This is a genomic window from Microbulbifer guangxiensis, from assembly GCF_021729075.1.
GTDB classification, from domain to species: Bacteria; Pseudomonadota; Gammaproteobacteria; order Pseudomonadales; family Cellvibrionaceae; genus Microbulbifer; species Microbulbifer guangxiensis.
This window is the reverse complement of sequence record NZ_JAJSAQ010000001.1, coordinates 1-57,671: the sequence shown is the minus strand read 5'-3', so window position 1 is coordinate 57,671 and position 57,671 is coordinate 1. Positions and strand designations below refer to the sequence as shown.

General features: G+C 55.1%; 50 protein-coding genes and 5 tRNA genes (1 of these 55 running past the window's edge). 12 read left to right on the top strand and 43 right to left on the bottom strand.

Features of this window, described 5'->3' with window-relative positions:
* Positions 1 to 466, top strand: partial view of an acyltransferase family protein gene (locus LVD12_RS00275; protein ID WP_237065869.1) — the 3' portion only. Its footprint begins 674 nt before the window's first position; only the last 466 of its 1,140 coding nucleotides appear in the window; the start codon falls outside the window, past its left edge; it ends in the stop codon at positions 464 to 466.
* A 154-nt stretch (positions 467 to 620) separates the two neighbouring features.
* On the opposite strand, the gene LVD12_RS00270 is transcribed toward LVD12_RS00275, so the two are convergent.
* The 19 genes from LVD12_RS00270 to LVD12_RS00180 all read right to left on the bottom strand — a co-directional run bounded on the left by LVD12_RS00270 (position 621) and on the right by LVD12_RS00180 (position 22,301).
* Positions 621 to 1,541 carry a phytanoyl-CoA dioxygenase family protein gene (locus LVD12_RS00270; protein WP_237064732.1) on the bottom strand — a complete coding sequence of 307 codons (921 nt, stop codon included), beginning with the start codon at positions 1,539 to 1,541 and terminating at the stop codon, positions 621 to 623.
* A 98-nt stretch (positions 1,542 to 1,639) separates the two neighbouring features.
* Positions 1,640 to 2,575 (bottom strand): hypothetical protein, encoded by a 936-nt coding sequence (locus LVD12_RS00265; RefSeq protein WP_237064731.1) that lies wholly within the window; start codon positions 2,573 to 2,575, stop codon positions 1,640 to 1,642.
* The gene (locus LVD12_RS00260) at positions 2,575 to 6,387 is read right to left on the bottom strand and encodes a glycoside hydrolase family 99-like domain-containing protein (protein ID WP_237064730.1); all 3,813 of its coding nucleotides are present in this window, start codon (positions 6,385 to 6,387) and stop codon (positions 2,575 to 2,577) included. Before LVD12_RS00260 ends, LVD12_RS00265 begins: the two co-directional genes overlap by 1 nt.
* A gap of 23 nt (positions 6,388 to 6,410) precedes the next feature.
* Positions 6,411 to 6,806, bottom strand: a complete 396-nt coding sequence (locus LVD12_RS00255) for an FAD synthase family protein (protein ID WP_237064729.1) — start codon at positions 6,804 to 6,806, stop codon at positions 6,411 to 6,413.
* 1 nt (position 6,807) lies between these two features.
* On the bottom strand, positions 6,808 to 8,082 hold the full coding sequence (locus LVD12_RS00250) for a discoidin domain-containing protein (protein ID WP_237064728.1): 1,275 nt from the start codon (positions 8,080 to 8,082) through the stop codon (positions 6,808 to 6,810).
* Positions 8,045 to 9,322: a glycosyltransferase family 4 protein gene (locus LVD12_RS00245; protein WP_237064727.1), complete on the bottom strand. Its 1,278-nt coding sequence runs from the start codon at positions 9,320 to 9,322 to the stop codon at positions 8,045 to 8,047. The genes LVD12_RS00250 and LVD12_RS00245 overlap by 38 nt, the downstream gene beginning before the upstream one ends.
* Positions 9,319 to 10,773: a glycosyltransferase family 2 protein gene (locus LVD12_RS00240; RefSeq protein WP_237064726.1), complete on the bottom strand. Its 1,455-nt coding sequence runs from the start codon at positions 10,771 to 10,773 to the stop codon at positions 9,319 to 9,321. Before LVD12_RS00240 ends, LVD12_RS00245 begins: the two co-directional genes overlap by 4 nt.
* A complete protein-coding gene (rfbD, locus tag LVD12_RS00235) occupies positions 10,770 to 11,699 on the bottom strand; it encodes a dTDP-4-dehydrorhamnose reductase (RefSeq protein ID WP_237064725.1) in 930 nt (309 codons plus the stop codon). Before rfbD ends, LVD12_RS00240 begins: the two co-directional genes overlap by 4 nt.
* On the bottom strand, positions 11,696 to 12,238 hold the full coding sequence (gene rfbC, locus LVD12_RS00230; RefSeq protein WP_237064723.1) for a dTDP-4-dehydrorhamnose 3,5-epimerase: 543 nt from the start codon (positions 12,236 to 12,238) through the stop codon (positions 11,696 to 11,698). Before rfbC ends, rfbD begins: the two co-directional genes overlap by 4 nt.
* A 7-nt stretch (positions 12,239 to 12,245) precedes the next feature.
* Positions 12,246 to 13,886 carry a sulfotransferase family 2 domain-containing protein gene (locus tag LVD12_RS00225; protein ID WP_237064722.1) on the bottom strand — a complete coding sequence of 547 codons (1,641 nt, stop codon included), beginning with the start codon at positions 13,884 to 13,886 and terminating at the stop codon, positions 12,246 to 12,248.
* Positions 13,887 to 13,911: 25 nt separating this feature from the next.
* On the bottom strand, positions 13,912 to 15,720 hold the full coding sequence (locus tag LVD12_RS00220) for a glycosyltransferase family 2 protein (RefSeq protein WP_237064721.1): 1,809 nt from the start codon (positions 15,718 to 15,720) through the stop codon (positions 13,912 to 13,914).
* Complete coding sequence (locus LVD12_RS00215; protein ID WP_237064720.1) at positions 15,714 to 16,559, bottom strand: glycosyltransferase; 846 nt, start codon at positions 16,557 to 16,559, stop codon at positions 15,714 to 15,716. The genes LVD12_RS00220 and LVD12_RS00215 overlap by 7 nt, the downstream gene beginning before the upstream one ends.
* A gap of 2 nt (positions 16,560 to 16,561) precedes the next feature.
* On the bottom strand, positions 16,562 to 17,515 hold the full coding sequence (locus LVD12_RS00210; RefSeq protein ID WP_237064719.1) for a glycosyltransferase family 2 protein: 954 nt from the start codon (positions 17,513 to 17,515) through the stop codon (positions 16,562 to 16,564).
* Positions 17,512 to 18,252 carry an ABC transporter ATP-binding protein gene (locus LVD12_RS00205; RefSeq protein ID WP_237064718.1) on the bottom strand — a complete coding sequence of 247 codons (741 nt, stop codon included), beginning with the start codon at positions 18,250 to 18,252 and terminating at the stop codon, positions 17,512 to 17,514. Before LVD12_RS00205 ends, LVD12_RS00210 begins: the two co-directional genes overlap by 4 nt.
* A gap of 2 nt (positions 18,253 to 18,254) precedes the next feature.
* Entirely contained in the window at positions 18,255 to 19,013 is a 759-nt protein-coding gene (locus tag LVD12_RS00200) for an ABC transporter permease (RefSeq protein ID WP_237064717.1), read from the bottom strand.
* Positions 19,014 to 19,097: 84 nt separating this feature from the next.
* Positions 19,098 to 19,970: an NAD(+) kinase gene (locus tag LVD12_RS00195; RefSeq protein WP_237064716.1), complete on the bottom strand. Its 873-nt coding sequence runs from the start codon at positions 19,968 to 19,970 to the stop codon at positions 19,098 to 19,100.
* Positions 19,971 to 20,181: 211 nt separating this feature from the next.
* Positions 20,182 to 21,117 (bottom strand): 1-aminocyclopropane-1-carboxylate deaminase/D-cysteine desulfhydrase, encoded by a 936-nt coding sequence (locus LVD12_RS00190; RefSeq protein WP_237064714.1) that lies wholly within the window; start codon positions 21,115 to 21,117, stop codon positions 20,182 to 20,184.
* A 36-nt stretch (positions 21,118 to 21,153) separates the two neighbouring features.
* Positions 21,154 to 21,939 carry an RES family NAD+ phosphorylase gene (locus LVD12_RS00185; RefSeq protein WP_237064712.1) on the bottom strand — a complete coding sequence of 262 codons (786 nt, stop codon included), beginning with the start codon at positions 21,937 to 21,939 and terminating at the stop codon, positions 21,154 to 21,156.
* Positions 21,936 to 22,301, bottom strand: coding sequence for an MbcA/ParS/Xre antitoxin family protein (locus LVD12_RS00180; RefSeq protein WP_237064710.1), 366 nt, complete (start codon positions 22,299 to 22,301; stop codon positions 21,936 to 21,938). The genes LVD12_RS00185 and LVD12_RS00180 overlap by 4 nt, the downstream gene beginning before the upstream one ends.
* A 198-nt stretch (positions 22,302 to 22,499) precedes the next feature.
* Here LVD12_RS00180 and LVD12_RS00175 point away from each other — a divergent pair, with 198 nt between their 5' ends.
* A complete protein-coding gene (locus LVD12_RS00175) occupies positions 22,500 to 23,480 on the top strand; it encodes a zinc-dependent alcohol dehydrogenase family protein (protein ID WP_237064708.1) in 981 nt (326 codons plus the stop codon).
* 538 nt (positions 23,481 to 24,018) lie between these two features.
* Here LVD12_RS00175 and LVD12_RS00170 read toward each other — a convergent pair.
* The 7 genes from LVD12_RS00170 to LVD12_RS00140 form a co-directional block, all read right to left on the bottom strand.
* A tRNA-Asp gene (locus LVD12_RS00170) sits at positions 24,019 to 24,095 on the bottom strand.
* Positions 24,096 to 24,120: 25 nt separating this feature from the next.
* Positions 24,121 to 24,196: transfer RNA gene (locus LVD12_RS00165), tRNA-Val, on the bottom strand.
* 149 nt (positions 24,197 to 24,345) lie between these two features.
* On the bottom strand, positions 24,346 to 26,727 hold the full coding sequence (locus tag LVD12_RS00160; protein WP_237064706.1) for a DUF6351 family protein: 2,382 nt from the start codon (positions 26,725 to 26,727) through the stop codon (positions 24,346 to 24,348).
* 1,030 nt (positions 26,728 to 27,757) lie between these two features.
* Entirely contained in the window at positions 27,758 to 28,384 is a 627-nt protein-coding gene (cysC, locus tag LVD12_RS00155; RefSeq protein ID WP_237064704.1) for an adenylyl-sulfate kinase, read from the bottom strand.
* A 163-nt stretch (positions 28,385 to 28,547) separates the two neighbouring features.
* Positions 28,548 to 28,623: transfer RNA gene (locus tag LVD12_RS00150), tRNA-His, on the bottom strand.
* Between the two features lie 231 nt (positions 28,624 to 28,854).
* Positions 28,855 to 28,931: transfer RNA gene (locus tag LVD12_RS00145), tRNA-Arg, on the bottom strand.
* A gap of 19 nt (positions 28,932 to 28,950) precedes the next feature.
* A tRNA-Pro gene (locus LVD12_RS00140) sits at positions 28,951 to 29,027 on the bottom strand.
* 336 nt (positions 29,028 to 29,363) lie between these two features.
* Here LVD12_RS00140 and folD point away from each other — a divergent pair.
* Genes folD through LVD12_RS00125 form a run of 3 tightly spaced genes read left to right on the top strand, consistent with a single transcriptional unit; the run spans position 29,364 to position 32,001 of the window.
* A complete protein-coding gene (folD, locus tag LVD12_RS00135; RefSeq protein WP_237064701.1) occupies positions 29,364 to 30,209 on the top strand; it encodes a bifunctional methylenetetrahydrofolate dehydrogenase/methenyltetrahydrofolate cyclohydrolase FolD in 846 nt (281 codons plus the stop codon).
* A gap of 29 nt (positions 30,210 to 30,238) precedes the next feature.
* Entirely contained in the window at positions 30,239 to 30,931 is a 693-nt protein-coding gene (gene rsuA / locus LVD12_RS00130; protein ID WP_237065868.1) for a 16S rRNA pseudouridine(516) synthase RsuA, read from the top strand.
* A 44-nt stretch (positions 30,932 to 30,975) separates the two neighbouring features.
* Entirely contained in the window at positions 30,976 to 32,001 is a 1,026-nt protein-coding gene (locus LVD12_RS00125; protein ID WP_237064700.1) for a class I SAM-dependent methyltransferase, read from the top strand.
* 46 nt (positions 32,002 to 32,047) lie between these two features.
* Here the strand turns inward: LVD12_RS00125 and LVD12_RS00120 are convergent, their stop codons facing one another.
* From LVD12_RS00120 to LVD12_RS00075, 10 genes are all read right to left on the bottom strand, one after another.
* On the bottom strand, positions 32,048 to 32,503 hold the full coding sequence (locus LVD12_RS00120) for a hypothetical protein (protein ID WP_237064699.1): 456 nt from the start codon (positions 32,501 to 32,503) through the stop codon (positions 32,048 to 32,050).
* Positions 32,504 to 32,572: 69 nt separating this feature from the next.
* Positions 32,573 to 33,343, bottom strand: a complete 771-nt coding sequence (locus LVD12_RS00115) for a class I SAM-dependent methyltransferase (protein WP_237064697.1) — start codon at positions 33,341 to 33,343, stop codon at positions 32,573 to 32,575.
* The gene (locus LVD12_RS00110) at positions 33,343 to 33,813 is read right to left on the bottom strand and encodes a free L-methionine (R)-S-oxide reductase MsrC (RefSeq protein ID WP_237064695.1); all 471 of its coding nucleotides are present in this window, start codon (positions 33,811 to 33,813) and stop codon (positions 33,343 to 33,345) included. Before LVD12_RS00110 ends, LVD12_RS00115 begins: the two co-directional genes overlap by 1 nt.
* A gap of 186 nt (positions 33,814 to 33,999) precedes the next feature.
* The gene (locus LVD12_RS00105; RefSeq protein ID WP_237064694.1) at positions 34,000 to 34,458 is read right to left on the bottom strand and encodes a hypothetical protein; all 459 of its coding nucleotides are present in this window, start codon (positions 34,456 to 34,458) and stop codon (positions 34,000 to 34,002) included.
* 272 nt (positions 34,459 to 34,730) lie between these two features.
* On the bottom strand, positions 34,731 to 38,372 hold the full coding sequence (locus tag LVD12_RS00100; RefSeq protein ID WP_237064693.1) for an ATP-binding protein: 3,642 nt from the start codon (positions 38,370 to 38,372) through the stop codon (positions 34,731 to 34,733).
* A complete protein-coding gene (locus tag LVD12_RS00095; protein WP_237064692.1) occupies positions 38,362 to 39,150 on the bottom strand; it encodes a DUF4194 domain-containing protein in 789 nt (262 codons plus the stop codon). Before LVD12_RS00095 ends, LVD12_RS00100 begins: the two co-directional genes overlap by 11 nt.
* Positions 39,143 to 40,594 (bottom strand): Wadjet anti-phage system protein JetA family protein, encoded by a 1,452-nt coding sequence (locus LVD12_RS00090; protein ID WP_237064691.1) that lies wholly within the window; start codon positions 40,592 to 40,594, stop codon positions 39,143 to 39,145. The genes LVD12_RS00095 and LVD12_RS00090 overlap by 8 nt, the downstream gene beginning before the upstream one ends.
* Before the next feature lie 14 nt (positions 40,595 to 40,608).
* Entirely contained in the window at positions 40,609 to 40,797 is a 189-nt protein-coding gene (locus LVD12_RS00085) for a DUF3012 domain-containing protein (protein WP_237064690.1), read from the bottom strand.
* 76 nt (positions 40,798 to 40,873) lie between these two features.
* Positions 40,874 to 42,250, bottom strand: a complete 1,377-nt coding sequence (cysS, locus tag LVD12_RS00080; protein ID WP_237064689.1) for a cysteine--tRNA ligase — start codon at positions 42,248 to 42,250, stop codon at positions 40,874 to 40,876.
* A gap of 1,082 nt (positions 42,251 to 43,332) precedes the next feature.
* Complete coding sequence (locus tag LVD12_RS00075; protein WP_237064687.1) at positions 43,333 to 45,006, bottom strand: glutamine--tRNA ligase/YqeY domain fusion protein; 1,674 nt, start codon at positions 45,004 to 45,006, stop codon at positions 43,333 to 43,335.
* A gap of 240 nt (positions 45,007 to 45,246) precedes the next feature.
* On the opposite strand from LVD12_RS00075, the gene LVD12_RS00070 reads away from it, so the two are divergent.
* Genes LVD12_RS00070 through LVD12_RS00060 form a run of 3 tightly spaced genes read left to right on the top strand, consistent with a single transcriptional unit; the run spans position 45,247 to position 47,694 of the window.
* Positions 45,247 to 45,756, top strand: a complete 510-nt coding sequence (locus LVD12_RS00070; RefSeq protein WP_237064685.1) for a peptidylprolyl isomerase — start codon at positions 45,247 to 45,249, stop codon at positions 45,754 to 45,756.
* Between the two features lie 9 nt (positions 45,757 to 45,765).
* On the top strand, positions 45,766 to 46,494 hold the full coding sequence (locus LVD12_RS00065) for a UDP-2,3-diacylglucosamine diphosphatase (protein WP_237064683.1): 729 nt from the start codon (positions 45,766 to 45,768) through the stop codon (positions 46,492 to 46,494).
* Between the two features lie 45 nt (positions 46,495 to 46,539).
* Positions 46,540 to 47,694, top strand: coding sequence for a saccharopine dehydrogenase NADP-binding domain-containing protein (locus LVD12_RS00060; RefSeq protein ID WP_237064682.1), 1,155 nt, complete (start codon positions 46,540 to 46,542; stop codon positions 47,692 to 47,694).
* A 78-nt stretch (positions 47,695 to 47,772) separates the two neighbouring features.
* Here LVD12_RS00060 and LVD12_RS00055 read toward each other — a convergent pair whose 3' ends face one another.
* Together LVD12_RS00055 and LVD12_RS00050 are read right to left on the bottom strand one after the other, a co-directional pair.
* Entirely contained in the window at positions 47,773 to 48,405 is a 633-nt protein-coding gene (locus tag LVD12_RS00055; protein WP_237064681.1) for a malonic semialdehyde reductase, read from the bottom strand.
* 56 nt (positions 48,406 to 48,461) lie between these two features.
* Positions 48,462 to 48,947 (bottom strand): DUF3429 domain-containing protein, encoded by a 486-nt coding sequence (locus LVD12_RS00050; protein ID WP_237064680.1) that lies wholly within the window; start codon positions 48,945 to 48,947, stop codon positions 48,462 to 48,464.
* 63 nt (positions 48,948 to 49,010) lie between these two features.
* On the opposite strand from LVD12_RS00050, the gene LVD12_RS00045 reads away from it, so the two are divergent.
* Complete coding sequence (locus tag LVD12_RS00045) at positions 49,011 to 49,277, top strand: DUF3081 family protein (protein ID WP_237064679.1); 267 nt, start codon at positions 49,011 to 49,013, stop codon at positions 49,275 to 49,277.
* 36 nt (positions 49,278 to 49,313) lie between these two features.
* Here the strand turns inward: LVD12_RS00045 and LVD12_RS00040 are convergent, their stop codons facing one another.
* On the bottom strand, positions 49,314 to 49,937 hold the full coding sequence (locus LVD12_RS00040; RefSeq protein WP_237064678.1) for a MiaE family protein: 624 nt from the start codon (positions 49,935 to 49,937) through the stop codon (positions 49,314 to 49,316).
* 72 nt (positions 49,938 to 50,009) lie between these two features.
* Positions 50,010 to 50,780, bottom strand: a complete 771-nt coding sequence (locus tag LVD12_RS00035; RefSeq protein WP_237064677.1) for an iron-containing redox enzyme family protein — start codon at positions 50,778 to 50,780, stop codon at positions 50,010 to 50,012.
* A 179-nt stretch (positions 50,781 to 50,959) separates the two neighbouring features.
* On the opposite strand from LVD12_RS00035, the gene LVD12_RS00030 reads away from it, so the two are divergent.
* On the top strand, positions 50,960 to 51,904 hold the full coding sequence (locus LVD12_RS00030) for a hypothetical protein (protein ID WP_237064676.1): 945 nt from the start codon (positions 50,960 to 50,962) through the stop codon (positions 51,902 to 51,904).
* Between the two features lie 40 nt (positions 51,905 to 51,944).
* On the opposite strand, the gene LVD12_RS00025 is transcribed toward LVD12_RS00030, so the two are convergent.
* The 3 genes from LVD12_RS00025 to LVD12_RS00015 are packed head-to-tail and all read right to left on the bottom strand — an operon-like array spanning position 51,945 to position 53,832.
* Positions 51,945 to 52,385, bottom strand: coding sequence for a hypothetical protein (locus LVD12_RS00025; protein ID WP_237064674.1), 441 nt, complete (start codon positions 52,383 to 52,385; stop codon positions 51,945 to 51,947).
* Positions 52,382 to 53,320 (bottom strand): lipid kinase, encoded by a 939-nt coding sequence (locus LVD12_RS00020; protein WP_237064672.1) that lies wholly within the window; start codon positions 53,318 to 53,320, stop codon positions 52,382 to 52,384. The genes LVD12_RS00025 and LVD12_RS00020 overlap by 4 nt, the downstream gene beginning before the upstream one ends.
* 56 nt (positions 53,321 to 53,376) lie before the next feature.
* A complete protein-coding gene (locus LVD12_RS00015) occupies positions 53,377 to 53,832 on the bottom strand; it encodes a DUF1289 domain-containing protein (RefSeq protein WP_237064670.1) in 456 nt (151 codons plus the stop codon).
* Between the two features lie 305 nt (positions 53,833 to 54,137).
* Here LVD12_RS00015 and acnB point away from each other — a divergent pair, with 305 nt between their 5' ends.
* Both acnB and LVD12_RS00005 read left to right on the top strand, forming a co-directional pair.
* The gene (gene acnB, locus LVD12_RS00010; RefSeq protein ID WP_237064669.1) at positions 54,138 to 56,753 is read left to right on the top strand and encodes a bifunctional aconitate hydratase 2/2-methylisocitrate dehydratase; all 2,616 of its coding nucleotides are present in this window, start codon (positions 54,138 to 54,140) and stop codon (positions 56,751 to 56,753) included.
* A gap of 446 nt (positions 56,754 to 57,199) precedes the next feature.
* Complete coding sequence (locus LVD12_RS00005; RefSeq protein ID WP_237064668.1) at positions 57,200 to 57,610, top strand: DUF6334 family protein; 411 nt, start codon at positions 57,200 to 57,202, stop codon at positions 57,608 to 57,610.
* The last annotated feature ends 61 nt before the right edge of the window (positions 57,611 to 57,671 follow it).

Genomic DNA, 57,671 nt, shown 5'->3' with positions numbered 1-57,671 from the left:
CCTCTTAATAGTTCTGGCTTTAGCAACTGGAATTGCTCTTAAAACATGGGACCCCTTATTTTCTAGGCATCTCTCAATATATGGAGTCAGATTTTTCTGGGGGATAGTATTTGCCTGCTTTATCTTGGGCACCTGCATCACGAGGATAAAAGCACTTGAGTCAAGACCACTGTTAAACCTCGGAAAAGTCAGCTTCAGCCTCTATCTGACCCATCCGATGATAATGTTTGCACTAAAGAAAGCAGGGTTTAAAGAGGCCTTGGAATCAAGCATTTCAGACACTGGCCTCTTATTTACTACTTCAGCCGTCATTGTTATCGCCATAGTTTGGATTACAAGTAACTTCACTTATCGCTTTATCGAGAGACCTGGCATCAACTACGGCCGAAAGCTAGCCGATTCAAGAAAAACCGGAATCTTTGAACCTAATTCCAGACACCAACAAAATAGGCCACAAGTTACCTAGGGGTTACCAACATCAAAATAACTTTTGCTGACGTTAATATTTGATACAGGCATCATCATTTGCAGAAAGTTTGCGAAGAAGTAAATCGACAGGACACCTATCCCTAGAGAAACTCTCTTCGCAAAACTTTCAGTCGCGACTAAACATATTGAACTTAATTACTACCAAATCTAGGGGGTACCGTCCGCATAAACTCCCGCCCCTCGAACTCATAATAGCTCTTATCAGATTCAAGGCTGGCATTAGATTTCGAGCGGTTGAAAAAAACATCCGCCTGGTACACTGGCACGCGCTCGGGAACGACGTGATAGACTACACTCATTCTTGTTTTGGAAGCATCCCTAATGGGTGAGCCGCCATGAGGCAGTTGAGGATGCCAAATCACAACATCTCCTTTTTTCGCTTCTAAGTACTCCTCGGATACACCGCCTTCCTCCCAGCATTTTTCAACAACAGCATTTTGGTAAGGCACCCACAGCCCCTTTCCACCCGGCTGGATCTGATTGACATCAGAAACAAGTTCTTCTGCAAAACTATATTGATCGACTCTGCCACCCTTGTGTCCACCCTTCAGCACGCGTAGGCAACCATTCTCTTTATTAGCATCCTCTAAGGCGAACCAGACACCAAAGTAAAATTCCTCCGGAGCGGTTCTAAATACAGGTGTATCTCTATGAAAGGGCTGCTCTGTACCGTATTGAAAAGTAAGGCTTGTATAAACACTGGCCCTATAACCAAATAATAGATCGAGAACATTTAAGAGAAACTGACTAGACGTAAAGAGACGCTTAACTTCGTCGGAATCAGAATGAAGATTAACAACCCGAGGATTTCTAGTATCACCTCTAATTCCATACATATCCTTACGGTGACTATCGCACCAATTACGGTAGGAATTGACCGCAGCATCACAAACGCCTGAATCTAACACATCAGAGAGGTGCACAAAGCCATCCCGATAAAAGTTTTTAGCGATAGAATGTTCACGGGCATCGGAAATATTCCGCAGGCCTTCCTGCAAACTAAAAGGGTCATCACCCCAGAGTTTTTCATCTTTCTTTAAATTTTTCACCATTAACATCCCCCAAAACAATCAAAACCGCATAGACGGCCGAAAAAAATCCAAAGTGAAGACAGCGTTTATAACACTTTACTGCCCAACAGCTATTAAATTTAAAAATACTTTCCAGCGAGCAACTTTGCAGCCAGCTCACATGCCATCTGAGAAAGCTCTATCCGTTCTAATTGCCGGCCAGAAACTACTCTTGAAAGCGGATCAAAACGAACATTAAAGGCATCCAAAAGTTTTTGATTCGACTCGGAAGACTCCGCCAAGATCTTTTCCCGCTCGTTTAGGCTCAATAGGTTACCTATTATAGGCTTCGAATATTCGCCACCAATTTCATTGCAGGTGCGGACAACCTCGCGAATCATTTCTGAACGATTTTCTACCTTGTATTTATTCATAACTCTCACGAGCTCCCCTCCAACGAGTGAGAGCGACTCATTTACAACTGAGGGAAACACAAAATCATCTATATCGACTACTCCAAGTACATTAACTAAAAAGTCCTTGGCAGCATCTCCAAAAGCAAGAGCTGACCTTTCGTACTTTCGGACAATAACTTCATCTGGATGCATCACATCCGTAAACTTACGAATGTGACTATAGAAATCTGTGAAATACGGATTGCACTCAGCAATTTTTTGAGTTTCACCATTCTGTTTAACAAGCTGTCCATATGCACTTTCAAGAAGAAGATCTTGGCGCCGCACATAGAAGACTAGACATACTCTTTCAAACAAAGACCTAATCGAAGATAAAGGTACAACAGAATGACACTCAGAGAACATTTCACTGCTTACTACGACCTTAGGATAACCATTTGACCGCCAAGACAAGAATGTTCTCTGCACATCGTCCACTGCAAAAGCCTCATTTTTAGGACTCTTGACTCTTGCCGCAATAGCATGGTGCGCATCAAATTGCCCAGTAACAGGGTAGAGAAACCCTAAGTTCTTTAACGCCTCGCGATTCTCATTGAGTACCCACTGAATCGCTGAGGTGCCAGTTTTATGCAACCCGACATGTAAAATTAATTCGGACATTAAACATATTCCCCATCACAGGCTCTAATACCCAAATGCTGCTTCACCTCGACAATGTATTCATCAATAGATTTTAGTTGCTGCTGATCAAGCTCGACTTTATCTTTCACTACTCTTTGTACGCGTGAAATTTCAGCAAGGTGTTGGTCCGGATTCAATGAGTGCGTAGTACTTGCGCTATGACGTCTATGGGTATTTAGGCTCTCAGAAACATAGCAGATTCTAGCGGAATTTTTTAACAATAACTCTATGTAAATACGCCAATCCCCCGCAACAGAATAGTCGAACAACTCATCGCCAAGAGAACTAAGGGCATCTAAAAAAGCATCACGCCTGAAAACAACACCGCTTACGTTCATAATAACATTCTTAATAGAAAGATAGCGCTTGACGAATTCCTCGCCAGGGGCGTCAAAATCCTTCAAAAAAGCAGAGGCATCAATATCACTTAGATAATATTGATAGCTATCGGCAAGAAATTTATCTTTCTCATCAACCTGAATAGAGTCGCAAAAAGCTAAATCAAACTTAGAACGATTTACAAGTTTACTAATAAATTCTGAATCCGCTAGATCATCTGCCTCCGCCACCCATAGATATTCTCCTCGCGATAGCTTGGCAGCTTTCTTCCACTGTCGGAATACCGAGCCCGAATTCACATCATTAATAACTAGCTCTATGTTTCGCCGATTCAGAACCGCACACTCTTTAATGACATCTAGGCTTTGATCCGTTGAGCAGTCATCAAGCACAATGACCTCATATAATGGGTACTCTTGGTTAAATATTGAGAGTAACCGATCCGAAATATGCTCCTCATAATTAAAATTAGGAACAACTACAGAGACTCTTTTAATATCTGGAATAAGTAACTCAACTAGAGAGAAGACATAATCGCGCCAATCAAATTTCTCACTTACGTGTTTTTTCCGAAAATCGGACAAGCCACCAGAATCAATCCGAATCTGCTCCTGGATCGCGTCAGCCAGAGCTACTGGATCAGAGAAGGGGACAAGCGACCCTAATTTGCTATTCTTGAGAAGATCATTAAACCCTCCTCCCCCGTCAAACCCAACAACAGGGGTTCCTAAGGCAAGCGACTCTAGAACAACTGAGGGAAATGGATCCTCCCTCGACGTCATTGCAAAGACATCCGCACCTTGCAAAAAGGTCGAGATTTCTGTTGTAAATGGAATAACATGAAAATTAGCAGCAAGGCTTCCAAGCTGCCCGTCTGCGAGCAACCAATGATCTAACATTGGCTCGACGCTCCCCAACCATACAAAGTGGATACTCGGATCTCGCTCGACCAAAGTACGGGCACATGTAACAAACAAATCAAAGCCTTTTCGCAAATCTGCGTAGCCGGCATTAATAATAACTTTAGAATCATCACTGATACCAAGCATATCCCGCAGTACTCTAGGGTTATCCTTCGAATACTGCAGCTTCTGATAAATACCTTGAGGCTTGATGATTGCCTTATCACCTAACTGCCCCGCAATATTTTCAAAAGATGAACGCACGAATTCTGAAGCGAAGACAACTTTGTCGGAATACTCCTTTATTTTCGTTGCAGAATCTTCCAGTTTGTACTCTTTTATAAGGGATTTAAGCTCGTGCACAAGTGAAATCACACGTACACCGGCCCGGCTTAAAACTTCGACGCACCCACCTGTAACGCAGGTATTGGTTATTGCGTATTCGATCTGTCGTTCTGCTTGTAAGTGTCTAATAATATTGGAAAACTTCTCAATACATCCGTCAGCTACAAAGGTAGGACCTATCGATTTATATTGTGGAACAAGTGGCCCACCATCCAGCAGCACCAACTGGGCGTCGATACCAAAATCCTGGGCAAGCGTCTTGAAAATATTTAGGGTGAGCAGCTGAGCTCCATGCTTATAGGCATCATGTCCAACTAGAATTAGACGTGTCTTACCCTCCGGCTTCGCAATGCGATGCACCGCTCTGTACGTTGAGTTCAGGTAAGCCGAGCCCCAGTAAATGTCAGGTTCGAGATGAGCACCTTCAGCCCATTCGTTCCATGCATTAATGACGACAAAAGATTCACTCTCCAGAACAGGGTTTTCTAGAGCGTAATCGACCATCTTGCTCAGCCACCGCTCATACTTTTGCGGAGTTGAACCAATAAAGCCATATCCTTTGTTCGGCTTTCGTGCCTCATTGTCCCAACTAGGGGTTACAGCCCGAATGAGATCAAAATTTGGCCGACCCTCCCTAAGGCTGTTACTGACAAGATCATCGTATAAGGGGTAATGCCCGGAAAACTCCGGATCGATAACTCCACTTTCCTTTGCGTGAGAGTCTAGGCCTTCAGCTAACTTATGCGGAGGGAATTCGACAGCACCATCCATCCCAAAATCTCTCGGATCAAGAGACCCGAACCCTTGAGCCATAAAGAACAAAGGCGTTTCACCAAGAAGCTCTTCGCATAAGTCACGCCACTTTTGAATACGCACTTTGGCGTCAGGAATGATGCCTGGCCGATAGATAAAGAAGAGAGGTCTACCATCAATACGAATATAGCGTTCATCCTTAAAATGACGACCCAAATCCTCAATAAATGCTACATCCTGTTCTTCATGATAATCCTGCGATATTAAGATATCGTTCTCAAAACCATCCCACGTACGAGTCCAATTTTCATTTGCCCATAAAATACAAAATGGAAGAGCAATCTCGGGACTTTCCAATAAAGTATTAACCGGGCCATCCATCAATCGCTTCCCGTTAAACCAATAATGGTAGAAGCAGAAGCCATGTAGACCAGCTTTAAGGGCCATCTCGGCCTGTGCTTGTAAAGTCTCTTTTAGACGAAGGTCGTAATACCCTAGATCTCTAGGCAAATGGGGCTGGTAATGGCCATGAAAGCGTGGTATTCCTCTCGTAACGTTTGTCCACTCAGTAAAACCTTCCCCCCACCACTCACTATTTTCTTTAAATGGATGAAACTGTGGGAGGTAGTAAGCAAGGGCTTTGACCTTTGCTTTAGAGACAGGCATATCAGAGTATGCAAACTCTTCAAAACCCTCACCTGGCTTACGATACTTTTCAATTTCGCGAACAACATCTCTGGCAACTATCGATGTTTCAATTGCGCTATCACGAACTGGTGCGCCACCCTCCTTTTCTGGCATGTCCTGCACTCTCGGAGGTGCACAATCTAGGCCTTTACCCTGCCCCTCAGTAAGGAAATGCACAAAAACATTACCATCTAAAGAGTAATGTGATTTATACCAAGGTACATCAAATGAAGGCGAGGGATTCCTACCTTCGAACACTCCCGTCTGCAAAAAATGCAGGTACGGATCTACGCCAGCATCTTTTATATCAGGGTAACTTTCTAGGTAATAAGAGGTACTGAACTCTTTGACCGGATCAATCAAATCGACAGAAGAAAAATCTAAGAAGAACCTCAGGACGCTTCCATCTAAAGTGATATTGTTAGGAAGCTGCGCAGCTACAAATTTTACATCGAACAAGACTGATGGTGACCGACCCTCACTCTCCCCATGGCACAGATAATGATACAGAGGATTAATTTCAGACTCAGAAACATCAGAGTTCTGTTCCTTGTACCATTTTGTATCAAATAGATATAGAGGGTTAAGGCCTAAGTCAGCACCCTTGAAGTAATAGTGCTCTATGGGATCTTCATGATCTTCCAGAAGATTTGAATACTTATTTCTATACCATTTAACATCGAAAATCCCAGACTGACGAATAAATTCAATACAAACCTTATCAGCTTCCATTTTTTTCTTTTTATTTCTCTTTAAAACTAACAACTAAAAATCCTCCAAACTTTAAATCACACTTCAGATTTGATTATTTCAATCAGTTCTGTGGTTGAGACGCTGGGCGTCCTCGGCAAATAAACAACCTCGCACAGAGCGTTAAACTGATCAAACTTGCCTTTCCAATCATCTCCCATCACTAAGACATCGGCCCCATAGTAAGTGATGTATTCAGCTTTCTTTTCAAGAGACTCTTCAGGAAAGCAGAAGTTTACAAAACGCAAGCTATTAATTATTTGCATCCGGTCCTGCTCTGAATAAACAGGAAACCTGCCTTTCTTGCTGAAATTTAATTGATCCGTTGAAACGCCGACAATAAGGGTATCTCCAAGTGCCGCAGCCCTCTTAAGAAGTTTAACATGCCCAACATGGAACACATCAAAAGTCCCGAAAGTTATTACAGTCTTCAACCTAGACTCCAAAATATAGGAATTTATACTCTTCTTTTGCTCGAGCCCAATCAAATTTCCAGAAGGGATCTGGTTTTCTCCAATCGGGACCGTAGTTAACCTCTAATAGAGACTCTGGCTCTGCTGGCAAAGTCAGATCGTGACCATGAAATCTTTCCGTCTTAACTGGAAAAATACTGCTCTCATTAATTGCCTCCCGAGGAAGTGGGTTAATCGAACAGTGTCCACTCTCGATAAAACCGGTAAAAATATCTAATTTGACGCCGCCCGGTGATACACACCAGTAATGTGCAACATTTGATTCTTGGATACCGCAACCCTTGCCACGCAAAAATTTAGCTATGCCAGCTCTTTCTTCTAATATCTCTCTTTCACTAGAGGCATTTCCGATATAGCAGATATCCAGATCATCATCATGCGGTATGAAGTCTCCATCTCGGACCATCCCCAAAAGAGTCCCAGATGTAATGAATGCGGCCACACCATATTCATCGTTTAGCCAGCCCAAAATTCGCTCCAGTTCCGCGCATATTTTTGATTTTTCTTCCTCACCGCAAAAGGAGAAGGTTTTCAAGAATCCATGTGGCCCCATTGCAAGACCATGGCGCCGAATAACTGTATTTACTACCGCTTGAAAAGATGCTGCCTCGGTTACCCTTCCTTCTGCAACCATCCTGTTGAACAAAGAAACGGCCTTGCTGTGCTCCAGAGCAACAGCATACGCAATTGCTTTCTCGTTATCATTGAGACCCTGTGAGAGAAAAGCTCTTAATCCACTCCAGTTATCAAAGACTAGGCTCCAGGACTTCAGGTCACTCGATAGTTCAACCTTCAAACTAAGTGCACGGGTAAAGAACTCACCCTCCCTGTTAAACACTCGGATGGAGTCAATGTCTACAATTTCTTGCAGATCAATCAAAAGCCAGGGCGACTCCTCCCTCTGGGTATGAAATCCACAACCGCCATTCTTTCGACCATTAACAACACCGGATCCCTGATATTTGATTTCACCGTTGAAAAAGCTACTACATAGCACCGGCTTATTTAAGGCGATATTATTACCACACTTATCTATCACCTCTACTTCATCAAGGTGGAATGACGTGACGGTCTGCAGGCTTAGCCTTATAAATCTGGCTTTTTGTCCACGAACATCTAACTCAAGAGGCGCTCCCGACTTAATACCACGAAAGAATTGAAAACCAGAATTTTCAATAGCGTCTTTTATCTCGGATACATCAAGCGATTTCTGAGGCTTCTTGCTTTTGAACAGCATGATATTTGATCCCGTAAATTTTGATATGCTGATTCAGGCACTCCTCGATCGTTAGAGGTGGCGCAATGTTATCAACAAGTTTTCCGCGGAGAGTGGAATCCTCAATTATCCTAACGATAACCTCAGCCAAATCCTGATGCTTACCAGCCCGAAAATGCAGCCCATCCACTTCGTCTTTGATCTTTTCTGCCATTCCGCCAATATCACTCGTTATAATTGGCACTCTAGCTGTGAAGGCTTCCTGGATAACCATAGGTGAGTTTTCCCACCAAATGGAAGGAATGACCACCCAATCAGTCCCACTTAAAAGCCTAGGTAGCTCATGCGATTCGTATGAACCGCAAAAGGTGACAACATCCCTCGTTCGCCTGAGCAATCGCTTTATTTTTTCCTGATATTCACCCCGTTGGTTATTGAAATTTGCGCCATGGATTTCAACTACCAGTCTCTCTCGATATTTTTTGCCGAGAGAAGCTATCGCGCTTAACAGGACATCAATGCCCTTATAGGGATTTACTTGGCCAAAGAAAGCCAGCTTTATTTTCCCTGAGGAACTCCTTTCAACACTGTTCTCACGTGCAATGATCCCTTCAGGCTTCGGCTGGCCATTCTCAATGACGGATATGGCTTTCTCCGAGACACCCCAGTCCACGTATCTATTTTTCAGAAAGCGTGAAGGGGATACGAAGTGATCAACTCTCCTGAAGATGTTTTTAAAATACTGCTCTCTTAGAAAGAAGTCACCGGGAGATTTATCTGGGAAGCAATTATTACAGTCTCTGGGAGTGTACTGATAACAAAGCTTATCGTTGGTTTTATACATGAGGCCATTGTTGTGACAAATAGCCAAGTACTCATGTAACGTCAGAATAATTCTCGTATTGGGCAATGTTTTCCGGACGACCTCAATTGCTTCAATACCAATCTGAAAATAGTGATGGAAATGGACTACATCCGGCTTTATTTTCAGCAATAATTCCCTTAGGTCTCCCCACAAATGCTTTGTCTTCAGGCTGGAAAAAAGAAAGCCATCATCCATCTTTGTATGAAAAAGAATTTCCCGTGAATCCTTTCTCTGGGAGAATGCGGCCCCGCCATGAGGCAGCAGCTCTGTCCGAGCCAAAAAATAAGCATCATGGCAATGCCGCCTTAACTCTTTGAATAAGTTATATGCGGCGACCTCAGCCCCACCCTTGTTAAAATCAGGGTGTCCATGCGATACGACTAATATTCTATTCATTCTCCAACCACCTGCTCGATCAGAGGCTCCCACTTATTCAACTGGTGGACATTGTTAAGCATGGTTAACTTGGTCTTCCAATTATCTTCGGAAACCAAGCCCTGAGATAAGCGCTCCAGATGGTATAGAACAACATCGTTATCAATATAGATATTAAGCCCCTTTTCTATTACTTTGAGGCACAGATCTGAATCCTCAAAGTCACCGAGGACATACATAGGGTCAAAACCACCAACCTCCTCGTAAAGGGACTTCTCCAAGAGCATACATGCCCCAGTAGTCAGCTGCGCCTTAGTTACCCCTCGAGATTTCACCAAATCCCAAGGCATCCCCTTACACGGATGATGATTCATCCAAAGTCCTGGAAAACTGGAGTCTCTACGAAACTCCATAGCCATGTGCTGCACAGAGTTGTCTTCATAGAGAAGCACAGCCCCTAAAATCCCAATATTATCAAGGCTGTCGAAGGTCTTAACCAGATCCTGCGTCCAGCCTGGCTTTGAAGGCAAAATATCAGAGTTCAGCAGTAGTACTTTTTCAGCGCGAGCATGGGAAACACCAAGATTATTTGCACCCGCAAACCCAAGATTTTGTCTGGAAACAACCAACTTGAACGGGAGACCGAAAGTCTTGAAGATCCCCTCGCAGGTGACTAAAAACTCGTGTTTTAGTGAAGGATCATCCAAGACGTAGATAACTTCGACCTTGGAAAAATTCTCGTCATGAGAAAAACTTGCCACTTGATGCTGCACAAAATCGTACCGTCCATAAATAGGTACAATAATACTTAGCGCCGGGTCATTAGGAAGCACGCCATGAGTGACAACTCTTGCTGGATTTGGCTTTGAAGTCCTTTTCTTCCAGACACCGTGAACCCGCTCAAGCACACCGGCACGGGCACGCTCTACAAAGTCTTCCGAATGTAGGTTCAAGGTTGCCAGCTCAGTCTGGATCTTCATGATCTCAGGGTCCAGGGAAATCGCTGCCGTTGTTGTAGCAATCTGGCCGGAAGCAACATCATTTTGCTCTATAAACTTGAGGGCTAATGCACCCTTCTCCCCAGCTTGTCCCGCGACAATATTTGGCGACGTTACACTGTTGAATTTCTGGTTAGAAAGAGGGAAGGATTTTCCATTAACAGAAGCGACCAGATTGGCTACATCCGTCAATCCGTCAATAACAACTATAAAGCCAAAGCAATGCGTCTCACCTTGAAAACCTAACTGCCCAATTACATCAGCGCGAGTAAACTTAAAGAGTTCACTTTCTAATGTGCTCTTGGTAGAACCATCGCTCCAGCTAATTGAAGAAGTTGGATCCGTTCGGCTCCCAACCCAACCTGACAAAACCATCTTCCCAGGTGCCTGGAGCATGTAATCGATATTGAGAATAACTTTCTTCTGGAGCTTCGATCGCAGTAATTGCTTCGCCCAAAGTGCAGGCCTTCTCATACAGTAAGCCCCGCTTCACTGCGGATGTGCTGATCTTTAATCAGCTCCATAACTTTGGCTAACTCGCAAGACCAATGGGAGGCCTCCAAGGCCAATAAGGACCGTAATTTGGAGGTGTCCATCACACTATAATGTGGACGATACGCGGGCGTTGGATACGCTTCGCTCGGGATGCAATCGATTTCAATTGGTCGGGAAAGAAGTCCTCTAGCTAAAGCTAATCTTTGAATGGTGACTGCAAAATCGTACCAAGAAGCGACTCCCGAATCAGACCAATGAAAGATTCTGTCTTCCATATTTAGCCGAACAGAATTGGCGGTTTTGAATCTATCCACAAGCTGCCAAATCACTATTGCCAACCGAGCGGCACTGGTCGGGGTGCCAACCTGGTCCCCCACCACTGCCAAGCGATCCCGGTTCGCCATCAGTCTCAACATAGTTTTTACAAAATTACTACCATAGCTGGAATAAACCCATGAAGTCCGAATAATCGCGTAGTTCTCAAGCGGGGAGGCTATTATGTGATTTTCACCCAAGAGCTTACTACGTCCATATTCACTTTGGGGAGATGTCTCACTATTTACTTTATATGGTGTAGAACTGCAGCCATCAAAAACGAAATCTGTTGAAACATGAATCAGGGCTGCACCAATTTGATGACAGGCCTCGGCCAAGTACCCTGGAGCAGCCGCGTTCACTGCATTACACGTCTCGCGTTCTGTCTCAGCCAGATCGACTTTGGTATATGCTGCAGCATTTATGACTACATGCGGGCTAAACCTAGAAAGAGCGTTGGAAACAGACTCTCCATCGGTAATATCCAGATCTGACCGCGAGAGAGATATCACTTCATAATCTTGGGGTGAAGAGCTGGTTAATTCCTGGCCTAGCTGACCATTTGCTCCTGTAATCAAAACCTTGATCATGAATAAACCTCCGCAAATTCCAAGCGAGGAGCACTCTGATCCTTCTCAGATAGCTGTGGTTCGGTTGCTAGTGGCCACTCAATACCTAGCTCTGGGTCATTCCAGATCAGGTTTCGATCATATTCTGGAGCATAGAAATTTGTACATTTATAGACAAACTCGGCCTCTTCAGACAAAACATAGAAACCATGTGCAAATCCCTCCGGCACCCACAATTGCCGCTTATTGTCCGCAGAGAGTTCAACACCGACCCATTGTTTGAATGTAGGTGATGATTTTCTAAGATCCACAGCCACATCAAACACGCGGCCGCTAGTTACTCTTACTAGCTTTCCCTGAGGCTGACGTATCTGGTAGTGAAGTCCCCGCAGGATATTTTTCTTTGATAAAGATTGATTTTCCTGGACAAAATCAACTTTAGGGATTTCTTTATTAAAGATATCCTGCCGAAAGGTCTCCATAAAATACCCGCGGTCGTCCCCAAAGACCTTGGGTTCAATTATTTTAACTTCCGGTATCTTAGTTTCAATAAATTTCATACAGTTGTTATACCTCAGCCAGTTGCACTTTTGAGTAATCTGAATTCATTTCCAGAATTCTTTTCCTGAAAAGTTCTTGCGCCGCATCATAAAGAGCCAGGTCTTCTGAATTTTTTTGTCGGATTTTATTCAAAATATCCGTATCGAGCTCTACTTGTTGTTCTATAGGAGCCTCATTCCTTTTAACCTCTGAAAGATTTAGATCGAATTTCCAATTCAGATACTCAAGTGATTTGGCATACTCTTCAGTCAAGCCGACAAATGCAAACTGGTGCAGGAGATCCAAAGGCAGGTACTTAGATTGCGTATTGTGCACTGCCTCCTGATCTATGAACTCTTCAAAGGACAGCTTCAACCCCATATGCCGACACCGGTGCTTATAAAGGGAGACAAGACGATCGACAGGATGCCGAACAAAAGTAAACGTATTTTCAGGAGGTATCACTTGACAATATCGACTGTAGCGAACATGCCCTGAAACCCATGCACTCCTATATTTCGACAGATGCTGCTTTAGCGTACTGGGGTCGTCGATTTTTGTTAGAAACCTATATGGCAGACTTTTTTCATGCCCCCGCTGTTTTGGGTAGTCTTTAATTATGTTTAAATCCCCAACCGACAACCTTAGAGATTCTCGAAAACTCGTGCCAGCCGTTTTAGGAATGTGAAGAAATAGGCGGGGCTCAGCGGGCGCAACTCTCGGAAAAAGTGAATGACGGATATTGGAGTGTAAATAACGAATATTGGAATGTGCTATGCGAGCCGCTAATAAAAAAAGATTTTTTTTCATGCGGGAAGCGATAGTGATATATTTCTTACTATATTCCTGCGGCCCAGAGAACAACTTTTCTATGTAAGCTGAACCTTCCTTTTCTGGAAGACTCCTTACCGTATCGAGTTCCCAATCGTCTGCATCATAACCTGTAAACTCTAAATATTTCTGAAACGCCGGTTTCAAATAGGCAACATCATGCTCTGTGAGCCAACGTCGCCAATTACCGTATGACTTACTTCTTACCACTCTTGTGAGTGCCTTAGATACCCCCACATTGTGTCTGATAGGAAAACCTAAATAAGAGGCCAAATCATTTATCCGACCATCAACTATGTCTTCATACCGCACCACATGCCAGTCGTTTGAAAGTCCCTTTAAAAAATCAATCACTGGTTCATAACTTTCAGCCAATCCTTTCCGTAATCCTGCAAAAGCAGAGGGATTCTGATTTGCAAGGAATACGAACGGTACTGAATCCGGCCTCGACTCCTTAAGCTTGAGTAAATCGAGAGTTCTTCTAAACTTATTCTTGTCGGGATTATGACCCGCATGCCAACGATAAAAAACCTGGCTGATGTAACGGTCTCGTGGATCGCGGGTGATAAAAATTTTTTTATCAAAATGACCCTGATACTTCAATATCTCATCAGCTGGAATACCTGAATCGAATAAAGTCTTGACTACTTCATTCTCCACAGAGCGCTGCCTCTTACCTCCTTTTAAATATTCCACCTCTCCGTCAAGCCGCAATATCTCTGCCGGCTCAAATGAATTGGCAACCTTTTTACCGCAATGCTCTTCAAGTGAAGCTTGAACCCGAGCTGCTAAAATGGTGGTTCCGCTTTTCGCGAGGCCGTAGATCAAAACTCTCATAACACAGGATTCTTTCTAGACTAAATTAGTAGGTCTTAAGCGCGAAATCTTCACGACTGAGCGTCAAATTTTCGTTATATGCTGGGTCTTTAAATTCATGGGTATTCCAGCGCTTTTTCATGTATTTTATTTCATTCATAAAGCGAATGCGGGCAGCTCCTTTTCGGTCACTCCCGCGAGACACGGATTCATGGTGATACAACTCCGCATGGGGTGTCCAGATATTGCGAAGACCTAAAGTATGCACTTTCAAACAAAGATCAATATCATTGAATGCAACTGTTAAGTTCTCTTCATCCAGACCGCCCACCTTCAGAAATGTCTCCTTCCTAATCATGAGACAAGCTGCTGTAACAGCAGTAAAGTTCTGAGTGGTAATCAGGCGGCACATGTATCCTTTGCTTGACCTTTCAAAATTCTTATGAGCATGCCCCGCAACACCGCCGTAACCAATAACCACTCCACCATGTTGACAGGTGTCATCCGGATAATAGAGCTTCGCACCAACGCAGCCCACTTCAGGCCTAGCACACTGGGAAATCAGTGTTTCCAGCCAGTCAGCACTAATCACCTCTATATCGTTGTTCACCAAGGCTATAAAATCACCGGAAGCTTTGGTAACTGCAAAATTGTTAATTGCTGAGTAATTAAACTCATAAGGGTAATCGATTATTTTGATTCTGGAATCATCAGCAAGTAATGAAAAATAATCATAAGTTTCTATTTCTTCTGAATTGTTGTTAACTAACAAGATTTCGATGTTCTGGTAACTTGACTTCTCCAAGATAGATTCAATACATTGGCGAAGTAAATCCACTTGATCTCTTGTCGGAATAATAATGCTGACAAGAGGCTGAAATCCGTCCATCTCCCACTGAACACATAGAGTTTCTTTACTTACACCCTCTCGAATTTTAAACCCCCGCTCTGCACCAATGAGCTTCAAGGATTGACGCGCAAGTTGTGAAACCGGTCTTTCAGGAGTAACTCTGGTTATGTGTTCAAGAAGTGTATAAGGTATATGCTTAATATTAACGTTCGGACAGCTACTCAGAAGAATAGCTAAAGCGTGATTGATTGCCTCTACCCCTTCAGCACATTCTACATCAGGTAAAATCAGCCCCTGAACCAGATCGGATTTAAAACAAATCGATGAAGGCAGGTAGTTATATTCGTAGAGATAGTCTGGACAGAATTCTGGACGACATTCGACAACTGGTATGTCATCCACAATTGTCGTGACATCACTATAAAGAGCATCAGGATACTTACCGGACTCTATAGAGTGTTCAAATGCAGTAATCGCATAGCGATTGAGTACATCACCGGCCTTCAGAAATAGAATATATTCAGTTTTAGCCAACTGGAACCGTGTTGCTTCTCCAAGAGCTCTAGCTGCTCCAAATACTGAATGAACGATGTTGAATAGGGCACTATCCAGCTCTGGAAAAGATATAAACAACCGTTCTTTTGTGCCCGCTTCTTTGATAAACAAAGTGACCTTGGCAGCAGAAGAAAACTGATTGAGGACACTTGATACTGTCTCAGACACTTGGGAAAAATCTGCCACCGTTGCGTCAACGACTAAATGGATTCTGCTTTCCGGCACCCTCTCCCGGAAAGATGCCATTGCCTCCAGCTCCTGTGCCTGACGCGCCTTCAGCATATTAAAGGCATGTCTAACACGGTAAGCATCATCTTTCACCAAATTAAAACCATGGGAAATGGCACGCAAAGTCTTCAACCGACGACGAACAGGCTTGGGAACTCTGGTTGCCAGTCTAAATGCATACTCTGAGACTAGAATCCGCAATTTAACAACGTAGCTCAACATACTCTTTCGCCTGGCCGAATCGCTGATTTAAATCGCCCCCAGTAAAAGCGTATCGCTGAGGCCAAGAACCAAAATATATGCTTTCGTCCCTTCTTACTTGTATTGCCACCATGATGGATAACTTGAAAGTCAGGCTCGATGAGAGCTGATGTTTTCATCAACGCCCTTAATGAGAGGTCATAGTCCTCAAAATACAGGAAATACCGCTCATCAAAGCCACCTAACGCCTTTAAAATTGCGCTATCGAAAAGCATACAGCAGCCCGAAAAGACTGAACTCGATTCTACTGGGACATAAGTCCGTACATTTGGATACGTTGCAGCACGGAGGTTCTTCCGAAATAACTTTTTAATAAATCCTGGTGCTATTGAGCGAAGAAAAATATGGCCTGTCCTAAAACGCCTAAGATGAAGACGCAGGGGGAAACCCTCAGAATTTAGTATCTTTGGCACTACAATGCCCGTAATTCCAAAATCAATTCCCTTGACCGCATTTGCAATGGAATACGGGAGGAACTCAAGATCTGGATTAACTATCAGGTGAATATCTGCAGCACTCCGGCCGAGAACTTCGTTGTGCCCCGCACCAAAGCCTTTATTTGTCGACGATAAGAGAATCACCCGAATATGCTGGGGAAGAGAAAGTTTTTCAGTAAGCAAATGCAGCTCACCGCCGTACACCGCTGATTGGGAATTATCGAGCAAATAAACTTCTGCTTCTGAAACTAGGTTTTCGTTAATCGCTTCTGAAAGCTCTCGCAACAAACTACTCAGACACTTTTCGAGTATATGCAGCTTTGTATCGTGGCAGACTAAGCCAACTGACAACTTGGAGCCCATTGTTAAAGTTCCACCACCGCTTGCGAACGCACTTCGGTCAAAGTCTTCTTCAATCTCTCGTGACGAACAGCCGCGAATATAGCCTTCAAATGCGCAATTCTTGCCCTGTCGAAGAAAGCGAGAAACAGCATTTTCAAGAACGCTCTAACAGTCGCGTTTATTTTCCAGGCGGTGCTTACGTAAGCTCGCTGAGACAATATCAAGATATTTCTGTAAATATAGAATGTGCGGGCTGGAGAGTGCTGCTTCGCCAATTGAACACCAAAGAAGGTTGCCCTATTCTCGCCAACTGTATGGGTAAACTTGGCTCCCGGGACTCCAAAAATCCTATAACTCAACGCGATTGCTCTACTACACCATTCCACATCAACATTATCAATGAACAGTTGGCTGTCATATCCACCGATTTTCTTGAGCGATTGAGTAGATATCAGCGTCCCGGATGTAATCAAGAAGTCTGCAGGTATAGGGTCTCCGCATCGTTCGGGCAATATTTTTCTAGCTCTCCACTTTCCGAACTGCACAAAGGGTTGATCATAATTGGTAAAACGGCAGGTTTGAAGGCCGCCCAGTGCAGCTACGTTCACGCCCTGCCTTCTTAACTTTCGATAAGCAGCTACAAGGATCTCAGAGTACCCGACTTCGGGTATCGAGTCCTGGTCGAATAGAAGGACAAACTCTTTGCTTTCTGAAGCTGCCGTTTCAAATATGGCGTTTGCAGCTCCAGAAATTCCGATATTTTCTTCACCAGAAACAACTGAACAGCCAGGAACTCCTCCACACAATGTGACAATCGATTTCACATTTTTTGATGCATTATCGTAAACGAGCACATCAGAATTACCCCCCGAAACTCTTTCAAGAAGTAACTGCAGAACAGTCAGGTCTGGATTGTAAGTGATAATGCCGACCAGGGTTCCAGCAACAGGAGATTGCCTTTGCGCCACTTGCTTCATACCGCCACTAACGTCTGTGCCTTCTTCAAAATCCCGGGATTAGCCTCAAATGATTTAGCATAAACTTCCGCTACAGAGTCACTGTCGCCCGATTGCACGACAACCCCTCTATCCAGCCAAATTGCTTGAGTACATATGCTTTGAATTAGATGCGATTCATGCGAAACCAAGACCACGGCGGCATCACCTTTTATAAGCTCCGCAATCTTTTCCTCTGATTTTTTTCTGAAGGCTCGATCGCCCACAGACATAGCTTCATCAATTAGAAGAAGGTCTGGCTCTGAGAACGCCGAAATAGCGAATGCCAAGCGCGCTTTCATACCTGAGGAGTAACTAAACACAGGGCGATGGATGTTCTCACCCAGCTCCGTGTAGTCAACTATTTGCTCAAGCTTTCGACGCACTTCGCTTCGAGTCATCCCCATCAACAAGCCTGTCAGGGTAATGTTATCCAAACCTGACATATAGGGAACGAACCCATTTTGAAGTCCTATGAAAGCTGATCGAACGCTTTCACTCGCGAAGATTTTCCCTTTGTCAGGCTGGTAGATTCCTGCTAACAGCTTCAAAAGAGAACTTTTCCCCGCACCATTTCTTCCAACTACCCCAATCTTCTCACCGCGCCGTATCTCCATGCTGATGTTAGAGAGTACTGTCTTCTTTGAAGATTTAAAGATGTTATAACCACTTTTGTAGCACAGAGACACCCTCTCTAATTTCAAGACTCTGTCTTTCACGGTTAGATCAACCTCTTTGGAATTTCACCGCGCAAGCGGCCCAGCATGACATACCCAAAAGTAAGAATCGGGAGATGAACTCCAGTGATAACTAGAAAGGTCAGGGTGTCAATTCTATTACCATAGAGAAGCAGATCTCTTATGCCTTCGATAATATGTGCAAAAGGGTTCCAGAACAGAATTTGCTGAGCAGTTTCTGACATATCGTCTATTGGAAAGATAACACCAGATAGAAACATCATGAGCATAGTGGCTCGTGAAATTATAATTTGCACATCCGGAACAAAGGGCATCACCACACTAAACAACACTCCATAACTAAATGAAGTGATCACTGCACAAATGATCCAAATAACAAAGTCCCCCCAGTGGCCGAAACTCAGCACACCCTGTACAGCTAGTAGCACGAACACACAACTAAGAACAAATATAAATTCTAATGTACTAACCATTAAAGTGACTACGGGAAAGACAAAAGGGTGTACTCTAAAGTTCTGCAAGACTCCTTTCTTTCTGAAAACCGACGCCCCACCTCGATTGACTATCTCCATCATCCAGCGCCAGGTCGTTATTCCACAGACCAAGGAGTAGACGAAGTCCCCACTACCCTTTAAATGGGCAAATAGAAAGTAGAAGACAGCTACAAACAAGCATGGTTCAAGAATCCACCAAACTGGACCCAGTATGTACTTGTCCAGGTCCGACTTAAGTTCGGACAAAAACAAATAACTTGTCAGTCCTTTATAATCGATTGAGTTCAATTTACTTCTCTCTTTAGCCCCAATATATCGCCATTGTCGCTCAACTTCCTCGGCCCAGAGTGCTGCCTAACCATTAATCAATTCCTACATCGTTTGCCAGTTCAGCTTAGAGCGACACGTTTCATAAAAGTTATGATCAATAGGATGGATCAATGTAAGGCGGTGAGGCTTTTTGTGAATTCTTAACACATCTCCTGGCTCTGTGATCACCTGGTCATGCCCATCGCATGTCACATGGGGGTTCGCGACATTATGTGCGCCCACAATAATTTTGAACTCACTACTACCCTCAACCACGATTGGCCGGCTGCTCAGGGTATGAGGATTAAGTGGCACAACAGCGATGGCATCCAGTTTTGGATGCATGATCGGCCCCCCACCGGAGAGCGCATAAGCGGTGGAGCCTGTAGGGGTGGATATAATCAGGCCATCTGAACGTTGCGTGTAAACAAACTGGCCGTCGATGTACAGGTCGAATTCAATCATGCGGATGAATTCACCAGGGTGAATTACCACATCATTTAGAGCAGAGCCCTTTCCAACAGGTTTACCGTCTCGGGTCACTGACATGTCGAGCAGAAAGCGGCTTTCGGCCATGTACTTGCCGGCCAGCACTTCGCCTACTTTTTGCTCGATTTCATCGGGAGTAATATCGGTTAGGAAGCCAAGGCGACCCCGGTTGATACCGAGAAGCGGAACACTATATTTAGCAAGCGCGCGGGCGGCGCCGAGGAGGCTGCCATCGCCGCCGACGACGATAACAAGATCACAGAGCTCGCCAAGCCTGTCCTTAGATGACACACGGGAGGAGTGTCCAGGCACGGCGGTGGCGGTCTCATTCTCGAGCACGACAGAAAAACCCTCACGCTCAAGGAACGCCATCAGACGCTTGAGCGAGAGAACTGCGCTATCGCTTTCCGTACGGCCAATCAGGCCTATGTTCTGGAACTCTGACACCGTTCCCCCATGGTGCCCGATTCCGGGCCGTGAAACTCATTAAAGAATCTTGCTTTTCCGGCGCTTCAGATTAATTCTTGACACACAGCGCAAGACAATTGGTGCCTGAGGCCCCTTCCCGCAAACCTGTCATTATGCATCACGCGGTTTGGGGAGTCGAATGTGCTTCGGTGGTTTGGTTCTACAAAACAAGCATCTGTTTAATTATCAATCAGCTGAAGAGTCCACGCCTGCCCTGTAATCCCCCCGAATGTAGCAATAATACACTTTTCCCTTTGGTGACTCTCCCGGCTTTGAGTTCCGCCTGAAAACCAAACGCCAACTTTGCGGTGTACACCGGGTCCAGGGGAACACCGGTCAGCCGCTCAAAGCTCCGGATAAACCCACTTAACTCCGGGGAGACTCGCGCATAGCCGCCGCATTCGTATCCTTCCCGCAGTGGCTCCAAGGCACTCCCGCCCCCCAGCTGTTTAAGCCACGCCATTCCATGTTCAAAAATTGATCTCCCGGCTTTCAGTACCGGAACACCTATAACCGGAGTATCAGTCAAGCCCGCCTGCACCCCTGCCAGAGTCAGGCCGGTGCCGCAGGCAAGCCACACCTGGTCAAAATGTAACGGCGCGGTTTCCTTTATCACACGAGCGAGGAACTTTGCACCTTGGGCGCCAGCCAGGTTCGCGCCGCCCTCCGGTATAAAAAGTGAACTGCTTGCATCAAGCCCAAGCAAATTCAGGAAGTCCTTGTCACTTCGCTGACGGTAGAGATCCCGGGTTACAAAACGAAGTTCCATTCCAAAGCGCTCCGCATCCTGAAGGGTGGCGCTGAGTTGCTTTGGACGCTCGCCCCGAATGATGCCGATTGTCTGGAATCCGAAACGACGGCCCGCAGCGGCGACAGCATGGATATGATTTGACCATGCGCCGCCACAGGTGATTATTTTTTCGGCGCCCTGCTCTCGAGCTTCGATGAGGTTGAATAGCAGTTTGTAGGCTTTATTGCCGGAAATGAGGGGGTCCAGCAGGTCGTCGCGACGAATCCAGACATCTACGCCTGGATACAGCTCTTCGGGTAGCTGCTCGTATGGGACCGCACGTGCGGCTCGTTCGAGTTCGGAAAGTGTGAGGCTAGAGAGATAGCGGAGTGTCATGGGACTGGCACCCAATATGTGGCAAATGCAACCAGTTCAGGCTGGCTCTGGGAGATCTCCCCCAACAGTAAAGCTGGCCTGCAGGAATTCACGAGTATCGACCTGGCCGCCGCTCTTGACCAGGAATGTCACCCGGTCTTCACTCGTTTCAGCGGTGACATCCGCCTCCTGCGCAGGTGCCCGATTCAGCAGAGTGCGGGGCTCGAACAGGGCAACATTGATACCCTCGGTACCTCCAGTTTTCAGAGAGATGAGGCCCGACTGAAGTGCGCGGGCGGAAAGGAACTCTATTCCTTCAATACCCTGCTCACGCAACTGGGCCCCGAGCTTATGGCAGAAGCGATAGTCAGACGGATCTGTCAGAGCTTGCCTGTGGTCCTCCCAGGCGGTGCTCTGCAGAGCCAGGCCCTGCTGAATCCGGTATTTGGCTGAGAAGACATTGTGGTAGCTGGTGATCGGATGCGGAGGAGGCTCGACCATGTCCCGATAAAACCGCAGTCGGTAAAACGCCGCCTCGGCGAGCACGGTGGCTACGCTCTTGCTGCCATAGAAAATCCCGTTTTCTGACGGCCGGCCGAATCGAGAGCCCCAGGGTAGTGGTGGGTAACGAAACGGAGTTGCGAGCAGGTAATGAAGATCCTCGCTTCCGGGCAATCTGGCGGGTTTACTGCGCTCGAGCAGGTCCTCCAGCACCTGCTGTTTCTGCAGGTTATCCACCAGGCTGCGCGTGGCGACTTCTTCCTGAGATTCGACGATCCGGTAGAGCTTTCCCAGCAGCCTGCGCCGGGTGGACCTGATCAACTCTGAGATGGACCGGCTCACACCTTGCCCCGCATGGCATCGAGGTAGTTGACGATCCTCACCAGGCCGTCAATGCGGGTAGCCAATATTCTGGGTACTCCATTTAGGGCACGGTTTTCAGTCTGGAACCAATGTCGGGCGCCCTCTTCCCCACCCATCAGTACGAACGCGGACCGATAAGCCCGCACCAGTAACAGGGCCAGCTGCCCCGGTGCACTGTCAGGGTCCAGTTCGGCTTTGCGACGCAGGGTGCGGTCATCCAGGTGAATGATATCGCCAAGTTCCCGCTTCCTGAGGCCAAGCTGCTCCCCCGTTCTGAGCAATGCTTCGAGCAGGACGGCACCCTCGGTGGGGCTGGGATTGACGGATGCTGAAGTGCTCATGGGTGCCTCCATTACGCTATTGTCCGAAACATAGCTATAAATCGGACATCTTGCAACCTGTTCGGATCAATCCTGCGAACAGTTGCTGATATCAGCGCCAGTGATGTCAGTTCATCACGACTGATGAGTGGCCTGTGACCGCTGCTATGCATTAGATTCAGGCGCAATGTTGGCAAGCACCAGAGAAGGAAGCCAGAAATGCTCAAAGCAGAATATCGGCAACGAGGCCCCGTGCCGCAGGATGTCATTGAGGCGGTCGCCTTCGAGAAACCAAAGCTCAATCAGGGCGAGGTCCTGATCGAGCTGCTCGCAGCGCCCATCAACCCTTCCGATGTGCTTACCCTGACCGGGGAATACGGGATGTTGCCACCCCTGCCCGCGGTTGGCGGCAATGAAGGTGTTGGCAAGATCGTCGAGCTGGGTCCCGGAGTGAATGCGCCGGCTATCGGCCAGACAGTGTTGCTCCCTGTGGGGTGCGGTACTTGGCGGACGCATCTGGTTGCCCAGGCGGACAAGCTGGTTCCGCTGCCAAATGAGGCGGATCCCAAGCAACTGTCGATGGTTTCCATCAATCCACCCACGGCGTCTCTGCTGCTGAGTGAGTTTGTGGAGCTGAAGCCCGGTGACTGGGTCATCCAGAATGCTGCCAATTCGGGAGTTGGCAGTTACCTGATCCAGCTGGCAAAGATTCGGGGATTAAAAACAGTGAATATCGTGCGCCGTGAATCCCTGATTGCGACGCTGAAAGAAGAAGGCGCAGACGTGGTACTGGTGGATGGCGAGGATCTGGCAGCTCGCGTCAAGGAAGCCACCGGTGGCGCACCAATCCCGCTTGGCATCGACGCGGTTGGTGACACTGCGACGGGGAGGATTGCCGATTGCCTGGCGGAGGGAGCCACTCTGGTCAACTACGGCATGATGAGCGGTAAGCCCTGCAAGGTCTCCCCGGCCTCACTGATTTTCCGTGGCATGACGCTCAAAGGGTTCTGGCTGGCCAAGTGGTTTGAGAATGCTTCGCCGGAGGAGCAGATGGCGGTTTACGGAGAACTGACCAAGCTGATTGCCTGCGGGAAACTAAAGGCACCGATCGATAGTGTGTTCAGCGTGAAAGAGATCAAGCATGCGGTGGCGCTGGCGGCTGGGGGCAAGCGGAATGGGAAAGTATTGGTAACGGCTTGAGGTATTGAGAGTGATGACGACGGGGAGGCCGTTTCGAATCTGCTATAGCAGCAATTCAGCCTTCAAGCTGCCCCGTTCTCACTCTGGCGAAGGCCGGGAGCCAAGCTTGGGGATTCACCAGAACTCAGTTCGGGGGTTCTGGATACCGGCCTTCGCCGGTATGACGAGGGGGTAGCGGTTGGCCTCGAACCCGGAAACTAGTAGCAAATTCAGCCTTCACGCCCCCCCCTTCGTCACCCCGGCGAAGGCCGGGGGCCAGGCCTGGGGACTCAGCAGAACTCAGTTCCGGGGCTCTGGATACCGGCCTTCGCCGGTATGACGAGGGGGTGGCGGAATCGAACTCGAGAAGTAGTAGCAAATTCAGCCTTCACGCCCCCCTTCGTCACCCCGGCGAAGGCCGGGGTCCGGAGGGGGCTTATTGATGAGAAAACTTGCCACGGCTTGGCGCCTCCCTGTGCGTCAGCTTTCGGGGGGATTAGTGACTCTCTGACAAATACGAAAAAGGCCCCTCACTTTCGTGAGGGGCCTTTTTCGTATTTGGCGGACCGGACGGGACTCGAACCCGCGACCTCCGGCGTGACAGGCCGGCATTCTAACCAACTGAACTACCGGTCCTCGGTAGTGCATCTCCCGCAGGAGATGGTGGGTGGTACAGGGGTCGAACCTGTGACCTACGGCTTGTAAGGCCGTCGCTCTCCCAACTGAGCTAACCACCCATGTCGCTTTCGCGTCGCTCTGTGGTTTGGGGCCTTGCCCCTCGAGCGACGCGCATCATACCCGATGCAGTTCGGGTGTCAATAAGAAATAAATACGCGCCAACTAAGATTTTCCCGAACGTTCAAAGCATAGACAGATTGTCTCAAATTCAATCCCTCGCACCCTCCTCCATCGGCATGGAAACGGACACGGGCTGTTCACCCGGCGCCGGCTCAACGGGCTCACCCTCGACCAGGCTATCCAGGACCTCACGGTAATCCGGGGTGATCATGTGGCCGGCTATACGCACCGGTTGCCGGCCCGGAATCAGGTCTTCCGATGGCCGGGCCAGGTCCGAGGCGCTGTAGTCGCAGACACCGGTGGGAAAGATGCGCTGCATGTCCACCATTCTCTCGGCGACGGCCTGACTCAGCTCACCGTATACGCCCTCGGCCAGGGCCTGCTCTACCGGCTGCAGGTGACACTTGAACACATCATCGGTGATCGGCGCACCAGCCACTTGCCGCGATGTGCGGTAGGTCGGATAGGCCTCCATGCAGGCACCGCTGGGCCTGCCATTCCAGGCGCCATCCCAGACATTCGTCCCGGCTGCAATGATGTTGCCCTCCTGGTCGAAACACTGGTCACTGGCATCCCGCGGGCGGTTGGCGGCCACTCCGGCCTCGGGGTTGTCCATGATGTTCAGCATCCAGCGGTCCATGGTATCCAGCGCCTCATCCAGCGGCGTGTAGTCCTTGTGGGCTACCCAGATCAGCTGGTTGTCTGCATGCCCGCGGGCCCGCCGCATGCGCTCGCGGGCGGAGAAAGACGCCACGCTGTGGTGCATATCCAGTTCGCCGTCCAGGTAGTGACGCAGGTCGATGATCGGGATTTCGGCATCGCCAAGGAAGACATGGCCCGACCGGTAAATACCCTCGATCGCCTCCAGGCTGGCGCGGGTGCGGGGCGCCGGCCTGTCCAGGCTACCGATATTCATGTTCTGCTCGCTCCAGACCGACAGCTCTGCCGGGAACAGGTCGCCGTTCAGGAACCACAGTTTCTCCCCGCTCTGGTCGATCGGGTCCTTCCAGCCGCCGATACTCGCATTCAGGCGCAGGAAGGTGTCGATAGAGATCTGCCCGGCGCGCAGGGCCGCAAGACCGTACTGGACCCCCTCGTTGTCCCAGGCACTGTTGGCGTAGCCGGATTCGCCGGCGCCATAGAACTGGCGCAGGTCTTCCCAGTGCGTCCAGTGCGTGCGCTCCGCCACTTCGTCATCGAAGTAATTGCTGAAGTGGGCAAAGTTGGGGTTGTTGACCAATGGCACCAGGCCCCGCCAGCCCTGGGTGCATTCGGTGGCGCCCTGGGCTCCATCACGGTATCGGCCGTCAAACAGTGCCGCAGCAGTTTTCAGGGTGCTGAATCGACTTTCCACTTCATTACTGGCCGAGAGCCCCTGAATCACCGTGCGCTCACGGGAATCTTTCCAGCGCGGGTTATCCGCATCCAGCACGTCGAAAAAGTATTCCAGCGGTTCGCAGTCAAAGACGTAGATGGTCTGCGTCACCATGTCCGGATAGGAATAGAGCGGTATCGCCGCGTCCAGCAGGCCCGGGGCATTCTGGGCAAACAAGTATTGCTGGATGGCACCACCGGAGCCGCCGAGACCGACCGTGTAGAGGGGCTCGCCATAGAGAGCCTCGAACTGCTTCTTGAGCCGCCGCGCCGTATCTTCCGCCAGCCAGATGTTGTAGTGGTTACTGGTCTGATTGGCCGTGGAGTAGACGATCGCATAACCGCGGGCGAGCTGGTCTGCACGCCGGGAAACGATGTCGCCTTTGCTGATGTCGCCCTGGCGGCGCCCTACCCCGACACCACCGCGCATCTGGTAGATCAGGCGCCGGTTCCAGTTAGAGGGGCTGGGTCGACTGGCGGTTTCGCCGTCTCCTCTGAGGGCAGCGATGGCGTAGTGATAGCGGTTAATGGTCCCGGTCTCGAGCCGGACGATGAAATCGGTCGTGCGGCCGTTCACCGTCACCTGGTCGATATCACCATTGGCTTCTTCGAGCAGATGGAAGTCGCCATCGGTGGTGCTGCGATAGTAATAGGTGACGGCAGTGGCATGACTGCAATCCCGACTGTAGCCGATTACTTCGTCGGTCAGTTCCCCGTTCTCATCCTGGGCAAACACAGGCACGCCTTCCCCGTCATGATTATCGATCAGGGGCTGGCGCTTGGTGACGCTGTTTTCATCACAGTAAAAGGGGTACGTGGAAGGACCGGCGAACAGCGTTTCCACGGGGCCTATTTCACCGATGGTGATCGGGAAGGGGTAATACTCGGGCGGCCGGGGCATCACCCGCGGATGCGGGCCATCATAGGCAGGCATTGGCTTGTGGTTAAGAGCGCCCTCGGGAACCCCCACCACCGGGGCTTTGGGTACTCCGGGAATTCTTGGCAACTCCTGGTAGCCGTACCAGACACCGGCACCCAGCGCCAGAAAGAACGCAATCACGATGCCAGAGAGTATCCGTCCTCTCCGTCCTGCCATATCCGCCTCCAGACTGCTCTCACGCCCTCGACACACCTTGAGTATATGTGCCCGGAGCGACCTCCACCGCGGGCTGGCGGGTCATGCAACATGTGCGCAGAGATACGCGAACCGGTGGCGCAGCGGAACTTCAGGGGGAGTGAAACGGTGTCTGGGGATGGGAGGTTTTGTGAAGGAAAACGACTGCAGAGGTGCAGGGAATCGGGGAAAGAAATTCGATTCAGGGGGTACTGCATTGACGCGCAGAAAAATTCCGCCGCCACTGAGACTGGACCCCGGCCTTCGCCGGGGTGACGACTAACCCCTGGTTCGACTTGCCTGCGCAGACCGGCAGGCCGTGGTGACGATTACCGGTGGATTCGCGGCACCGATGCGGCCCGGCTGTTTGCAGTGACGCCTATTGATTGGTTCTTGGTTGATTCGTTGTGGCGGACCAGATCGACAACCCGGGGGGGATGATTATCGATGGACTCGTCGCATCGGTGCAGCCCGGCTGTTTGGGGTGACGCCTAGTGATTGATTCGTCGTAGCGGACAAGATCGGCAGGCCGGGGGGATGATTATCGATGGACTCGTCGCATTGGCGCAGCCACGCTGGCCAGAGTGACGACTTTTGATTGATTCGTCCTGTCGGACCAAATGGGCACCCCGGGGTGGCGATCATCCATTGATTCGTTGTACCGGCTCAGGCCGATAGAACGAGGGGGCCGAAAAACTCGTCATACCAAGCCAGACTGACATCCCGGCGTGACAATCAATAGAGGGGTTCGTCATGCCAAGCCAGACTGACATCCCAGCGTGACAATCAATAGGGGGTTCGTCATGCCAAGCCAGACTCACATCCCAGCGTGACAATCAATAGGGGGTTCGTCATGCCAAGCCAGACTCACATCCCGGCGTGACAGTCAATAGAGGGATTCGTCATGCCGGCGCAGGCCGGCGTCCAGGGACCACTGCAAATGACATTCCGAGGCGCAGAATGCCAGTCGGCCCCGGAACAAGAGGTACCGGGGCTCCAGACAGAAGTTCGATCAGGCGATGATGCCGCGCGCCTGCAGGTTGGAGAGAATCATCTCCACTTCCTGCTCCAGGGTCATCTGGTCAGTACGCAGGTGCAGCTCCGGTGCCGCCGGCGCCTCGTAGGGGTCGTCGATCCCGGTGAAGCCGCGGATCTCACCAGCGCGGGCTTTCTTGTACAGGCCCTTCGGGTCACGGGCCTCGGCTTCCTCCAGCGCGCAGTCGACGAACACTTCCAGGTAAGGCAGGTCCGCTTCCAGGTGCATACGGCGCACCATCTCGCGATCTTCACGGTAGGGGCTGATGAAGCTGCTCAGTACCACTACACCGGTGTCGGCAAACAGTTTGGAGATCTCGCCAACCCGGCGGATGTTCTCCTGACGGTCTTCTGCAGAGAAACCCAGGTTTGCGTTGATGCCGAGGCGGATGTTGTCGCCATCGAGGCGGTAGCTCAGCACACCACGGGCAGTCAGCGCCTTCTCCACCGCCACCGCCACGGTGCTCTTGCCAGACCCGGACAGGCCGGTGAACCAGAGAGTCACGCCCTTGTGACCCAGCATCTGGGCACGGTTCTCGCGAGTGACCTCGCCGTCGTGCCAGTGAACATTGGTTGCCTTACGCTCTACAGTGGTGGTGGACACTGGATACCCTCTAAATCGTTGGTCTTGTCTATTGGTTAGTGAGCGGCGGAGTTTACCACCAAATTCGCCCTTTTGCGCCTGCGCGGAAAGAACACCGCTGGCGAACAGACACAAAAAAGCCCGGACATGCCGGGCTTTTTTGGGGTCCCGAGGGACCGGAATATGGGGTGGCCGACGGGGATCGAACCCGCGACCTCAGGAGCCACAATCCTGTGCTCTACCAACTGAGCTACGGCCACCATTAATCGTGACAAGTAACGACACCTTGTGGCAGTGCCGTAATAATTCCTCTTGTACAGAGAAGCGTCTACCGAGCGAGCCCGGCAGGGTCGCAACGGTCGTTTGCAAAGCACTGCTTTGCGACCGTTTCGACGCCCATCAGCTGCGCTGATGGGCCGGAATAGTCCTGCGACTACGGGCTGGCAGAGGGCTCAGTCGAACCTGCCAAACCATCGCCACCTTCAAAAGGATGGCACGCCCGGCAGGACTCGAACCTGCGACCATCCGCTTAGAAGGCGGATGCTCTATCCAGCTGAGCTACGGGCGCAAGGAAACCCGGTCGAATCTGGTCGGGGCAGAGGGATTCGAACCCCCGACATCCTGCTCCCAAAGCAGGCGCGCTACCAGACTGCGCTATGCCCCGAAATCCCATTCTCTGCAGGAAGTGCCTGCGAAAACCTGCATAGCGCCGTTTTCAAAAGCCCGCCTCCCTGACGAGGCGCGCATAATACTCAGGGTCCCGGGGGGAGTCAACGCCGCTAAGCTATTCTTTTTGCACAGTTTTCATTGTAGTGGTCAAGCGGTGACCAGGTAGGGAAATTATTCGCGGCCTGTGACAAAATAGCGCCCCTCGCAAACCCGTGCCGGAATCGACCCGGGACCTTCATTCAGCTGGTCCTGCACCGTGAATCCTGTCCTGTGAACCACAGGCACTCCGGCATCCGCCCAAGATCTTTATTGACTGTTTTGAGATATCCATATGTCTGCACTGGTTCTCGATGGCAAGGCCCTGGCTCAGAAGACCGAGGAAGAACTGTCCGCTCGCGTGGCAAAGCTGAAAGAAAAGAGCGGCGGCCAGACGCCGATCCTGGCCACCATTCTGGTGGGTGATGATCCCGCATCCGCCACTTACGTGAAGATGAAGGGCAATGCCTGCCGCCGCATCGGCATGGACTCTCTGCAGGTTGAGCTCCCCGCCTCCACCACCACGGAAGAACTGCTGGCCAAGATCGGTGAGCTGAACGAGAACCCGAATGTACACGGCATCCTGCTCCAGCACCCGGTTCCGGCACAGATCGACGAGCGCGCCTGCTTCGATGCCATCGACCTGGATAAAGATGTCGACGGCGTGACCTGCCTCGGTTTCGGTCGCATGGCCATGGGCGAGGAAGCCTACGGCTGCGCCACACCCAAGGGCATCATGCGCCTGCTGGAGGCCTATGAGGTGGAGCTGGAAGGCAAGCATGCCGTAGTCGTTGGCCGCAGCCCGATCCTTGGCAAGCCCATGGCCGCCATGCTGCTAAACGCCAACGCCACCGTTACCATCTGCCATTCCCGCACCAGGGATCTGGCTGACCACATCCGTCGTGCGGATATCGTGGTCGGTGCCGTGGGTCGCCCGGAATTCATCAAAGCCGAGTGGATCAAGGACGGCGCGGTGGTGGTCGATGCCGGCTACCACCCCGGCGGCGTGGGCGATATCGAACTGGCGCCGCTGGTGGACCGCGTGGCCGCATACACCCCGGTGCCCGGCGGCGTGGGGCCCATGACCATCAACACCCTGATCTACCAGTCCGTGGATTCCGGCGAGCGCAAGATAGGCTGATTCCCTTGGGCAAAGGTCATAAGAAGGACATGCGGCTGGACAAGGCCGTCAGCCAGGTCACGGATCTGTCCCGGGCTGATGTGAAGCGGGCTGCCAGGGCCGGGCGCATCACCGTCAATGGAGAAGTGGTTGGCGACCCGTCCGCCAAGGTCGGCGAAACCGATGAACTCTGCCTCGACGGCGAGCCGCTGCAGGAAGTCGGTCCGCGCTACTTCATGCTGCACAAGCCTCTGGGCTATGTCAGCGCGACCAAGGACAGCGAGCACCCGACGGTGCTCGACCTGATCGATGAGCCCAACAAGCAGAAACTGCACATCGCCGGCCGACTGGATATCGATACCACCGGCCTGGTACTACTGACGGATGATGGCCAGTGGTCCCACATGATCACCTCCCCCCGCCACCACTGCGACAAAACCTATTACGCGATGCTGGCAGAGCGGATCGACGAAAGCGCGGTGGCGAAGTTTGCCAAGGGCATCTGGCTCGATGGCGAAAAGAAGCGAACCAAGCCAGCCAAACTGGAAATCCTGTTTGCCAACGAAGTTCGCCTGACGATTGGTGAAGGCCGCTATCACCAAGTAAAGCGCATGTTCGCGGCCCTCGGTAATCGGGTGCTGGAACTGCACCGGGAGCGCATCGGGGATATCGTGCTCGATGAGGAGCTGGTCGAAGGCGACTATCGTCCGCTCACCCCGGAAGAAATCGCATCCGTCACCTGAGCCAGCCCTCAAACGCCCAAGGATAATCCTGCCCGGAAATTTCCATGTCCACCCTCCTCCAACAACTGCTGCTGGAAAACCCGTCGGAGACCCTCTGGATCGCCGACGAGAACAGCAAACCGCTGCTGCAATCCGGTTTTTCCTTTGATGGCGACCTGCTCAGCAACCGCTGGGATATTGCCCGGCTGGCGGAAGGCAAAGTGCGGCGCAGTTTTTTCAATGATTTTCGCCTCGAGGAAGCCGAACGCCATTATCGCCGTATCGTCTACCCGGTATCCAAGGAGAAGGCGGTCGTCCACCATGTGGTCAACGAATGCCACCAGGCGCTGGGCATTGGTGGGGAGCTGGCGTTACTGGGTGGCAAGCAGAGCGGCATCAAGACCTATGCAGCGAAGGTTGCCAGCTGTTTCGACTCCGAGAAAAACCTGCAGAAACACGGTAATGAATACCTGAGCCTCAATCCGCTCCACAGTAAGCCCGCACCGGAAAAACAACTCGACGAGGACAATTACCCGGAGCTGCGGCCGCTGGAAAAACTCGGCGGACTGCTGAGCAAACCCGGGCTGTTTGGCTGGAACAAGATCGATACTGGCAGTGCCCTGCTGGCAGGCACCTTTGCAGAACACCGACCGGCGGATAGCAGCAATGTGGTAGACCTCGGCTGTGGCTACGGCTACCTGAGTACGCAGCTGGCAACCCTGGGCGACTTCCACTTCACCGCGACAGACAACAACGCCGCTGCGCTGATCGCCTGCCGCGAGAATTTTCACCAGAGAGAGGTTCGGGGCACGGTCGTACCGTCGGATGCCGGCACGGAACTGGGGGATAACATCGCGGACTGGCTGATCTGCAACCCGCCCTTTCACCAGGGCTTTCAAGTCGAAGGGGACCTGACCAGCCGCTTTCTTCGCAATGCCGCCAGGCTATTGAAAAAGAGTGGCTCGGCGCTCTTTGTGGTCAACGAATTTATTCCCCTGACCAGGAAGGCCGAGCCCTATTTCGGCGGAGCGAAGCAATTGCTGCGAGAAAAGGGATTCTGCGTCTACCGTCTCGAAGGTCCGCAAGCCTGAACACCAGGCGTGGCCAGAGTCACATAGCACCTTCGAGAATCGGGAATCAATAATCCCGCAAGTTGAACAGGTTCATCGACAGTGTGTGCTCTTCGAGCTGCTCCAGCTCCAGCAGCCTCTCGAAGGTATCCCGGGCAGAAGGGGTATCCGCATCCAGTAACAGATCCCGGTAGTGGTCCGCCAGATAGACCTCGATATCCATCGCCAGTTTGGCGATTTCGTCCAGGTCGTTCAGGTCGACATTGCGCAGCCGCTGCAGGAATTCCGGCTCACGCCCCTCCGGTGCAAACTGCACCCAGGTCCTGAGGGCGCCCGGCTTCACATCGTGGAGCAGGTTGTCGAGGGTGTGGGCCATCGCCTCTTCCCGGCGATGCAGCTGGTCCAGTAACAGTTCGATGCGCTGGTCGGAGACCAGCTGTTCGTATTCCCCGTACTGCTTTGCCAACTGGGCGTGAAACGCCTTGTCCTCTTGAATGACGTCGCCGACTGTTTTGTAGCGCATGCAGCTGCCCCGAAAAGAAATACCTCCCATTCAGTATAGGCACGGGGACTGAATAGCCGCCAATAAACCCTAGCACCGCAGCCTGCGGAGCTGACTGACAAGTCGACAGCTGGAGCTGGATGGATTGATCGCGGCCGGAGCCCGCTGGAGCAGCTGGCGACGCTCCAGTGGACCGGCACTCGCCGCCAGCACGCAGTTTTCGTAGCCGGGCAGCTGGGCGGTCCAGTTGCCACCAAGTTGCTCACGGATGTCCGCAGAGCGCCAGGCACTGCCGAGCAGTTCACTGCGGCTGCCAAAGTTGGCGATGATGACTCCCGGCCGCTCGCCCGTTCCGTCACTACCCCGGGCCAGCTGCAGCAGCTGCTGGCACCAGGCTTTATCTGCAATCACCGCTCGCTCGGCCTCGCCGCTGCCATGACCGAACAGATCGTCGATGACCAGGTCAAATCCCGGCCTGCGGGGATCCTGCAGGTATTCCGCTACAAAAGTGCGGGCATCAGCGCAGACCAGCTCGGTGCTTCGTACGCCAAAATGATCCCTTGCCACCGCCAGGTGGACCGGATCCAGGTCGACACCCATCACCATATCCGGGGCCACGAAGCGCTGCAGCAGGCGAATCAAGGCACCGCCACCGACACCGAGCAGCAGCACCGAGCGGACACGTTCAGGGGGCAGGAAAAAGGTGGGCAGGAAAAGCAGCTCCCAGAGGGAGCCCTTCAGCGGATCGCGTTCATTCCACTGGGAGTGGAAAACGCCATTGCTGTACAGGCGGACACTGGCACCATGCCGGCGCACCTCGTAACGGGTGTCGCCGGCTTGCAGCTGCCAGACCAGCGCCATCAGGCGCCGGAGAGATCGCTGTTTTGCAGGAGCACTTCGGCAAAGCCGCGCAGCCCCGCCAGGTCCTCCTCCGTGAAGCGTGCCACCGACGGACTGTCGATATCCAGCACGCCAAGACAGCGGTCACCATCGTACAGGGGGATCACCACCTCGGACGCTGACACGGCATCGCAGGCAATGTGTCCGGGGAACTGGTGCACATCCTCGACCAGCTGCGCCTCGCCGGTAGCGACCGCCGTGCCACAGACTCCGGCGCCCACCGGGATGCGTGTGCAGGCCGGCTTACCCTGGAACGGCCCAAGGCGCAGTTCATCGCCGCAGAGAAAGTAAAACCCGGCCCAATTGATGTCCGCCAGTTCCATGAACAGCAGTGCACTGGCGTTGGCGGTGTTGGCCAGCCAGTCGCGCTCTTCAGAGAGCAGGCCCGCCAACTGGGCATTGAGGGAGGAATAGAAATCACTGGAGGACATGTGAAAATTCCGAATTCTGTTCTGGCTGGTAGTTGGTTGCCAACCCGGCAAGGATGCTGGGAGTAAAGACTGCCCTTGGGGCAGCAGGGCCAGACGCGAAGATGGGGGCAGCGCAGGGAGATTCAAGGGCCGGCAGAGACGCCGACTTTCCCTCTTACGTGACCCGGCCGGCCTTACTGGCAGAGCTTACTGATAGGGATCGACGGCCTTCGCCGCATCATTCTCGGCCGCGGATTCACGGCGATATTCCTCGGCGTCGACAGTGGGCCGGTTCCACTCGGGATCTTCCTCACCCTCTGCGTCACGACGGATTGCCGGCGGCGCAGTGGTCACGTCAGAGGCAATCAATGCCCGACTCTGCCGGGTTTCGGTTTCATCCCTTCTGGCTGTGACCGTTTGCGTAGGCTCGGCCCGGCGCGGGCTGGCTGCCATCTCCTTGAGCCCGGGACGACGGCGCTCCGCCAGCCTGGCCGCCTCCAGCTCGCCGCGCAGCTTGTTGACCTCAGCCTGAAGGTCGCCGAGCTCCGCCTGCAGCTCGGTAATCTGGGTCAGCACCCCTTTGACCTTGCGGCTCTCCTGCTCGTACAGGACCGCAGCACCGCCAAAGGCAATCACGAAAATGACGAGAATCGAAAACAGACGCATGGTCTCTCCAGAGGGTTATTTGCCGTCGGCACGAACCGCTAAATGGCCAGGTTTCATTACACAGGGAGTAATACCAAAAATTATTCGTATAGTCCCCGATCAACCACACACTTGGCAAGTTCGAGGCATCTTGGCCATTAACCGACTCATCCAGGGTGCTGGCAAAGCAGCGAGGGTAAGAACCAGGGCAATGCCCCAGGACGGGCATTGCCGCCACCCAACTCAGCAACACGGTACTGATGGGTTTCTGACTGATCTTTGGGGAGCAGGCCCTAGGCCGGCTCCCCCTCCACCAGTTCCATAAAGTCCAGCGACGCCTGCTGGCGAATCGTGCGGCGGTGGTTGGCCCAGAGTTCCGCAATGCGTTCCCGGTTGCAGACCTTGCGATCCACATAGACCCGGGTGTTCAACTGCCCCACCGGCGTCGCCGACGGGCACTTGCTGAACACAAACTGGTTTGAAATCAGGTCCATGAACGGGCCAGACTTGCTGCTGGGCATGATGAACAACAGCTGCAGGCCCAGAGTTTCGGTCAGGTAGCGGATCACTTCCTTGGAGCGGGTCTCGTCCATTTTCGAGAAGGCCTCGTCCACCAGCACCATCTGCAGGTGGCTGCTGCCCTCATTGAAACGGAACGCGGAGGTGACCGCCGCCGAGCGGATGATATAGGCCGGCGTCTCCAGCTGGCCGCCGGAACCGGTGCCGTACTGGCTCAGGGCAATGGGCTCCTTGCCCTCCGGCTCCTTGTAGATCTCATAGTTGCGGTAATTGCGGTAGTCGCTGATCCGGTCCAGCTCCCGCCGAGCCACCTGCTCGTCTTCGCTCAGCAGCATGTTCAGCAGCCGGTCGCGCACTTTCTGGTGGCGTGGATCCAGATCGGCGTCAAAGAGACTCTGCTCTTCCCCCAGGTTGGGCAGTTCGATCACCGCGCGGAAGAAGTCCCAGTATTCCTTGAACTCGGGTACCCAGCGGTAGGCGAAGCGGAACCGCTCGCGGTCCGCGCCAAAGCGATGGTGCTCCAGCTCCCCGTTGAGGTCATCCAGCACCTGCTTGCCGTCATTGATGGACTGGTAGATCGCATGGCACAGGTGCGTAACAAAGGTGGTGTTGAAGGACTTCTTCAGGCCGAGCAACTGTTCGTGGCGATCCACCAGCAGGTTGTTCTTGAGTCGATTACGCAGCGCCTCTACCTGGTCATACAGGCCACAGACCAGCCGGAACAGGCGCTCGTCGTGGCCCGCAGTGAGATCCGGCTCGAATGCGAGCGTATCGCCGGTGGTGGTGTCCGCGTTGTATTCCATCACTGCACGGTCCAGCTGACGGCAATACTTTTCCAGGCGGCCCTGCCACTCCTCCAGCTCCGCACCGAAATCGAAGTTGTCACCGGCGCGCTCGACCTGCTCGTCCGCCTGCTGGAGGATCTGCTCGGCATCGTAGTCCGGCGTGATCTGCGCGATCCGCCTGACTGCGGCTTCGCAATCGGAGAGCCCATCATCCAGCCCATCCAGCTCGGCGGAAAGCGCCTTCAGCTGCTTGCCGGTATTCTCCAGGTCCCGCTCCAGCTTGCCGGCATCGTGCTGCAGGCCCGACTGCTGTTTCTGCTGGGCTTGCAGCTGATCGCTCAGTTCCGCGACCTGTGCTTCCAGGTGCTCGCTGTCGGCAAGATCCAGGTTGTCCAGGGCCTGCTCGGCACTGCGCCACTCGCGCTGGGCGGCCAGTGCCGCATCCACCACCGGGACCAGGGACAGTTCCTGCAGGTCGCGGATGGCGGACGCGACGCGACGGAACAGCTGGTACTGCTCATTGACCTGCGCCGCCTCGGCCAGCAGCTGCTCCAACGCTCGCTGCTGTGCCGCCAGTGCCCGGGCGCGGGCTCCCTGGCCGAAGACCAGCTCGCCGTCGTCGATATCGCAGCGCCACATACTGTAGTTGCCACTGGCCACCCCTTCCGCGGTTAGGCCACGGCGGGTCTGGCGCAGTGCTTCTTCGTCGGCTACCTGTTGCACGGAGCCGTAGGAAGCGCGCAGATAATACTCGGCTGTTTTGTGAGTGAAGGACATCAGCTCGACGATCGAGCCCTGCGGGATGGTCGCGCGTTCCGCATCCCGGCGTGCCTTATCACCCTGAATCACCCGCGCCCGGCTGCTGCGGCCCGGCAGGTTACGCACGATGCGGATCGCCGCGGCTTCGTGCTCCGGCTCGACGAGAATTGCAAATCGGGCCCCACCGAGATAACCCTCAATCGTCATCTGCCAGCGATCGTCCAATACCTCGACGTAATCGCAAAGGACCCGCGGTTCCGCCGCCGGGCACTGCTCACGGATCGCCGCCACCGCCTGCTCCACTGACTGGGGATAGCGCACGCGGTTGGCCTGCAGGTGGTGGATACGGTTCTCCTGAGCGTGCAGCTGTTTCTGCACCTGCTGCGCTTTCAGTTCCCAGCGGGAAACCTGCTGGGCGATCTGCTCCCGCAGGGAGAGACTGTCGTCGCTGCCGCCCGTGCTGAACAGCTGGCGAGCCAGGCGGCTGTGCAGCTGCTCGGTCGCCGCGGCCCGCTCGCGCAACGGATCCAGCGCGCTCAAGTCGATCCAGTCTTTGCCCAGCAGCTTGTGCAGATCCGGCAGCTCGTCTTCCCTGGCCACCTGCCGGACAGCCTGTACCAGCCCCTTGTCCCGCAGCCCGGGTATTTCCAGTTCAGCGGCAGAGCCCTGCAGCAGCTCGATCAGTTTCGCCGCCGCATCCCGGTTGCGCTGCCACTGGTCCTGGGCGGCAGAAAGCGGGCCGCCCTGTGCGGACAGCTCCCGGTGTGCGCGGCTGATCCGCTGCTCCAGCTCATCCTTATTACGCAGGGCGTCGATCCCCAGCCGCTGTGCCTGTAGCTCCACCAGCTGGCGACCGAGTTCGTCACTGCGGGTGGTGGCCAACTGTGCCTCACGGGCGTTTTCCTCCAGGGATGCCCGCAGTTGCTGCTGGTTCTGCTTGCCGGCGAGATAGGTTTTCTGCACCCGCATTTGCCGATGGCGCGCCTGCAGGTATTCCTGCACCCGCAGCTGCAGCCACTGCTCCCGGTACAGAGAAGCCGATTGGCCGATCTGCTCCAGGGCAGAGACGCGGTCGACGATCTGCCGCGCCTCCAGCTCCATGGCATGGATGGTTTTCATCAGCTCGGAAACCGAGCGGATGGCTTCGCCGAGGTCGCGCTTTTCCAGCACTTCCTGGGCGACGAAATCATTGATGCTCTTTACCGGCTTGTAGGCCATGAAGTTGGCAAAAGTCCGCGCGGCGTGCATGGCCTCCCGGTCCGGCACCGCATCGCGACGCCCCCGCAGGGCACCGTAGAGGCGGCGCAGGTAGGCCTTTTTCTTGTCGTACTGCTCAACTTTCTCGAACTGTTTGGCCAGCACGGAATAGAACTTGTCCAGCGGCAGCAGGTGGCGACCGTCCTTGTATTCGCGGACAAAGTCGCCCATCGCCAGCTGCTCGCCCGGGAACAGGAAAAACTTCAGGTCGTCCTGACGCGCCTGGGCCGGCTTGCTGCTGGCGTCCAGGTGGGCGCGGATTGCCATGACCGCCGTAAAGGGATCGCTGTCCTCGCCGCTGGTGGGATGGAAAACCCCGGCGATATAGCAGTCGGTGGGATCCAGTCGCGCGTAGCTGCCGTCGTCACAACCCAGCACATAGGAAGCGAGCGTCCGCACCTGCTTGCCACCACGGCCGCGCTGGGTGGTCTCGTCCTGGCCCGGGTTGAAGGTGAAGAGGGTATCGTGGGCGGCGGTCATCAGGGTCTGGATGGCATCCGCCGCCGTAGTCTTGCCGGAGCCATTACCACCGGAAAACAGGTTGATGGGCCCGAAGTCGTATTCGAGCTGGGGGATGTTGCCCCAGTTGATCAGGATCAGCTTTTTAAGAAACACAATCGGCCTCCCCCTCTGCAACAACCAGCTCATCGCCGGAATCACTACCTTCACTGTCGGCCACAAAGAGACTGTGCTCACTGTTGCCGGGCGTGATGCGCTCGCTGTTTTCTCTGGTCTTGCCGTCGCCGACGGCTTCGTCAACGCCGGCTGTGCCCTCTTCCAGCACCTGTTGCAGCACGCTGTCACTGACAAAGTGCGCAATGGTCGGGCGCACCCGCAGCCAGATCTCCGCCAGTGTCTCGGTTTCTTCGCCGGCAAACTGCACCAGACGCAACTGGCGCAGTTTCTTCAGTAGCGAACGGCGCTCTGCCATGCGGTCCGGCAGGGACATTTTCAGCAGGTTGCGGAGGCCCAGTTCCAGCGCCTCCAGAGAGAGGGTGACGCAGCCAGAGTCGTCCACCTGTCCTTCACGCAGGGCTTTATCGTATTCGACCCGCAGCACCAGGATCGCCGCCACTTCCTGCTGGGTGAGCCGGGACCGGAAACCACCGTGATGTGGTTCCTCCTGGTCCGGCATCGCCGGCACTTCCGCGCCCGGCGGATACAGGCGGATGAACTGGAAACGGCTGTCATGCTGTAGCCGCAGGCCGAGGGGGGACAACCACTCACGGATCAGCGCTTCACAGCGCTGGAAGCGGTCGTAGAGGGTCGCCTCCACCTGACTCTCATCGCGGCAGATCACGCCGTAATCCATCAGGCGCACCAGCAGCTCGGAGAATTCCCCGCGTGTCACCTGGCACTGCGCCAGTGCTTCTTCCAAGGCCTGTTCAATCACTGTCTTTCAGCTCGAGGTAGTATTCGTCGAATTGGTCAAAAAAATCATTGCTGGCGGTTTCGCCGGTAAACTCCACCACCACCCGTGGACCACCATCCTGGCTTACCGCTGCCGCTTCGAGGGCATGGCTCATGGCGAGCAGGTCACGGGCATTGTCCAGCGGCAGGTCGCGGCTGCTGATACGGCGGCCGCTGCCAAGAGCCTGTTGCAGATAACTGCGGAGATCGCCGGAGTTGAAGTTGAAGGCCTGGTCGAGCAGCTGCTGCAGCACGATCTCGCGGCGGCTGTCTTCCGCCAGGGGCTGTTCTTCCTCCATACGGGTATTCACCGGCTGGCGCCGCTGGCGCTGCCACAACTGGGTCTGCTTCGGGTCGCACAGGCGCAGCTGGAAACTACCAAGTTGCTGGCCCAGGCGGGTAAGCATCTCGTCCCGCTGCGGATTGTCCCCCAGCTGCTGGCACAGGTCGGTGAAGGCACCCTGGGACTGGCTGTGCAGGTAGCTGAGCTGGCGGATGATGATGTCGGCGCGCTTGGTGAAACCGTGCAGCGCATGTCGCAGTGCCGGCAGTTTCACTTCACAGGCGCGGCGCATGCGGTCCTCGATGGTGTCGAGCATCCACCAAAGCAGTGAACGGCCCTCTTCCACCAGTTCTGGCAACAGCTGGCGCAACCGTCGCTCCCACTCTGCCTTCTGGCTCTTGTCCTTGCGGCGGATGCGCGCAATGACCCGGCCGATGGCGTCACGGTGTTTTTCCACACTGTCCGCGGAGAGGCGGATCGCCAGGTCCGGCTGGAAGCGACTCTCCATAAAGGAGAAGAACTCGTCGGTGGCCTGCTGCACCAGCAGCTGGGCCTCGACTTCCCGCACCAGTTCCCGCTTGCGCTCCTCGAGCTCGGCAATCATGTCGGTAAAATCGGCGACGATACGCTCGGAGTATTCCCAGGCGTCGATCAGGTCGTGGATTTCGCCGCGGCTGGCAAAGGCTTCCAGCGCATTGAGGGTATTGCGGGTATTGCGGTGGCGGGTGCGCACGCGGGTGCTGTTCAGCTCCACCAGCGGCTGGGTAAACAGGCGCCCGCGACGGCTGAATGGGAAGGTGGCCGCCAGTGTGGCGCTGTCCACCTGCTTTTCCAGCCAGCCGTATTCCACCAGGCTGTTGAGGACCCAGACCGCCTGCTCGCGCAGATTGCGGAAGCGGTGCTCCCGGGCACCGGCCACCTTCTGTCCGCTTATGTCCTCTGCGTCGTCGCTGTCCAGCTGCGGCGCACGGGTGAGCGCCTCGCTGAAAATCTCGAGGATCTGCTCCCGCGCCAGTGACTCGCCATAATCCGCCTTGGCGGTATACAGACGCTCATACAGCAGGCGCAGGCACTCAACGACCTGCTCACGGTATTTGCCGGTGAGGGGACGAAAGAAATGCTGGTAATGGTCGGCGAAAAACAACCGCAGACTTCCGCTTATTTTTCGTCCGGCTTCTGGTTCAGGACACAGTACTTGGTGTAGTCACCGGCGTCTTCCAGGGTCCACTTGCCCTTGGGCATTTCGTCCATCTTCTTGCACCAGGCATCGGAGCCACGCTTGGGACCGCAGCCCGCCAAACTGGTAACGAGAAGTGCAGAAATGCAGAGAACGAGAAACTGTTTCATGGTCTTGGTCTTTTCTTGATGAAGTTATTCTTTGTTGATGTTCGGCGTTGCGAACCGGGTACCGCCAGTGACGACGCTACTCGCGTCGCCACTTGGTGCCCTCGCGACTATCTTCCAGCACTACCCCCTTGGCCTTCAACTCCTCGCGGATCTCGTCGGCACGGGCATAGTTCCGGTCTTTCTTGCTCTGCTGACGCTCGGCGATCAGCGTCTCGATTTCTTCCTCGGAGATGGTCGCATCGCCACCCCGTGCCTGCTTGAACCAGGCTTCCGGATCCTGCTGCAGGATACCGAGCATCTCGCCTGCTGCCAGCAACAGGCCTTTTTGCTGGGGCTTGTCCGACTCGTCCGTGCGGTTCAGTTCCTTGGCCATCTGGTGTAGCTCGCTGATGGCCACCGGGGTGTTCAGGTCATCCTCCAGCGCGGCCAGAAAAGCACTGCCGTCGAGATCCGACTCTGCCGCGGTCACATCCTCCACATCGCGCAGGAAACCGTACAGGGTGTCGAGGCTGCGCCAGGCCTGGTCGAGCAGGTCGGCGCTGAAGTTCAGCTCGGAACGGTAGTGCGCGCTCAGCAGGGCGAAGCGCAGCACCTCTCCCGGGTACTGCTGCAGCAGGTCGTTGACCATGCGGAAGTTGCCCAGGGACTTGGACATCTTCTCGCCATCAATATTCACATAACCGTTGTGCATCCAATAGCGCACGAAGTCGGTGCCGTTGGCGCAGCAGCTCTGGGCACGCTCGTTTTCGTGGTGCGGGAAGGTCAGGTCGCGACCACCGCCGTGGATGTCGATGGTCTCCCCCAGGTGCTTCTTGATCATGGCCGAGCACTCCAGGTGCCAGCCCGGACGGCCACGACCCCAGGGGCTGTCCCAACCCGGCTCGTCATCTTTAGAGGGTTTCCACAGCACGAAGTCACCGGCGTATTTCTTGTAGGGGGCGACTTCCACCCGCGCACCGGCCAGCATGTCATCGAGGGAACGCTTGGACAGCTTGCCGTAGTCCGGCATGGAATCCACGGCGAACAGCACATGGCCCTCCGCCGCGTATGCATGACCTTTGTCCAGCAGCCGCTCGATCATGGCGATCATTTCCGGCAGGTGCTGGGTGGCGTAGGGAATGATGTCGGGCTCGAGATTATTGAGCGCCGCCATATCCTCGAAATACGCCTGGGAGAAACGGGCAGACAGGGTGCCGATATCCTCGCCCTGGTCGCGGGCGGCCTTCATGATCTTGTCGTCGATATCGGTGATGTTGCGCGCATACACCACGTCGCTGTAGTTGCGCTTCAGCAACCGGTAAAGGGTATCGAACACTACCGCCGGCCGCGCATTACCGATGTGCACCCGGTTGTACACCGTGGGACCACACACATACATGCGCACCCGGTCTTTCACCAGTGGTTTGAACGGTTCTTTCTCTCCGGAGAAAGTGTTGTAAATCTGTAGTGCCATAAAATCCGTTTGCGTTTTAATGCGTTTCTGACTGTCCAGCGCGCTGAGCGGTTCTGGATTCCGGCCTTCGCCGGAATGACGATGGGGACGCTCGGCCAACCCCGCGCCGCAATGACGCGACAACGAAATCCTCTCTATCGTCATCCCGGACTCGATCCGGGATCCAGCTACCACTGCGGGCTATGGTGGCCCTATGGCTGCTGGATTCCGGCCTGCGCCGGAATGACGATGGAGGCACTCGGCCAACCCCGCGCCGCAATGACGCGACAACGAAATCCCCTGTATCTTCATCCCGGACTCGATCCGGGTTCCAGGTACCACTCCGGGCTTTGTTAGCCCTGTGGTGCTGGATTCCGGCCTGCGCCGGAATGACGATGGAGGGCTCGGTTAACCCCGCGCCGCAATGACGCGACAACGAAATCCCCTCTATCTTCATCCCGGACTCGATCCGTGATCCAGGTACCACTCCGGGCCATGGTGGCCCTGTGGGTGCTGGATTCCGGCCTGCGCCGGAATGACGATGGCGGCGCTCGGTTAACCCCGCGCCGCAATGACGCGACGGCGCCCCCCTACCGTCATCCCGGACTTGATCCGGGATCCAGGTACCACTGCGGGCCATGATAGCCCTGTGGGTAGTGGATTCCGGCCTGCGCCGGAATGACGATGGCGGCGCTCGGTCAACCCCGCGCCGCAATGACGCGACAACGAAATCCCCTCTATCGTCATCCCGGACTTGATCCGGGATCCAGTTACCACTGCGGGCTTTGGTAGCCCTGTGGTGCTGGATTCCGGCCTGCGCCGGAATGACGATGGCGGCGCTCGGTTAACCCCGCGCCGCAATGACGCGGCGGCGCCCCCCTACCGTCATCCCGGACTTGATCCGGGATCCAGGTACCACTGCGGGCTTTGGTAGCCCTGTGGTGCTGGATTCCGGCCTGCGCCGGAATGACGATGGAGGGCTCGGCCAACCCCGCGCCGCAATGACACGACAACGCGACACCCTCTATCGTCATCCCGGACTTGATCCGGGATCCAGATACCACTGTGGGCCATGGTCTCCAGCCACTTTTTTTTTCGCCCGCTTACTTGTTCTGCTCTTTGGCCCAGGAGTCCCGCAGGCCGATGGTGCGGTTGAAGACCGGCTTCTCGGCGCTGCCGTACTTGTTGTCGCGGCAGAAATACCCGTTGCGCTCGAACTGGTAACCCTGCTCCGGTTCCGCCTTCGCCAGGCCGATTTCCGCCTTGCAGCCGGTCAGCACCTTGAGGTTTTCCGGGTTGACGTGATCGAGGAAGTTCCTGCCACCGGCATCCGGTGCCGGGTGATCGAACAGGCGATCGTACAGGCGCACTTCGCAGTCCACGTTGTCGTCGGCGGATACCCAGTGAATGACACCCTTTGGCTTGACGCCATCGGCAGGATCCTTGCCCAGGGTATCCAGGTCAACGGAACAGAGCACTTCGACGATTTCACCGGCCTCGTTCTTCACCACTTCCTCGGCCTGAATCACGTAGGCGTTACGCAGCCGTACCTTCTTGCCGAGCACCAGGCGCTTGTACTTCTTGTTGGCCTCCTCGCGGAAGTCCTCCTGCTCGATGTACACAGTGCGTGTAAACGGCAGCTCGCGGGCCGGCAGGTCCTCGCGCACCGGGTGACCCGGGGCACTCAGCATCTCCTTCTGACCTTCCGGGTAGTTGGTCAGGGTCACCTTGAGCGGCTCGATCACGCACATGGCGCGCGGCGCATTCTTGTCCAGGTCGTCGCGGATGCAGTATTCCAGCATGCCCACATCCACCACTGAGTCAGACCGGGTGACCCCGATCATCTCGCAGAAATTGCGGATCGCTGCAGGCGTCACGCCGCGGCGGCGCAGGCCGGAGATGGTCGGCATGCGCGGGTCGTCCCAGCCGTCCACGTGTTTCTCGTCGACCAGCTGCTTCAGCTTGCGCTTGGAGACCACGGTGTAATTCAGGTTCAGGCGCGCAAACTCATACTGGCGCGGGCGGGCCGGCACCGGCAGGTTCTCGATGAACCAGTCGTACAGCGGCTTGTGGTCCTCGAACTCCAGGGTACAGATGGAATGGCTGATACCCTCGATGGCATCCGACTGGCCGTGAGCGAAGTCGTAGCTGGGGTAGACACACCATTTATCACCGGTCTGGTGATGGGCCATCTTCTTGATGCGGTAGATCACCGGGTCGCGCAGGTTGATGTTCGGCGCGGCCATGTCGATCTTGGCGCGCAGGCTGCACTCACCCTCTGCCATTTCGCCATTCTTCATCTGCTCGAACAGCGCCAGGTTTTCCTCGACGGAGCGGTCCCGGTAAGGGCTGTTCTTGCCCGGTTCGGTCAGGGTGCCGCGGTGCTCGCGGGCCTGCTCCGGGTTCAGGTGGCAGACATAGGCCTTGCCCTCGCGGATCAGGTGCAGCGCCCACTCATGGAGCTGGTCGAAGTAATCCGAGGTGTACTTGGCGCCATCGGCCCACTCAAACCCGAGCCAGGAGACATCCTGCTTGATGGATGCTACGTATTCCTCTTCTTCCTTGGCCGGGTTGGTGTCGTCAAAGCGCAGGTTGCAGGTGCCCCCGAACTCTCTGGCGAGACCAAAATTCAGGCAGATGGACTTGGCGTGACCGATGTGCAGGTAGCCATTGGGCTCCGGCGGGAAGCGGGTCACCACCTGGGACACCCGGCCCTCGGCCAGATCTTCGCGAATGATGTTCTGCAGAAAGTGAGCGGGTTTGCTCTCGGATGTCATAAGATTCTCTACATACAGCTGCGGCGTGGAATGGAAGTGGTTCCTGCCATCCCGTGGGTCTGGTTAAGCGGCGGATTATAGCGCAGTTGCGCTGCAGAACACCGGTTGACAGCGCGATGACCGCCGTGGAATTTCGCGTCGAGCATTTTTTGTACAGACAGCCCGTGACCGATCCGGTTCTTTTGATCCCGCCCGGTGACAGGGTATGATGCCCGCCGAGTTGAACCTTTAGGATGTTTTATGATCACCCTGCACACCACCCACGGCGATATCGCCATCGAACTCGATTTTGACAAGGCGCCGAAAACTGCTGCGAACTTCCTGCAGTACTGCCGCGACGACTTCTACACCGGCACCATCTTTCACCGGGTGATCGACAACTTCATGGTCCAGGGCGGCGGCATGACCCCGGACATGGAGCAGAAAGCCACCCGCGAGCCGATCGAGAATGAAGCCGACAACGGCCTCAAGAACGACACCGGCACCCTGGCCATGGCCCGCACCATGGATCCGCACTCCGCCAGCTCGCAGTTCTTCATCAACGTGAAGGACAACGACTTCCTGAACTTCCGCAGCAAGGACGCCCAGGGCTGGGGCTACTGCGTGTTCGGCAAGGTGGTCGACGGCATGGACGTGGTCAACAAGATCAAGAGCGTCAAGACCGGCAGCAAGGGCTTCCACCAGGACGTTCCGCTGGAGACCATCGAGATCACCAGCGTGACCATCTCCGACGCCTACGCGGACAAGTAAGGCCCGGCTTTGACTGCCTACCTCATCTCCGACCTGCACCTGGACGAAAGCCGCCCGGCGATCACGGCGGCTTTCTACGAATTCCTGCGCACCAGAGCCGCAGGCGCCGAGGCGCTGTATATCCTCGGTGACTTCTTCGAGGTGTGGGTTGGCGATGACGATGACTCCCCCTATGCCCGCGAAGTGGCCGAAGAACTGAGCCGCTACAGCGACACCGGTGCCGAGCTCTACCTGATGCATGGCAACCGGGATTTCCTCCTGGGGGAGGACTTCGCGCATCGGGCCGGCGCCGTGCTGCTGCAGGACCCGAGCCTGGTCACTCTCGGCGGACGCAGGGTAATGCTGATGCACGGGGATAGTCTCTGCACCCGGGATGCCGAATACATGGCGTTCCGCCAGCAGGCCCGCGACCCGCAGTGGCAGGCCGCACTGCTGGCCAAGCCGCTGGACGAGCGTCGCCAGATCGCCGCACAGATCCGCGCCGTCTCCAAGTCCATGAACAGTCGCAAGGCCGAGGACATCATGGACGTGACGCCGGAGGAGGTGGAAAAAGCCATGCGTAACCACGGCGTGCACACCCTCATACACGGCCATACCCACCGCCCTGCCCGCCACACCCTGACAGTCGACGGTGAGGAGGCCGAGCGCATCGTCCTTGGCGACTGGGGTAAAGAAGGCTGGTGTATCCGCGCCGATGACAAAAACCTCGAGCTGATCCACTGGCCGATCGCTTCCTGATATCCTCCCCTGCAGGGAATGAGCCGACAGACAGGGGCAGCGGATATGGTCAGGAATTACAGAAAGCGCGTGCTCATCCTCGGCGGCTACGGCAGCCTGGGTGCCCGAATCGCGCAACTACTCTCCAACGACGCCGAGATCCAGCTGATCATTGCCGGTCGCGACAAATTCCGCGCCGACCTGCTCGCCGCCCGGCTGCCGAACCTGGCCGAGGGCCTGCGCCTGGAGCGCGATTCCATCAACCTGGCGGCGCAGCTGAAGGCCCTGCACCTGGACCTGCTGATCCATTGTGCAGGCCCGTTCCAGGAGCAGGACTACCGCGTCGCCCAGGCTTGCATCGATGCCCGCACCCCCTACCTGGATATCGCCGATGGGCGGCGATTTGTCTGCGACTTCCCCCGGCTCAATCCGGCGGCGGAGGCTGCCGGCGTGCCGCTGGTATCCGGCGCCAGCACCCTGCCGGCCCTGAGCTCAGCCGCCCTGGCAGGCCTGGCTCCCGCATTTGCCCGCATCGACCGCGCCAGCATCGAGATCGCCCCCGGCCACCGTACCGAGCGGGGCCTGGCCATGGTGCGCGCGGGTTTCGAGTCCCTGGGCGAGAACTTCCCTATCCTGCGCAACGGCCAGTGGCACGAAACCTTTGCCGGCAATCACCTGCGCCGGGTGCAGCTCTCACACCCGATCGGCGAGCGCTGGGTCTGCGACTTCGATGTGCCGGACCTGGAACTGTGGCCACGGGCACAGCGCAGCCTGTCCGATATGCGCTTCGGCACCGGCGTGCAGCCCCGCACCCTGCAGCTGGGACTCGCCGCCTGCGCCCACCTGTCGCGCCTACGCCTGCCATCGACCGGCTCCTGGTTCGCGACACTCGGCCACAAACTCGCCGCGCGCTGGCCCGGTGGTTCGCCTCACGGGGGCATGCAGGTACGTATTTCCGGGGAGGACAAGGCGGGGCAAGCGCTGGCCAGGCAGTGGCAGATCCTCGGCCTCAACGGGGATGGACCGTGGATACCGGCCGCGCCGGCGGCAGCCCTGGCGAGAAAATTCCTGCGCGGAGAGGGACCGGCACCCGGAGCCTCTATCTGCTGGCAGCTGCTGGAAATGGATGACATTCTGCGCGAGCTGACGCCCTATTCCGTGGTTACCGCTGTCGAAGCCCTGGAGACGCCGGCCAACACACTCACCACTGCGGGGCCCTGAAAGCTCAAACTACCGCCCCCCTTTCCGCGACTGCCTGAAAGCCCCTGGCTGCCGACTCGGGTTTCCGCGGTCTTCCCTTCAGATTACCTTGCAGACCTCACCGAACTCGAACCGCGGACTGCGCGGATGCAGCATGTCCGGCCTGCCGTAGCCCAGGTTGCAGAGGAAGTTCGACTTGATATGGCCGCTGGTGCAGTGCTCCTGCTGGAACGCGGCGCGATCGCTGTCTTGGCCGAAGAACTCCCGGTCCACCATGTCATTGTCGAACCCCGACATGGGTCCACAGTCGAGGCCGACCGCGCGAGCGGCGAGAATGAAATACCCCCCTTGCAATGACCCGTTGCGGAATGCCGTTGTCGCGGCCAGTTCGGCATCATCCTTGAACCAGTCTTTGGCCGGCGCGTGAGGGAACAGCTGTGGCAGGTAGTCATAAAATTTCATGTCGTGGGCGACGATGGCCGTCACCGGCGCTGCCATGGTCTTGTCTATGTTGCCTTCGTTCAGCGCAGGCCGCAGGCGTTCCTTGGCCGCTTTACTGCGCAGGAACAGAATGCGGGCGGGGCAGCAATTGGCGCTGGTGGGGCCCATGCGCATCAGGTCATAGAGTTGCTGCAGGGTTTCATCGCTGACCGGCCTGTCCTGCCAGTGGCTGTGGGTGCGGGCACTGGTGAACAGCTGCTCACGGGCCTCACTGGAAATACTCTCGCTCATGGGCTCTCCTTGCCGGGTTTCTGGTGGACGGATACAAGCCATCGCACCTGCAAAATCTAGTCGCCTCCACCCTGCCACACCAGCAGCAGTACCATCAGCAGGTGACAGAAGATGACCAGGTAACTGACACGGCTGCGGGTGCGGAAGTAGTTGCGTAACCGGCGGGCATTGGGGTTCAACCGGGCCTCCTCCCAGCGCACGTAACCGAACCCGAACGCCAGCAGCACCAGCCCCCAGGCACTCGATGCCAGTAGCAGCCCGAGCCAGGCGACCAGTGCCACACCGTTACTCTGCAGGACCAGCGACAGCCGGCGCGGATGGTCAGGACGGTTGAGGGCCCCCGCCCACCAGATACCGCCGAGAAAACTGAGGATGCAGGCACTGTAGGCGGCAAAAAGAAAGTGCCCCTCAATGCCAAAAATCGCGTCCCCCCGCCACTGCAACCAGAGCCCGAGCACGAAGGGAAGCACGCCAGCATAGGCCAGCCCATCAAAAAGCGGGGTCGGCTCTGTGGGCGGTGGTGTGTCGAGGGAATCCTTCATGTGCGCTAAGCTGGCAGGCGGACGGGAAAGATAAGCTTAGCGCACCCAGCAGCAGGAAAATCCGTGGAAAAAGAACACAAGATTGACGTCAAACAGGCCCTGCGCGTATTCGACAAGGCCACCAGGGAGGGAGAAAAGCGGGATGACGGCTGGCATTACCGCGGCCTGACGTGCAGCACCGACTTCGACGGCTACACGGTATTCATCAGCGACGGGCGGGTGCAGCTCACCGTCTTCTTTCACAACAAATACTCGGTGGATTACCGCAACCCGCTGGAACTGCAGGATTTCGTCGACCTGCTGGCCAAGGTCGACCGGTCCGATAGTTAGTCGCCGGAAACCTGCACACGAAAACCGGAAGACCTCCTAAGCGGTTGCCTCAGGTGCGCCACTGTGGAAACGGAATTCACTGTCCGGGTTTTCCACCAGCCCCCGCTCCACCTCCAGCAATTCCTGCACCCGCGCAGAAATATCCTCACCGGCAGCCTTCTCTGCCAGCGCGAGATAATCACGGAAATGTCGTGCCTCCGATTTCAGCAGCGAGAGATAGAACTTCTGCAGCTCCTCATCGAGGTGCGGGGCAATGCGGGCAAAGCGCTCACAGGAGCGGGCCTCGATGATCGCCCCGCAGATCAGGGTATCCACCAGGCGGCCCGGTTCGGCACCACGGACCTGCTCGCGCAATCCGGCGGCGTAGCGTGACGCGCTGACGTGGGGGTAGCGGATACCGCGTTTTTCCATGATCGCCAGCACCTGCTCGAAATGACGCAGTTCCTCGCGGGCCAGCCGTGACATCTTGTTCAGAAGCTCAAAGTCATCGAGATAGCGGAACATAAGATTCAGTGCCGTGCCGGCCGCCTTCTTCTCGCAATTGGCGTGATCGATCAGCATCAGCTCCGGCTCTTCCAGTGCCGCTTCTACCCAAGCATCCGGGGTTGCGCACAGCAGGAATTCATGAATAGCGGAAAGGTCGGGCACGGCTGGGTTCATAACGGGCTCACGGCGCTGGTGCGCGGCAGTACATCGGCAAAACAGGCGCGGGATTATAACCGCCCGCGCCCTTCAAGCCGAGTGCCGCCAGTGCCCAGCCTGGGGCGCTGCCCCTGCAGGCAACAAGCCAATCTTGACCGCCAGTTCATCACGATAATGCAGCCAGCCATGCAGCACCTGCCCCATCCACTGCAATACCCGGGGCCGCGCTTCCTCACCGACGAAGTCCAGCATCAGGTGCCAGGCCGCCTTGCGCTGGGTTTTGTCACGTTCGTGGTGGGCCCGGGTCAGGGCCAGGCTCTGCAGGGGCAAGCCGTAGAACCTGACCAGCGGGTGATCCACCGGCCTCACCCGCGGTGCATCGGCAACTCCCGGTTCCAGACCGGCACGGGCATAAGCATTGCCCTCGAGGAACACCATCGTCACCGCCGCCCCCACTTCCCAGCCGTGACGGCTGCAGGCCTCGTGGAGAAGCTCATGAAAACTTGCCGCCTGCGGCAGCATTGTCACGTGGCGGAAGCGGTCTGTGGAGAGTCCCAGGCCGGCAGCCAGCTCGAGGAACAGCTCGGCATTGCCATCCGAGCCACTGAGTCCGCCGGTATCCTGCTCGTACAGTTCTTCTGCCAGTAGCTTGCGCGCCCTGGGGAGTGGGCACTGGACGTAGGCCTGACCGAGCAAAATGGACAGATCCTTCACATGGCTGGCAAATTCCTGTTCGAGCAGGATATGCAGCCGATCCCGCGGCACCTGCCCGGCGGCAAAGGCAGCCTCGGACCAGTGCACGCGGCGCTCCATCACCCGCAATAATCCCTCTTTGAATTCAGAGCGATTCATGCGCCCCATGATAGGGCCACCCTCCCCGCCCCGGTATCGGGGTTTGTCGGGTACACCCTCCCCTTTGATCAACTGTTTTCTTACCACCGCCCGTGACTATTCGTGAATTCACCTATATGATAACGACTTATTAATCGGTTATATTCTACCCTTGGGCCAAAGACTGAATCGGACGACAGGGACAGGACATGGTTGAACCAAAAGAGAACAACCCTGTACCGCCTGCAGAAGCGGCGCGACGCATCCCGCCGCTTCTGCAGGATCTGCACAGTGCGGCTGAAAGCCTGCGCAGGAGTCTCGCTCAACTGGAACAGGACGGGCGCGCCTATGAGCACTACCTGCTGCAGCCGTCGTTTGCCCGCCATGCCGCCCTTCAACTGGAGGGCAGCTTCGAGCGACCATTTGCGCTGGCTGGCGCCCTCTTCTCAAGTCTCAGCTACGGCGAGGGTGCGGGCAGTGACGCGCGCAACACGCTGCAGATACCCGGCCTGTTGTGCGTGCCGGCGGCAACTATCGACCTCGCCACGCACCTGAATGAGACCAAGCTGAACTTTGCCCGCGCCGTGAAAGCTTTCCGCGAGTCACTGAAAAAGCGCCCCGCGCACGAACAGGACCGGCGACTGCGGGACCTGTTTGCCGAGGCCGGTTCTCCGCGCCTTCACCTGCGCCAGTGCTACCGCCAGATCCTGCTCTGCCCCGAGCGCCCCGACGCCCTCGCGGTCAGCTGGATCAAGGCGCGCAAGTCGATCCGCAAGGTGAGCGTCGATTGGTGTGAACGCAGGCTGGTACAGATGGATCCACAGGGCGTCGATCCCGGCATCCAGTACCAGCGCCAGTTGCTGGCGGGCCTGCACAGGAACCAGCACGACAATCTGCGCCAGGTGCAGGTGCAGAGCCGCCCGAACCTACAGGTGGCAGAAATATTCCGAGGGGACGAGGGGGAGCGCTACCACCAGGTGGGCTATGCAGCCATGCCGGTGCTGGTGGTCAGTGATGAAAGCCGGCAATTGCCTGAGTATTCGAGGGTGGGCCATGAACCACCCGAAGGGCGCCGTCGCCAGAGGCGCGACCTGTCACTGGATCGTGCCCCCTTCCTGCCAGCGCTACGGGTGCACTTGCGACACGGGGAATAACTCCGTTTAGAAACCCCGGAGACCACTGCACGGACGAGGATCAGCCGATACGCTGTTTCAGCGAGCGTATCGCCTCAGTAACACTGTTCCGGCAGCGTGCCTTCAGCTCAGCGTGCTGCTTATCCAGTGCAGCCATTTCTGGCTCGTCCAGGGTAGCCAGCAGCTGCTGCTCGATATCGAGGCGGTTCTGCAGGACCTCCCGGGTCTCGTCGGCGGAAAACAGGCTTTCCAGGCGCTCCAGTAACTGCTCCCCGGTTTCCCTGTCCTGGTCCGGCACCGATGGCAGCTGGCCGCTCTCTCGAATTACCTGCTCGACGAGCCCGGCCAACTGGTCGCGATCGGCTGCCGCTTGCTCGCAGAACGCGCTCACCTCCCCGTCCTGGAGGAATTCCCCCGCTTCACGGTAATGATCGGCGCTATGTTTCAGGGCCACGTGCAGGTCATTCAGTGCCACCTGCGTATCGTTGCGGATAATACTCATGACTGTCGGCTCTCCCGATCCTGCAGAACCCGCGCGCCGGCGGGCACGATGGCCTCCAGCGCAGCGGGAATGACTTTGAACATAGCCGGAGTTTCCGTCACCGGCTCACCATCGGCGTGTACGGCCATGCCCGTTGGCCGGGTACGGATAAGGATCTCCCGCCCGGCAGCATTGAAAACGCGCCGCGCCAACCGATGCTCGCCATGCCGCAGCAGCGGAGCCAGCGAGAGCAATTCCCACAGGCGCTGGGGCCGCAGACTGTAGAGTGACAACCTGCCGTCATTGATACGGGCCTCGCGCTCCACCACATTGCCGCCACCATAGAAGCGGCCATTGCCCACAGCCACTTGGATGGAACGAAAACGATGGCACTCTCCATCAAGCTCCGCCTCCACCCTGAATTGCTCCGCGCGGGTCAGCGCGGCGATGACGGCTTTCAGGTAGGCGAACACACCCAGCCGAGCCTTGGCCTCATCCTCCAGTTCTTCGGTGACCTTAGTACCGAGGCCCAGGTTGGCAGCATTGAAAAAATAATGGCCGTTGACCTCGGCAAGATCGATGCGCTCGCGGTGGCCAGCCCTGATCAACTCGAATGCGCGGGGAAGATCAGCCTCGATGCCGAGGGAGCGCGCCAGGTCATTGGCGGTACCGAGGGGCAGAATGGCGAAGGGGAGCTCGCAGTCGAGCAGAGTGCCGGCGACGGAACTGATGGTGCCGTCCCCACCGGCCAGGATGACCAGGTCCAGATGTTCGCGGCGATCACGGATGGCCTGGCGAGCGGCGCCTGCGCCGGAAGATTCCAGCAGCTCCACTTCCATGCCCGCAGCCCTGAGGGAATCCATCCCCCGATCAAGGTCTGCCCCGGCGCCATGGCGACTGTCGGGGTTCACCAGCAGCAGGGCCCGGCGGACAGTGCTTTCAGCTTGGTTGGTCACGGTCCCTCGCTTGAATCGCCTCCAGAACTCACATCAGGGTGTGACCCTGACTTGGGTCACGCCCGTCGCAACCCGGGCGCCACGTAACGCAGGTAGTAGGCCACGGACAGCCCGTAGAAATCCTCGTCGATGCGCCGCCGCAGTTCCACCAGTGGGACGCCGCGCGCCTGGGCGGTGGGCCGCAAGCCATAGTCGAGGGTGTTTTCGATCTGGCTGGCCCCGGCCCGCAAAAGTTCAAACACCCAGCAGTAGGGATTCTGCTCTTCGTCAAAGCGAATCTGCTGGTGTCGCAGCTGGGCCAGCAGCAGGTCGCGGTCGACAATCTCCAGCTGGCTGCGCACGGCATTGGCCAGGTAGCTCTCGCGACGCTCGGCGATGATCCGGCGCTGATCCTCACTGTAGGCGTTCCAGTCGATCACCTCATGGGCAAACCGCTTGCAACCGCGGCAAACATCGTCGCCGATGCCGGTCGAGCAGACGCCAATACAGGGAGTTCGGACTTTCTTGTACATCAAGCGACCAATTGTGAGACAGCCAGGGAAACCGCAAACCGGTGTGGAACCGTTGCGCGCTAGACTATTTTGTTTGCATTCTGAAGGAAAGGCCCGCGCCTGTTTTTCGACCAAAATTCACCGGGCGAATAATGGCAATTCGCGTAAGTTATTGATTTTTCAATAAACTTAACAGCATTAGGCCTTTATTGTAGAATTCGCCACCCGCCTCCAGCGGCCACAAACGGAAAAAAGTTTGGCCGGCAAAACCGGCTGTGACTTCGCCAGCTGTTGGTTACACCCCACATACTAAGAGGGACTTATCCGTGCTTGAAGCCTATCGCAAACACGTCGCAGAACGCGCCGAACAGGGTATTCCACCCAAGCCTCTAGATGCCGAACAAGTGGCCGGGCTGGTAGAGCTCCTGAAGAATCCCCCCGCCGGCGAAGAACAGGAACTGGTGGAACTGCTGACCCACCGCGTACCGCCGGGTGTGGACGAAGCTGCCTACGTCAAGGCCGGCTTCCTGTCCGCCATCGTCAAGGGCGAGGCCGAGAGCCCGCTGATCGACCGCGAACACGCCACCAAACTGCTGGGCATGATGCTGGGCGGCTACAACATCGCCACCCTCGTCGACCTGCTGGATGACAGCAAGCTGGCTGAACTGGCTGCCGAACAGCTGAAAGGCACCCTGCTGATGTTCGATGCTTTCCACGATGTGGAAGAGAAAGCCAAGGCCGGCAACGAGCACGCCAAGGCCGTGATCGAATCCTGGGCCGAGGCCGAGTGGTTCACCAAGCGCAAGAAAGTGCCCGAGAGCATCAAGGTTGCCGTGTTCAAAGTCACCGGCGAAACCAACACCGACGACCTCTCCCCTGCCCCGGATGCCTGGTCCCGCCCGGACATCCCCCTGCACGCGCTGGCCATGTACAAGATGAAGCGCGACGGCCTGGAGCCGGAAGAGCCCGGCGTTACCGGCCCGCTGAAGCAGATCGAAGAAGTGAAGGCCAAGGGCCTGCCGGTTGCCTTCGTCGGTGACGTGGTTGGTACCGGTTCTTCCCGTAAATCCGCCACCAACTCCGTACTGTGGTACTTCGGCGAAGACATGCCGGGCGTACCGAACAAGAAAGGCGGTGGTATCTGTATCGGCGGCAAAGTGGCACCGATCTTCTACAACACCATGGAAGACGCCGGCGCACTGGTCTTTGAAGCCCCGGTCGATGACCTGAACATGGGCGACATCATCGAGATCCGCCCCTACGATGGCAAGATCCTGTCCGAAGACGGCAAGGTTCTGTCCGAGTTTGAACTGCGCTCCGAGGTGCTGCTGGACGAAGTCCAGGCTGGTGGCCGTATCAACCTGATCGTCGGCCGCGGCCTCACCAACAAGGCCCGCGAATCCCTTGGCCTGGAGCCCACCGACATGTTCCGCAAGCCGGAACAGCCGAATGACACCGGCAAGGGTTACACCCTGGCCCAGAAGATGGTCGGCAAGGCCTGCGGAATGGAGGGCGTACGCCCGGGCACCTACTGCGAGCCGAAGATGACCACCGTTGGCTCGCAGGACACCACTGGTCCGATGACCCGCGACGAGCTGAAAGACCTCGCCTGCCTCGGCTTCCAGGCTGACCTGGTGATGCAGTCCTTCTGTCACACCGCCGCTTACCCGAAGCCGGTGGACATCGACACCCAGCACAAACTGCCGGACTTCATCATGAACCGCGGCGGCGTTTCCCTGCGCCCGGCGGACGGCATCATCCACAGCTGGCTGAATCGCATGCTGCTGCCGGACACCGTGGGCACCGGTGGTGACTCCCACACCCGCTTCCCGATGGGCATCTCCTTCCCGGCCGGCTCCGGCCTGGTTGCGTTTGCCGCAGCTACCGGCGTCATGCCGCTGGATATGCCGGAATCCGTGCTGGTGCGCTTCAAGGGCGAAATGCAGCCGGGCATCACCCTGCGCGACCTGGTCCATGCGATCCCGTACTACGCGATCCAGAAGGGCCTGCTGACCGTCGAGAAGAAAGGCAAGAAGAACATCTTCTCTGGACGCATTCTCGAGATCGAAGGCCTGGACAACCTGACCGTCGAGCAGGCGTTCGAGCTGTCCGACGCCTCCGCCGAGCGCTCCGCTGCCGGTTGTACCATCAAGCTGTCTGAAGAGACCATCGCCGAATACCTGCGCTCCAACATCACCCTGCTGCGCTGGATGATCGCCGAGGGTTACGGCTCCAAGCGCACCCTGGAACGTCGCGCGCGCGCCATGGAAGAGTGGCTGGCCAACCCGGAGCTGATGGAAGCCGATGCCGACGCCGAGTACACCGAGGTGATCGAGATCGACCTGGCCGATATCAAGGAGCCGATCGTCTGCGCCCCGAACGACCCGGACGACGCCCGCCTGCTGTCCGAAGTGGCTGGCGACAAGGTGGACGAGGTGTTCCTGGGTTCTTGCATGACCAACATCGGTCACTTCCGTGCCGCCGGTAAACTGCTGGAGCAGGTGAAAGGCAGCGTTCCGACCCGCATGTGGATCGCCCCGCCCACCAAGATGGACGAGCACCAGCTGATGGAAGAGGGTTACTACAACATCTACGGCCGTGCCGGTGCCCGCACCGAAATGCCCGGCTGCTCCCTGTGTATGGGTAACCAGGCGCGCGTGGCCCCGAACAGCACCGTGCTGTCCACCTCCACCCGCAACTTCCCCAACCGCCTGGGCGACGGTGCCAATGTGTACCTGACCTCTGCGGAGCTGGCTTCCGTGGGCGCCATCCTCGGCAAACTGCCCACGCCGGAGGAGTACCAGGAGTACGCGAAAAACATCAACTCCATGGCGGCAGAGATCTACCGCTACATGAATTTCGACCAGATCGAGGAGTTCCAGAAGTCCGCTGAAGAAGGCCGACGGATCGCCGCGACCGAGATTCAGGAAGTGAGCATTTAAGCGCCAGCCTGAGCTGAAACGAAAGCCCTGCCCTTACCGGCAGGGCTTTTTTTTGCTTTAAAAAAGCATAAAAGTAACGAACTCGTGCCATGGAGTTGGTACAGGTTCATGACGCATTTGCACCGTCGGCCAAATAGAGTTCTTATTGCCAGAAATCATGAAATGACCGGGACCGCACTGAAATTACCATCATCACGATCACAATTTCCACAGGGACCATCAGAACCCGCGAAAAGCGATTCAATGTCAATCGGTTAGCTTAGAGGCTCCATCTTGGGATAGTGGTCGTCAAGACCATTTGGACCAGCACTGTAAGCCGCTGTAATCTCACAATGGCTTAACGAATCAAGGGGTTGGGCGCACTCTGGCGGGAAATCTATTTTGCGATATGCGCCGCTGGGATAGTCGTCCTGACGATCACGATAAAACTGTTATGGCTCTAGCTGATGGAACCTAAAACTATATGTAATGAATTCGGAAGCCTTAAAGATGTTATTGGACATTTTATAGAAGGTGATGGCATTACAAATATGCTAATTTCTTTGGAGCTCATATTCGAAAATGGCCGTATCTTTCATGAGGCTATCCCGGAAACGGACGAAATTGCTATCAAAAGTATGCCGCCAGAGGATGCTTGCATAGCGGTTTCGGTTAAGGATATGGAGCCATGGAGTTTTGCTTTGGAGCGCGAAGTGCTGTGGGTCTGGGATCTGTATAACCAAGGCCGCTATGTTGATGGTCGGCAGTATTCATTTTGTAACACAGTCGCGGAAGGGGAGGTCATAGTTCAGCTTATGGTTGTTGCATCTCAAATTGTTATATACATCGTCACAGAGAGCCATAACAAGCGACTGTGATGTCAAGCTGCTAGTTTGACGTCCCGCTCTCCCCAGTAAGTGCCGTCTCTTACCATTGCAT

Excerpts from the sequence above, each read along its gene's own strand:
- LVD12_RS00105 (WP_237064694.1), bottom strand. The coding sequence starts at position 34,458 with ATGCGTCTGTTTTCGATTCTCGTCATTTTCGTGATTGCCTTTGGCGGT.
- LVD12_RS00175 (WP_237064708.1), top strand. The coding sequence starts at position 22,500 with ATGCTCAAAGCAGAATATCGGCAACGAGGCCCCGTGCCGCAGGATGTC.
- LVD12_RS00050 (WP_237064680.1), bottom strand. The coding sequence starts at position 48,947 with ATGAAGGATTCCCTCGACACACCACCGCCCACAGAGCCGACCCCGCTT.
- LVD12_RS00225 (WP_237064722.1), bottom strand. The coding sequence starts at position 13,886 with ATGAGAGTTTTGATCTACGGCCTCGCGAAAAGCGGAACCACCATTTTA.
- LVD12_RS00110 (WP_237064695.1), bottom strand. The coding sequence starts at position 33,813 with ATGTCCTCCAGTGATTTCTATTCCTCCCTCAATGCCCAGTTGGCGGGC.
- LVD12_RS00075 (WP_237064687.1), bottom strand. The coding sequence starts at position 45,006 with ATGACATCCGAGAGCAAACCCGCTCACTTTCTGCAGAACATCATTCGC.
- folD (WP_237064701.1), top strand. The coding sequence starts at position 29,364 with ATGTCTGCACTGGTTCTCGATGGCAAGGCCCTGGCTCAGAAGACCGAG.
- rfbC (WP_237064723.1), bottom strand. The coding sequence starts at position 12,238 with ATGAAATTTATTGAAACTAAGATACCGGAAGTTAAAATAATTGAACCC.
- LVD12_RS00005 (WP_237064668.1), top strand. The coding sequence starts at position 57,200 with ATGGAACCTAAAACTATATGTAATGAATTCGGAAGCCTTAAAGATGTT.
- LVD12_RS00060 (WP_237064682.1), top strand. The coding sequence starts at position 46,540 with ATGGTCAGGAATTACAGAAAGCGCGTGCTCATCCTCGGCGGCTACGGC.
- rsuA (WP_237065868.1), top strand. The coding sequence starts at position 30,239 with ATGCGGCTGGACAAGGCCGTCAGCCAGGTCACGGATCTGTCCCGGGCT.
- LVD12_RS00120 (WP_237064699.1), bottom strand. The coding sequence starts at position 32,503 with ATGCGCTACAAAACAGTCGGCGACGTCATTCAAGAGGACAAGGCGTTT.
- LVD12_RS00210 (WP_237064719.1), bottom strand. The coding sequence starts at position 17,515 with ATGAAGCAAGTGGCGCAAAGGCAATCTCCTGTTGCTGGAACCCTGGTC.
- cysS (WP_237064689.1), bottom strand. The coding sequence starts at position 42,250 with ATGGCACTACAGATTTACAACACTTTCTCCGGAGAGAAAGAACCGTTC.
- LVD12_RS00125 (WP_237064700.1), top strand. The coding sequence starts at position 30,976 with ATGTCCACCCTCCTCCAACAACTGCTGCTGGAAAACCCGTCGGAGACC.
- LVD12_RS00035 (WP_237064677.1), bottom strand. The coding sequence starts at position 50,780 with ATGGGGCGCATGAATCGCTCTGAATTCAAAGAGGGATTATTGCGGGTG.
- LVD12_RS00055 (WP_237064681.1), bottom strand. The coding sequence starts at position 48,405 with ATGAGCGAGAGTATTTCCAGTGAGGCCCGTGAGCAGCTGTTCACCAGT.
- rfbD (WP_237064725.1), bottom strand. The coding sequence starts at position 11,699 with ATGATCAAGGTTTTGATTACAGGAGCAAATGGTCAGCTAGGCCAGGAA.
- LVD12_RS00215 (WP_237064720.1), bottom strand. The coding sequence starts at position 16,559 with ATGGGCTCCAAGTTGTCAGTTGGCTTAGTCTGCCACGATACAAAGCTG.
- LVD12_RS00160 (WP_237064706.1), bottom strand. The coding sequence starts at position 26,727 with ATGGCAGGACGGAGAGGACGGATACTCTCTGGCATCGTGATTGCGTTC.
- LVD12_RS00190 (WP_237064714.1), bottom strand. The coding sequence starts at position 21,117 with ATGACACTCCGCTATCTCTCTAGCCTCACACTTTCCGAACTCGAACGA.
- LVD12_RS00240 (WP_237064726.1), bottom strand. The coding sequence starts at position 10,773 with ATGAGAAGGCCTGCACTTTGGGCGAAGCAATTACTGCGATCGAAGCTC.
- LVD12_RS00250 (WP_237064728.1), bottom strand. The coding sequence starts at position 8,082 with ATGCTGTTCAAAAGCAAGAAGCCTCAGAAATCGCTTGATGTATCCGAG.
- LVD12_RS00245 (WP_237064727.1), bottom strand. The coding sequence starts at position 9,322 with ATGAATAGAATATTAGTCGTATCGCATGGACACCCTGATTTTAACAAG.
- LVD12_RS00115 (WP_237064697.1), bottom strand. The coding sequence starts at position 33,343 with ATGGCGCTGGTCTGGCAGCTGCAAGCCGGCGACACCCGTTACGAGGTG.
- LVD12_RS00270 (WP_237064732.1), bottom strand. The coding sequence starts at position 1,541 with ATGGTGAAAAATTTAAAGAAAGATGAAAAACTCTGGGGTGATGACCCT.
- LVD12_RS00180 (WP_237064710.1), bottom strand. The coding sequence starts at position 22,301 with ATGAGCACTTCAGCATCCGTCAATCCCAGCCCCACCGAGGGTGCCGTC.
- LVD12_RS00025 (WP_237064674.1), bottom strand. The coding sequence starts at position 52,385 with ATGAGTATTATCCGCAACGATACGCAGGTGGCACTGAATGACCTGCAC.
- LVD12_RS00015 (WP_237064670.1), bottom strand. The coding sequence starts at position 53,832 with ATGTACAAGAAAGTCCGAACTCCCTGTATTGGCGTCTGCTCGACCGGC.
- LVD12_RS00040 (WP_237064678.1), bottom strand. The coding sequence starts at position 49,937 with ATGAACCCAGCCGTGCCCGACCTTTCCGCTATTCATGAATTCCTGCTG.
- LVD12_RS00070 (WP_237064685.1), top strand. The coding sequence starts at position 45,247 with ATGATCACCCTGCACACCACCCACGGCGATATCGCCATCGAACTCGAT.
- LVD12_RS00265 (WP_237064731.1), bottom strand. The coding sequence starts at position 2,575 with ATGTCCGAATTAATTTTACATGTCGGGTTGCATAAAACTGGCACCTCA.
- LVD12_RS00220 (WP_237064721.1), bottom strand. The coding sequence starts at position 15,720 with ATGTTGAGCTACGTTGTTAAATTGCGGATTCTAGTCTCAGAGTATGCA.
- LVD12_RS00030 (WP_237064676.1), top strand. The coding sequence starts at position 50,960 with ATGGTTGAACCAAAAGAGAACAACCCTGTACCGCCTGCAGAAGCGGCG.
- LVD12_RS00085 (WP_237064690.1), bottom strand. The coding sequence starts at position 40,797 with ATGAAACAGTTTCTCGTTCTCTGCATTTCTGCACTTCTCGTTACCAGT.